The 57,671-nt window shown below is 51.7% G+C and carries 51 protein-coding genes (2 of these 51 running past the window's edge); 11 read left to right on the top strand and 40 right to left on the bottom strand.

Annotated features, from left to right (window positions below):
- The 23 genes from kdpC to ETHHA_RS08935 all read right to left on the bottom strand — a co-directional run.
- Positions 1 to 495: the 5' portion of a potassium-transporting ATPase subunit KdpC gene (gene kdpC / locus ETHHA_RS08825; RefSeq protein WP_013485632.1), read on the bottom strand. 111 nt of this gene lie to the left of the window's left edge; the window shows 495 of its 606 coding nt (coding positions 1–495); it begins with the start codon at positions 493 to 495; its stop codon lies beyond the left edge, outside the window.
- Positions 496 to 511: 16 nt separating this feature from the next.
- On the bottom strand, positions 512 to 2,557 hold the full coding sequence (kdpB, locus tag ETHHA_RS08830) for a potassium-transporting ATPase subunit KdpB (RefSeq protein WP_013485633.1): 2,046 nt from the start codon (positions 2,555 to 2,557) through the stop codon (positions 512 to 514).
- A gap of 15 nt (positions 2,558 to 2,572) precedes the next feature.
- Positions 2,573 to 3,829: a potassium-transporting ATPase subunit KdpA gene (gene kdpA, locus ETHHA_RS08835; protein WP_013485634.1), complete on the bottom strand. Its 1,257-nt coding sequence runs from the start codon at positions 3,827 to 3,829 to the stop codon at positions 2,573 to 2,575.
- Positions 3,826 to 4,095, bottom strand: a complete 270-nt coding sequence (locus ETHHA_RS08840) for a DUF4315 family protein (protein ID WP_013485635.1) — start codon at positions 4,093 to 4,095, stop codon at positions 3,826 to 3,828. The genes kdpA and ETHHA_RS08840 overlap by 4 nt, the downstream gene beginning before the upstream one ends.
- 13 nt (positions 4,096 to 4,108) lie before the next feature.
- Positions 4,109 to 6,076 (bottom strand): C40 family peptidase, encoded by a 1,968-nt coding sequence (locus tag ETHHA_RS08845; RefSeq protein WP_013485636.1) that lies wholly within the window; start codon positions 6,074 to 6,076, stop codon positions 4,109 to 4,111.
- Positions 6,057 to 8,444, bottom strand: coding sequence for a VirB4-like conjugal transfer ATPase, CD1110 family (locus tag ETHHA_RS08850; RefSeq protein WP_013485637.1), 2,388 nt, complete (start codon positions 8,442 to 8,444; stop codon positions 6,057 to 6,059). Before ETHHA_RS08850 ends, ETHHA_RS08845 begins: the two co-directional genes overlap by 20 nt.
- Entirely contained in the window at positions 8,383 to 8,787 is a 405-nt protein-coding gene (locus tag ETHHA_RS08855; RefSeq protein WP_013485638.1) for a PrgI family protein, read from the bottom strand. The genes ETHHA_RS08850 and ETHHA_RS08855 overlap by 62 nt, the downstream gene beginning before the upstream one ends.
- A 55-nt stretch (positions 8,788 to 8,842) precedes the next feature.
- Entirely contained in the window at positions 8,843 to 9,415 is a 573-nt protein-coding gene (locus ETHHA_RS15600; protein ID WP_479723650.1) for an MT-A70 family methyltransferase, read from the bottom strand.
- A gap of 13 nt (positions 9,416 to 9,428) precedes the next feature.
- On the bottom strand, positions 9,429 to 9,824 hold the full coding sequence (locus ETHHA_RS15605; RefSeq protein ID WP_013485640.1) for a DUF7007 domain-containing protein: 396 nt from the start codon (positions 9,822 to 9,824) through the stop codon (positions 9,429 to 9,431).
- Positions 9,825 to 9,866: 42 nt separating this feature from the next.
- Entirely contained in the window at positions 9,867 to 10,337 is a 471-nt protein-coding gene (locus ETHHA_RS08870; RefSeq protein WP_013485641.1) for a SpoVG family protein, read from the bottom strand.
- Between the two features lie 45 nt (positions 10,338 to 10,382).
- Positions 10,383 to 11,249 carry a VirB6/TrbL-like conjugal transfer protein, CD1112 family gene (locus ETHHA_RS08875; protein WP_013485642.1) on the bottom strand — a complete coding sequence of 289 codons (867 nt, stop codon included), beginning with the start codon at positions 11,247 to 11,249 and terminating at the stop codon, positions 10,383 to 10,385.
- 12 nt (positions 11,250 to 11,261) lie between these two features.
- On the bottom strand, positions 11,262 to 11,477 hold the full coding sequence (locus ETHHA_RS08880; RefSeq protein WP_013485643.1) for a Maff2 family mobile element protein: 216 nt from the start codon (positions 11,475 to 11,477) through the stop codon (positions 11,262 to 11,264).
- Between the two features lie 83 nt (positions 11,478 to 11,560).
- Positions 11,561 to 13,390 carry a VirD4-like conjugal transfer protein, CD1115 family gene (locus tag ETHHA_RS08885; protein ID WP_013485644.1) on the bottom strand — a complete coding sequence of 610 codons (1,830 nt, stop codon included), beginning with the start codon at positions 13,388 to 13,390 and terminating at the stop codon, positions 11,561 to 11,563.
- Positions 13,380 to 13,853: a PcfB family protein gene (locus ETHHA_RS08890; protein ID WP_013485645.1), complete on the bottom strand. Its 474-nt coding sequence runs from the start codon at positions 13,851 to 13,853 to the stop codon at positions 13,380 to 13,382. Before ETHHA_RS08890 ends, ETHHA_RS08885 begins: the two co-directional genes overlap by 11 nt.
- Positions 13,854 to 13,931: 78 nt before the next feature.
- Positions 13,932 to 14,729, bottom strand: coding sequence for a DUF6674 family protein (locus tag ETHHA_RS08895; protein ID WP_013485646.1), 798 nt, complete (start codon positions 14,727 to 14,729; stop codon positions 13,932 to 13,934).
- A 49-nt stretch (positions 14,730 to 14,778) separates the two neighbouring features.
- A complete protein-coding gene (locus tag ETHHA_RS08900; RefSeq protein WP_013485647.1) occupies positions 14,779 to 15,492 on the bottom strand; it encodes an antirestriction protein ArdA in 714 nt (237 codons plus the stop codon).
- Positions 15,479 to 15,841, bottom strand: coding sequence for a DUF7768 domain-containing protein (locus ETHHA_RS08905; RefSeq protein ID WP_013485648.1), 363 nt, complete (start codon positions 15,839 to 15,841; stop codon positions 15,479 to 15,481). Before ETHHA_RS08905 ends, ETHHA_RS08900 begins: the two co-directional genes overlap by 14 nt.
- A 297-nt stretch (positions 15,842 to 16,138) precedes the next feature.
- Entirely contained in the window at positions 16,139 to 17,512 is a 1,374-nt protein-coding gene (locus tag ETHHA_RS08910; RefSeq protein WP_013485649.1) for a ParB/RepB/Spo0J family partition protein, read from the bottom strand.
- A gap of 94 nt (positions 17,513 to 17,606) precedes the next feature.
- Positions 17,607 to 19,469, bottom strand: coding sequence for a DUF5057 domain-containing protein (locus ETHHA_RS08915; protein WP_013485650.1), 1,863 nt, complete (start codon positions 19,467 to 19,469; stop codon positions 17,607 to 17,609).
- Between the two features lie 68 nt (positions 19,470 to 19,537).
- Positions 19,538 to 20,128, bottom strand: coding sequence for a hypothetical protein (locus ETHHA_RS08920; protein ID WP_013485651.1), 591 nt, complete (start codon positions 20,126 to 20,128; stop codon positions 19,538 to 19,540).
- Positions 20,129 to 20,174: 46 nt separating this feature from the next.
- Positions 20,175 to 20,762 (bottom strand): hypothetical protein, encoded by a 588-nt coding sequence (locus tag ETHHA_RS08925; protein ID WP_013485652.1) that lies wholly within the window; start codon positions 20,760 to 20,762, stop codon positions 20,175 to 20,177.
- 385 nt (positions 20,763 to 21,147) lie between these two features.
- Positions 21,148 to 21,600, bottom strand: a complete 453-nt coding sequence (locus tag ETHHA_RS08930) for an Lrp/AsnC family transcriptional regulator (protein ID WP_013485653.1) — start codon at positions 21,598 to 21,600, stop codon at positions 21,148 to 21,150.
- A 570-nt stretch (positions 21,601 to 22,170) separates the two neighbouring features.
- Positions 22,171 to 23,103, bottom strand: coding sequence for a bacteriophage abortive infection AbiH family protein (locus ETHHA_RS08935; RefSeq protein ID WP_013485654.1), 933 nt, complete (start codon positions 23,101 to 23,103; stop codon positions 22,171 to 22,173).
- Between the two features lie 533 nt (positions 23,104 to 23,636).
- Here ETHHA_RS08935 and ETHHA_RS15185 point away from each other — a divergent pair.
- The gene (locus ETHHA_RS15185) at positions 23,637 to 24,413 is read left to right on the top strand and encodes a YdcF family protein (protein ID WP_013485655.1); all 777 of its coding nucleotides are present in this window, start codon (positions 23,637 to 23,639) and stop codon (positions 24,411 to 24,413) included.
- A gap of 191 nt (positions 24,414 to 24,604) precedes the next feature.
- A complete protein-coding gene (locus ETHHA_RS08950) occupies positions 24,605 to 25,054 on the top strand; it encodes a hypothetical protein (RefSeq protein WP_013485656.1) in 450 nt (149 codons plus the stop codon).
- A gap of 335 nt (positions 25,055 to 25,389) precedes the next feature.
- Here the strand turns inward: ETHHA_RS08950 and ETHHA_RS15190 are convergent, their stop codons facing one another.
- Positions 25,390 to 26,223, bottom strand: coding sequence for an AraC family transcriptional regulator (locus ETHHA_RS15190; RefSeq protein WP_013485657.1), 834 nt, complete (start codon positions 26,221 to 26,223; stop codon positions 25,390 to 25,392).
- Between the two features lie 343 nt (positions 26,224 to 26,566).
- On the opposite strand from ETHHA_RS15190, the gene ETHHA_RS08955 reads away from it, so the two are divergent.
- From ETHHA_RS08955 to ETHHA_RS15610, 8 genes are all read left to right on the top strand, one after another.
- Complete coding sequence (locus ETHHA_RS08955; protein WP_013485658.1) at positions 26,567 to 28,753, top strand: alpha-galactosidase; 2,187 nt, start codon at positions 26,567 to 26,569, stop codon at positions 28,751 to 28,753.
- 211 nt (positions 28,754 to 28,964) lie between these two features.
- Positions 28,965 to 30,269, top strand: coding sequence for an ABC transporter substrate-binding protein (locus ETHHA_RS08960; protein ID WP_013485659.1), 1,305 nt, complete (start codon positions 28,965 to 28,967; stop codon positions 30,267 to 30,269).
- A gap of 20 nt (positions 30,270 to 30,289) precedes the next feature.
- Positions 30,290 to 31,180: a carbohydrate ABC transporter permease gene (locus tag ETHHA_RS08965; RefSeq protein ID WP_013485660.1), complete on the top strand. Its 891-nt coding sequence runs from the start codon at positions 30,290 to 30,292 to the stop codon at positions 31,178 to 31,180.
- A complete protein-coding gene (locus ETHHA_RS08970; RefSeq protein WP_013485661.1) occupies positions 31,177 to 32,034 on the top strand; it encodes a carbohydrate ABC transporter permease in 858 nt (285 codons plus the stop codon). Before ETHHA_RS08965 ends, ETHHA_RS08970 begins: the two co-directional genes overlap by 4 nt.
- A 63-nt stretch (positions 32,035 to 32,097) precedes the next feature.
- Entirely contained in the window at positions 32,098 to 33,375 is a 1,278-nt protein-coding gene (locus tag ETHHA_RS08975; RefSeq protein WP_013485662.1) for a galactokinase, read from the top strand.
- Positions 33,376 to 33,433: 58 nt separating this feature from the next.
- The gene (galT, locus tag ETHHA_RS08980) at positions 33,434 to 34,432 is read left to right on the top strand and encodes a galactose-1-phosphate uridylyltransferase (RefSeq protein ID WP_341349185.1); all 999 of its coding nucleotides are present in this window, start codon (positions 33,434 to 33,436) and stop codon (positions 34,430 to 34,432) included.
- 76 nt (positions 34,433 to 34,508) lie between these two features.
- Positions 34,509 to 35,960: a sucrose phosphorylase gene (gtfA, locus tag ETHHA_RS08985; RefSeq protein WP_013485664.1), complete on the top strand. Its 1,452-nt coding sequence runs from the start codon at positions 34,509 to 34,511 to the stop codon at positions 35,958 to 35,960.
- A 257-nt stretch (positions 35,961 to 36,217) separates the two neighbouring features.
- Positions 36,218 to 36,394, top strand: coding sequence for a hypothetical protein (locus ETHHA_RS15610; protein ID WP_013485665.1), 177 nt, complete (start codon positions 36,218 to 36,220; stop codon positions 36,392 to 36,394).
- Positions 36,395 to 36,777: 383 nt separating this feature from the next.
- On the opposite strand, the gene ETHHA_RS08995 is transcribed toward ETHHA_RS15610, so the two are convergent.
- The 7 genes from ETHHA_RS08995 to ETHHA_RS09025 all read right to left on the bottom strand — a co-directional run bounded on the left by ETHHA_RS08995 (position 36,778) and on the right by ETHHA_RS09025 (position 42,097).
- Complete coding sequence (locus ETHHA_RS08995) at positions 36,778 to 37,113, bottom strand: type II toxin-antitoxin system RelE/ParE family toxin (protein WP_013485666.1); 336 nt, start codon at positions 37,111 to 37,113, stop codon at positions 36,778 to 36,780.
- Entirely contained in the window at positions 37,110 to 37,415 is a 306-nt protein-coding gene (locus tag ETHHA_RS09000; protein ID WP_013485667.1) for a type II toxin-antitoxin system RelB/DinJ family antitoxin, read from the bottom strand. Before ETHHA_RS09000 ends, ETHHA_RS08995 begins: the two co-directional genes overlap by 4 nt.
- 83 nt (positions 37,416 to 37,498) lie before the next feature.
- Positions 37,499 to 39,118 (bottom strand): recombinase family protein, encoded by a 1,620-nt coding sequence (locus tag ETHHA_RS09005; RefSeq protein WP_013485668.1) that lies wholly within the window; start codon positions 39,116 to 39,118, stop codon positions 37,499 to 37,501.
- 99 nt (positions 39,119 to 39,217) lie between these two features.
- The gene (locus tag ETHHA_RS09010) at positions 39,218 to 39,451 is read right to left on the bottom strand and encodes a hypothetical protein (protein WP_013485669.1); all 234 of its coding nucleotides are present in this window, start codon (positions 39,449 to 39,451) and stop codon (positions 39,218 to 39,220) included.
- Positions 39,452 to 39,463: 12 nt separating this feature from the next.
- Entirely contained in the window at positions 39,464 to 39,889 is a 426-nt protein-coding gene (locus ETHHA_RS09015; RefSeq protein ID WP_013485670.1) for a CopG family ribbon-helix-helix protein, read from the bottom strand.
- Positions 39,873 to 40,313, bottom strand: a complete 441-nt coding sequence (locus ETHHA_RS09020) for a hypothetical protein (protein WP_013485671.1) — start codon at positions 40,311 to 40,313, stop codon at positions 39,873 to 39,875. Before ETHHA_RS09020 ends, ETHHA_RS09015 begins: the two co-directional genes overlap by 17 nt.
- Before the next feature lie 728 nt (positions 40,314 to 41,041).
- Entirely contained in the window at positions 41,042 to 42,097 is a 1,056-nt protein-coding gene (locus tag ETHHA_RS09025) for an AAA family ATPase (RefSeq protein ID WP_013485672.1), read from the bottom strand.
- A 173-nt stretch (positions 42,098 to 42,270) separates the two neighbouring features.
- On the opposite strand from ETHHA_RS09025, the gene ETHHA_RS09030 reads away from it, so the two are divergent.
- Positions 42,271 to 43,446: a DUF6076 domain-containing protein gene (locus ETHHA_RS09030; RefSeq protein WP_013485673.1), complete on the top strand. Its 1,176-nt coding sequence runs from the start codon at positions 42,271 to 42,273 to the stop codon at positions 43,444 to 43,446.
- A 117-nt stretch (positions 43,447 to 43,563) separates the two neighbouring features.
- Here ETHHA_RS09030 and ETHHA_RS09035 read toward each other — a convergent pair whose 3' ends face one another.
- From ETHHA_RS09035 to ETHHA_RS14625, 9 genes are all read right to left on the bottom strand, one after another.
- Positions 43,564 to 43,836 carry a DUF6809 family protein gene (locus tag ETHHA_RS09035; protein ID WP_013485674.1) on the bottom strand — a complete coding sequence of 91 codons (273 nt, stop codon included), beginning with the start codon at positions 43,834 to 43,836 and terminating at the stop codon, positions 43,564 to 43,566.
- Between the two features lie 183 nt (positions 43,837 to 44,019).
- Positions 44,020 to 45,702, bottom strand: a complete 1,683-nt coding sequence (locus ETHHA_RS09040; protein ID WP_013485675.1) for a hypothetical protein — start codon at positions 45,700 to 45,702, stop codon at positions 44,020 to 44,022.
- A 197-nt stretch (positions 45,703 to 45,899) separates the two neighbouring features.
- A complete protein-coding gene (locus ETHHA_RS09045) occupies positions 45,900 to 46,235 on the bottom strand; it encodes a hypothetical protein (protein ID WP_013485676.1) in 336 nt (111 codons plus the stop codon).
- Positions 46,236 to 46,293: 58 nt separating this feature from the next.
- On the bottom strand, positions 46,294 to 46,569 hold the full coding sequence (locus ETHHA_RS09050; protein ID WP_137143880.1) for a hypothetical protein: 276 nt from the start codon (positions 46,567 to 46,569) through the stop codon (positions 46,294 to 46,296).
- 61 nt (positions 46,570 to 46,630) lie between these two features.
- Entirely contained in the window at positions 46,631 to 49,642 is a 3,012-nt protein-coding gene (locus tag ETHHA_RS09055; RefSeq protein ID WP_013485677.1) for a type I restriction endonuclease subunit R, read from the bottom strand.
- 4 nt (positions 49,643 to 49,646) lie between these two features.
- Positions 49,647 to 51,701: an N-6 DNA methylase gene (locus ETHHA_RS09060; RefSeq protein ID WP_242822063.1), complete on the bottom strand. Its 2,055-nt coding sequence runs from the start codon at positions 51,699 to 51,701 to the stop codon at positions 49,647 to 49,649.
- Between the two features lie 195 nt (positions 51,702 to 51,896).
- Positions 51,897 to 54,251: a DUF262 domain-containing protein gene (locus ETHHA_RS09065; protein ID WP_013485679.1), complete on the bottom strand. Its 2,355-nt coding sequence runs from the start codon at positions 54,249 to 54,251 to the stop codon at positions 51,897 to 51,899.
- 5 nt (positions 54,252 to 54,256) lie between these two features.
- A complete protein-coding gene (locus ETHHA_RS09070; protein ID WP_013485680.1) occupies positions 54,257 to 56,989 on the bottom strand; it encodes a DEAD/DEAH box helicase in 2,733 nt (910 codons plus the stop codon).
- Positions 56,986 to 57,671, bottom strand: the 3' portion of a protein-coding gene (locus ETHHA_RS14625; protein WP_013485681.1) for a HamA C-terminal domain-containing protein. 244 nt of this gene lie beyond the right edge of the window; the window shows 686 of its 930 coding nt (coding positions 245–930); its start codon lies beyond the right edge, outside the window; it ends in the stop codon at positions 56,986 to 56,988. Before ETHHA_RS14625 ends, ETHHA_RS09070 begins: the two co-directional genes overlap by 4 nt.

Here is a 57,671-nt window from a genome sequence, read left to right on the forward strand (position 1 = left end):
CTGAATGGTCGCTTTTGGGATACCCGTCGCTTTTACGATGCCGTCCACCTGTATGGCTGCCGCCGCCGGGCTGATGTCCGGATCCAGACCGGAGAACGAGCTGGTAAACAGATCAGCCGGAAGATCTTGTTTGGTCAGCCCGGGGTTCGCCTTCAGAAAAGCGTCCACATCCGCTTGGACGCGCTTGGTCAGATCCGGGTTGGAAACCGCCAGATTCGCAGAACCGGAACCGGGCACGAGATCAGACTCTTTGGTACCTGCAGGGAACGTATTATAGTTGACGGCGGAAACGCGCCCATGAAAAAAACGGGCATCCTTGAAATCCTGCCCGATCAACTCCGAACCAACCACGTTACCGTCCACCTTGACCATGCTGCCGTTTGCCTGATGGGAAAAAGCCAGCTGGCCGATCCCCAGCACGAGCATGGGATAGGCAAAGCCGCAAAAAACGATCAATGCTATGCCGACACCCAGCGCCTGTAAAAACCGTTTCATCGTTATCACTCCTTTTTCAGCCCAGGCCGAGCGTGTGCAGCAGCGGGCCAACCACCAAATCGATCACTTTGATACCGATAAACGGGGCGACAATGCCGCCAAGACCGTAGATCGTCATGTTTTTGAGAAGCATGCGGTCGGCGCTCATGGGCTTGAATTTGACGCCCCGCATGGCGATGGGGATCAGCAACGGGATGATGATGGCGTTGAAAATCAGCGCGGAGATAATCGCGCTGCTGGGTGAGGTCAAACCCATTACATTAAGCAGTTTCATGCTTGGAATCGATAGTGTGAAGATGGCGGGCAGGATGGCGAAATATTTCGCCACATCGTTGGCAATGCTGAACGTCGTCAGCGCGCCGCGCGTGATGAGCAGTTGCTTACCGATCTCCACCACCTCAATGATCTTCGTCGGGTCGGAATCGAGATCGACCATGTTGGCCGCTTCCTTGGCCGCTTGCGTGCCGCTGTTCATGGCAAGGCCAACGTCCGCCTGCGCGAGCGCCGGAGCGTCGTTCGTGCCGTCGCCGGTCATGGCGACCAGCTTGCCTTCCGCCTGCTCTTTTTTAATGACGCTGATCTTGTCTTCCGGCTTGCACTCGGCAGCGAAATCATCCACGCCCGCCTCTTTGGCAATGGTGGCTGCCGTCAGCGGATTGTCGCCCGTACACATGATGGTTTTGATGCCGATGCGGCGCAGCCGCGCAAAGCGATCCACAAGGCCGGGTTTCACCGTATCCTTGAGATAGATGACACCCATCACCCGCGCATCCACACAGACGACCAGAGGTGTGCCGCCCAGTTTTGAGATACGTTCCACCTTTGGCTGCAGGTCATCCGGAACGTCGCCTCCTGCCTGCTCCACAAAAGCAGCGATGGTGTCGGCCGCACCCTTGCGCACACGCGTGCCGTTTTTCAGGTTCAGCCCGCTCATACGCGTGGAACTGGAGAACTCCACAACCTCCGCGTCGGCGTATTCCCGACGGTCTAATTCGACGCCTTGCTTTTTGGCGAGCTCCAACACCGAACGGCCTTCCGGCGTATCATCAAACAGCGACGCAATCACGGAAAAACGGACGATGTTTTCCTGCGTCGTGTCGCCAACGGGGACAAATTCAGCGGCCATGCGGTTGCCAAATGTGATGGTACCCGTCTTGTCCAGAATCATCGTGTTCACATCGCCGCAGGCTTCCACCGCCTTGCCGGACATGGCAATAACATTGAACTTGGTCACACGGTCCATGCCCGCAATGCCAATGGCGGACAGCAGCCCGCCGATAGTTGTCGGGATCAGGCAGACCAGCAGCGCGACCAGTGTGGAAACGGGAATGGAAACGTGTGTGAACTTCGCCATTGGGAAAAGCATGACCACAACGATCAGAAAAATCATCGTCAGACTGACCAGAATGAGTGTGAGCGCGATCTCATTCGGCGTTTTCTGGCGCTTCGCGCCCTCTACCAGGCTGATCATCTTGTCGAGAAAGGATTCGCCCGGCGTGGCTGTGATGCGGATTTTCAACTGGTCGCTGACCACTTTTGTGCCGCCGGTAACGGAGCTGAAATCCCCGCCCGCCTCTTTCATAACCGGGGCGGATTCGCCGGTAATGGCAGATTCATCCACCATGGCCAGCCCCTCGATGATCTCGCCGTCGTTCGGAATGATGTCCCCGGTCTCCACCAGCACGACATCGCCTTTTTTCAGGTCGCTCGCGCTTATGGTCGTCACTTTTGAGCCGGAAAGCAGTTTGGCAAGCGTATCCTTGCGCGTCTTTTTCATGCTTTCCGCCTGCGCCTTGCCACGCCCTTCGGCTACGGCCTCGGCAAAATTGGCAAACAGCAGCGTGATAAACAGGATGGCGGTCACGATGGCGTTGTACCGCCAGTCTCCCTTCTCCATCGCATTCGGGAAAAAGGTCAGGAACAGGGTGACCAGCATGCCGATCTCCACCACGAACATCACGGGGTTCTTCATCATGCTTTTCGGATTGAGTTTGACAAACGAATCGCGCACGGCGGTGCGCAGGATCGCGGAATTGTCGATGTTTCTCGTATGCTTGCTCATGGAATCCACCCCTTCTTACAGCGTCAGCTGCTCTGCAATCGGCCCGAGCACAAGTGCCGGAAAAAACGACAGCGCGCCGATGACGATGATGATAAACAGCAGCGTCAGGCCAAACATTGCCCGGTCGGTGCGGAAAGTACCCACCGATTCCGGCACGATTCTTTTTTGGCTGAGAGAGCCCGCCGCGCAGAGCATGGCCGCCAGCGGCACATAACGCCCGAGCAGCATGATGACACCCATTAGAATGTTCCAGAACAGCGTGTTGGCATTCAGCCCCGCAAACGCAGAGCCGTTGTTGGCTGAAGCGGAAAGGAATGCATACAGCATCTCGGAAAACCCGTGGTATCCGGGGTTGGCAACCGAGCTGAAACCCGCTTTGATTACCGAGGCCACGCCAAGCGGCACCAGCACGAACAGAGGATGTGCAAGGATTCCGACGGCGACCATCTTCATCTCTTTGCCCTCAATTTTTTTACCGAGGTATTCCGGCGTGCGCCCCACCATCAGGCCACAGATGAAAACCGTAAGGATGGCATACATGATGACGTAGATGAACCCGGTGCCTTTCCCGCCGAACACAGTCTGGAGAATCATGTTCCACATGGCCATCATGCCGCCCATTGGCGTCATGGAATCCATAGAGCCGTTTACGGTGCCGACCTGATATGCCGTTGTGGCGCCGGAAAACAGGGACGTTCCCGCGATGCCAAAGCGTGTTTCCTTTCCTTCCATATTGCCGGCCTGGCCGGTAAGCCCGGCCGCTGCCACGGCATGGTTGCCGGCCAGCTCGGCGGCATAGGTAATGCCCACGCTCGCAACAAGCAGCACTGCGAGCGTAACGAACAGCACGCGCGCCTGCCGTTTGTTCTTGGTCATCTTCCCAAACGCAACAACAAAGGATGTGGAGATCAGGCCCAGTTCCAGAATGGTGATGAGGTTGGAAAACGGGGTTGGATTTTCAAACGGATGGGCGGAGTTGGCGTTGAAAAAGCCCCCGCCGTTGGACGCCAGATTTTTGATAGCTTCCAGCGAAGCCACGGGACCAAGCGGGATCACCTGCTTCGTTCCTTCGATTGTGGTGATAATTGAATTGGCGCCAAGCGTCTGCGGAGAGCCGCAGGCGACATAGACAATGGCAACTACGATCGAGATCGGCAGCAACAGCCGCGTGGTGAAGCGGATGATGTCCACATAGAAATTGCCGAGCCCCCCGGTGCCTGCCACGCCGCGCAGAAAAGCCGCAGCAGCAGCCAGCTTATGAAATTTTCTCATTCTTTTTCATCCCCCTTATCGGTATTGGTTGACTTCGGGCCAACTTGGCCCGAAGTGAAAAGCGCCCCGTTTTGCTCACGGAGCGCCTTTAAGACAGTCGGGAGGTCGTTCAGCGAAATGTCCGTGCCGCGCACGGCCTCCACGATTTCGATGTTTTCAAGCTCGGTTTTCTGCTTTTCAAGCTCCCGAAGCCGGGTCTGAAACTCATTGATTTTTTCTTTGGTCTTGTCGATGTCCTTGTTGACGCGCTCAATTTTCGCGTTCATAAAATTCCTCCATTCATGGTGATGGCAATCTGCCAAAGCTGAGAAAATGAGATTGCCAGTAGCTTGTCGTGATGTCCGAGTAGCCGATGGGGTCGCCCGCCGCAATCATCTCCCCGTCCCCGACGTAGATGCCGACGTGGGAAACGCCGGTGGTGTCGTAGGTTCTTTCAAAGAAAACCAGATCGCCGGGCTTCGCTTCGGAAGCGGGAATGGGAGTACAGATGTCGTAAAGGCCCTGCGCTCCGAGGCGTCCGACATTCCAGCCGCTGTGATTGATTACCCAACTGACATAGCCGGAACAGTCGAACGAGGTTTCCGGGCTGGAACCGCCCCACACATAGGGATAGCCAAGATATTTCTTTGCCTCCGTCATCATGGCGGCAAAGGTTTTGTCCGACATGTATGCCTCGGGGATGGTATAATCGGTGTACTGTTCGAGGACGGAAGCGTTCGGGTACTGCGATTGCGGGAACAGGTCGGGCCGGTTTCCGTGGGTTTTCATGTAAAAGGCATACCGGGAAAGCTGTTCCTCCGTCAGAACCGAAGCGGGCAGATGGGATAAGTCCTCGTTGTGCAGGGTCACGGTACAAATTGTGTAGGTATACGGAACCTGCGTGGTTACGGTGGACGTGCTGCCGTCCGGGTTCGTCACCGTGCTCATTTCCGTGCGGTAGCGGGTTTCCGTCTGAACCGACTGCGTAAGCTGATACTGTTTTCCAAACAGGGTGGAAAGGGTACTTTGCACCTCGTCAATCGTCCACGCCCCTTCGTGCAGGGCGCTTAAAATGGAGATCAGTACATAAGGGTCGTGCCCGATCTTATCAAGATTGAAATGGTACTCGTCGTAGCCGGGATGGAGCGTTGCGTAGTTGTCGGCCTCGCTTTGCAGCTTCGTTTCCAGGCCGGAATACGCCGCTTCCGCCGCCAGCATGTCCGAATTCTGAGACGGATAGGTTCCCGCACCCACGGCCCCGATCAGGCCGTTGCCGATGGTGGTCATGGACGCCATGCAGGATTGCAGGGCCAAAATCAGAAGAAAAGCAATCAGCGCAATCAAAAGCCCCGCCGGGTGTCGCTTGGCAAAGGCAGCGGCGGCGCGGGCGATTTTCGCCGTTGCGGTTGTGGCTTTCCCCGCCGCCCGCGCGCCCTGCTTCGCGGCCTCCCGCGCCTGTTTCTGATACTGCCGCTTGATACGCTGCTTCTGAAAAAACCGGGAAACCGCGTTTTCCTTTAGCTCCGGGTGCTCCCGCGCCATCCTGCGGTACTCAAAATCCGCTTTCGCCCGGATGTCCCGCCGTTCCCATTTGGTAACGCGCCGGGCCGGGCGGGTCTGGATACGATGCTTTACAAAACGGGAAGCGCCCCGGACGGTCTTTTCCCCGGCAAGTTCCGTTTTGTGCGCGGCCTCCACGCCCACGTTCTCCTGCTCCACCTCATGGATTTTCTGATGGGCGTAGTACCACACGCCAGCCGCCGCCTTTTTTGCGACGTTTTTCGCCGGATTGGGTTTCGGCGGTTTCTGCGCCGCCGCCTTTTCACGGGCGGCGTCCAGCTTCGCGCCGGTCTTTTCAGTCCGGAACTTGGATTTTTCAAACCGCCTGTCATTCCGCGCCGCCTTTTTATCCGATGAAGGCCCGCCGCCATCGGCGGAATGGCCTCCGTCACCGCCGGGCGGCGGTTCTTCCTCACGGCGCAGACGGTCGGAGAATCGGGCCTGTTCGCTGTGCGGGCGGTATTTGCTCCGACCCGAAGGGGCGGGAGCCTCCCGCGCAGGCGGTGGAGTGTCCGGCGCGTCGGAAATCGGCGGGCTTTCAGAAGGGGAAAAATGCCCGTTGAACTTCGGGCCAACTTGGCCCGAAGTGACCGAACCATCCCGCGCAGACGGCGGCGCGTCCTGCACACCGGGGCCATCCTCGATATGAAAGCGGTGGGCCGTGTCATTCTCCGGCCCGCCGTTTTCCTCATTCCTGTTTTGCTTCATTGGCTAAGTCCTCCGGGCGAGTCGTGAGCAGACGGTAAATTTCGGTGTCCTTCGGGAAGCGGTCTACAAAGGGGATGGTGGTATTCCCGTAAAACAAAAGCCCATCGCCGGGATTGCTGTGGGTGATGTAGGAAAGCTGATGCGGCGAAATGTTGAGCTGCTTGGCTAAAATCTGCCGGTCGCCCTGCGCCTGGGAAAGCAGAATCATGAAGTCGGTGTTTTCAAGAATATTCTCGATTTCCCGGCTCGCCATGAGGTCTTTGACATTCTGCGTTAAGGCACTCGGCACACAGCCTTTTTTCCGCAGCATCTTCCAAACCGTCACAAAATAGCTGGCGGTCAGCGCGTCCCGGAGCAGAATATGGAACTCGTCGAAGTAGCACCACGTCGCCATGCCGTGTTGGAAATTAGCGTTGACCGCCGAAGTGACAAGTTCGTTCGTGATGTGCATGGCGATTTTCCGCAGGTTTTCCCCCAAGCCTTTCAGCACGACGCAGACGATCCGGCTGTTCAGGGTAATGTTGGTCGTGTGGTTGAACAGGTTGAGGGAGCCGGTGCAGTAAAGCTCCAGCGCCGTCGCAATGCGTTTTGCTTCCGGCTCCGGCTGCTGACAGAGTAATTCGTACAGGTCTTGCAGGACGGGCATTTTCTGCGTGTCGATGCCGAGGGCGATATTCCGGTAGACGAGGCTGACGCAGCGGTCGATCACCGTTTTTTCGATGGGCTGCAAGCCGTCCCTGCCGCCCACGATCAGTTCGCAGAGGGACAATAAAAAATCCGCTTTCATCGAAAGCGGGCTTTCCTCGTCGGCCATGCTCATTTGAATGTCCATCGGGTTGATGTGGTGGGAGCTGTCCGGGGCGATGTCGATCACCTGCCCGCCGAGCCGCCGCACCAGCGGCGCGTATTCCCCCATCGGGTCAACGACGATAATTCTGTCTCTTGTGGCAAGGAACACGTTGATCAGCTCCCGCTTGGCGGCAAAGGATTTTCCGCTGCCGGTCGAACCGAGATACAGGCCGTTGGCCGATTTGAGCTTTTTCCGGTCGGCCATAATGACGTTGTGTGAAAGGGCGTTCTGCCCGTAGTAGATGGCCGGGCCTCCCATTCGAAGCTCCCGCGTCATGAAGGGGACAAAAATGGCCGTTGAGGAAGTTGTCATGCCACGCTGGATCTCAATGGAGTTCCCGCCGAGAATGAGGCTCGACATGTACCCGGCCTCTTGTTGAAAATCCAGCCGTTTGAGCGCGCAGTTGTATTTCTGCACGATGCCCGCCACGGTGAAAATGTCGTTCTCCAACTGCTGGCGGGCGGGGGCCGTGTTCAGAATCAGGAAGGTCAGAAGAAACATGCGCTCGTTGCGGCTTTGCAGATCGGAGAGCAGCGCCATCGCGTCCTTGCTGAAGGTGACGAGATCGGGCGGCAGGATGTCCATGTCATAACCGGCGCGCACGGCTTTTTTCTGTTCCTCCACTTTCATTTTATCGATGTCGCTGATTTTGCCCTTGAGCGCTTTGATGGCCTTTGTCTGGTCAACCGTCTGGATATGCAGGGTAATAGTCATTTCAGCATCCATTTCAAGTAGCTCCGCAAGGAGCTTGTCGGAAAGCTCGGAGGCCAAAATCTGCATATACGAAACCGCGCCCCAGGTCGTGCCGCCGACACGGAAAGCACGGCTTTGCCGGAAGTCGAAGGACGTTGGAGCAATGAAATCTTTCGTCCCCATGCCGGTTTTCGGAATGTCGGCCCATGAGAAAGCGAACGGTTCCCGGCTGTTCGGATGGAGCTGCCCGTGCAGCACTTCCAGCCGTTCCCGCCCGGCGAGGGGCCGGGACTGAACGCCGAGCTTTTTGAAATCGCTCATGATGTCGGCCTCCACCCGTTCCAGCCGGGGCCGGGCCGCACCGATTCCGTCCGCTTCAATGCCGAAGGTGATATATTTGGAACGGACGATGCCGTTGTTGCTCTTGGCAATCTGCCCCGTGAGCATTTCCACATACTCGCCCCGGATGGCGTCGTATTTGTCGTGCTGCGGCGGGATATTGACGCTGTATCGGTTTTCGGGCCGAGAACGGTGGTTGATGAAGGAAAGCTGAAACGGCAGGGCGCTGTCAAAATAATTGAGAAACGAACAGTAGCCGTCGAAGATCGCGGCCTGATCGTCCGCCGAAGCGACCGAATAGTTGATGTCCTCGTACTCGACGGTTTTGGTATAGAAGCCCTCCCGCACCTTGCAGATACCGTCCCGGAGCATTTCGATATATGGGATGGTCTGCTGTGCCGTCTGCGGCCCGCGCCCTTTTTTCTTACCTCTTTTTGCGGGGATGGGAACGGGGAGCCGCTTTTTTGCCTGTTTTTGCTGATTCAAGCTGAGTTTCCTCCTTTCCGGCGCCAATGAACGGCGCATAGAAATTTTCTGTTCGGTATGGCCTCGTCCGGGGCCAGAGGAAGGAAGTGCGGACGATATTCCGCAGCACCTTTTCAAAGGGAAGCCCGTCGCGTTCGTACATGGCGAACAAAAAACACGGGAGCATCAGGCCGATCATCAGGAACATGGCCCCCGTGTTGCCGATGGCCTTACGGGTCAGAAGATAGGTCGGGATGCCCACGACCGCCGCGATACCGAAGCAGATAAGCTGGCGTTTTGTCAGGTTAAATGCCATTTTGGTTTTGATTCTGGATAGGTCGGTAGGTACGTTTACATAAGCCAAGAGGGAATGCCCTCCTTTCGGGTAAAATGGAACTTCGGGCCAATTTGGCCCGAAGTCAAAGTGTAACGGTATTTGCCACTTCATTTCCCCACACGTCCCAACCGGGTGGGGATTGCCGGGCGAAAAGCTCCACGCGGGGCAGATCACCCATCAGCCGGACAATGCGGTTTCGCGCTTCGTCCGGCTTTTTGCTGTGAGTTTCCACCGGGGAAATGATGAACTGATGGATGCCCTTGTCCCGCCGTTTCGGATGTCCGCGCGTCGCTAAAAGGCATACCTCCGCATTGCTCCGCGTCCAGAAGCCCATGCCGTAGAACCACGTTTTTGCTTTCCGGTTCTGTTTAAGCCAGACGAACGCCACGGTTTTGAAACCGAAGCCCCACGCGGAAATTACGCGCAGGGCTTCGGGCAGTTGCGGAAAGGTCGCCCAAAGAAAAAGCGCACTGTCCTTCGCGGCAAGTTCCGCCACGGGAAGCGCGCATATTTCATCACAACTCATGGTGGAATAATGATTTTCGGCTACGCCTTGACCGCCCTTGTTGGCGTACCGCCACGGGGGATCGGCGTAAATTATGCTAAACTGTTCTTTTAGAATAGTGATGAAGCCCCCTTTCTCACTTCGGGTCAAGTTGGCCCGAAGTTCAGCGTTCAGCGCTGTGTACCGGGACTGTCTGCCGGGCCGGGGCCTTTTCAAGCCCAGTCTGCCGCGCTCGCCAGTAGTCCGGGTTGTACTCCCGGATGGAATGGTTGATGTTTTCTTCAAACGCCGCCTTGTCTCGGATACGGTCGGGGACGCTCCACAGCTTTTTGTCCAAAAGCTCACGGAGCACGACGCTTTCCTGACAATCTTCCTCAAAGCAGAGATAATCGCCCTGCTTAAAACCGCACTTCCGCGCGGCGGGAGAAAGCATAGCCGAAACTTCTTTGGAAACCAGCGTCCCGCCGTGGCTGGCGGTGCTGACGAGGAACACGCCGGGGCAGAGCGCATCGCAGGTCTGCACCTTTCCCCATGGGGAATTTTCGGGGTTATTGAACATCTGAACCTCCTTTCCGGCACTTCGGGCCAACTTGGCCCGAAGTCACCGCTCCGCGTTTTTGATTTTGCCGCCCTTTTCGGGAGCAGGCCGGACGGCGTTGTCCTTTGCCGCCTGTTTTTCGCCGTTGGCAAGCTGTTTCTGGATGGACTGCTTTTCGGCATTGGGGATGGCTGCGGCGCGGGCCTGCAATTTCTCGACCGCCTCCCGGTAGGCCGTTGTCACGGCCCCGGTCAGCTCCGCGCGGAATTCTTTGGTGATGGGCCGCGCCGTATCCCGGTATCCGGTCTTGCTATTCCTGTCCGGCTTGCTCGGCATTCCCACGAACAAGCCCTTGTCGCCCTGCAAAATCTTGAAATCGTCGATCACAAAACTGTCGTTGATTTTCAGACTGGCGAACCCCACAAGATTGCCCTTCGGTTCGATGGGCCGGACGGAAACGTCCAGCTTCATCGGCAGAACGGGCGCGCCCTCCTGTTCCGTGGCCTGCCCGGTTGTCCTTTTTTCGTCACTCATAATTAAAAATTTCTCCTTTCCACTTCGGGCCAAGTTGGCCCGAAGTCAACGCGCCCCGAAAATACTTTTCGATAGGCTCCCCGTCTTAAAGAGGGTGAAGCACAGAAGAACCGTGTACCCTACGGCCGACCAGATCGCGCCGATGGGGTCGCCGCTTGTGGCGATGCTCTGTATCAAAACCGCGTAGATGCCGACACAGACCAGCATCAGGAATCCCTGAAACGCCACGGCCAGCAGAGAGCGAAAATAGTTGTGGCCCATGCTGCCAAGCTCCCGGTTTACCGTTGTGGCAAATGGAATAGGGGCCAAACTCGTCATCATGTAAATTTCAATCATCCGCCCGTAAACGATCACGAAAACCACGATATTCAGGGCAACCATCGTGAATTTTACAAAGATGGATTGCATCCACAAGCCCAACAAAGGGCCTATGTCCATGCCCTGCAAGGTGGTTTTCAAGTTGTCCAGCATACCGGACGTGACGGTCGTACTGCTTCCAATCAGCCCTGCCGATTTGTTGACCACGCTTTGCGCCACGTCGAACACGGCCATGACGATATTGAATGTGTTTGATAGAATCAGCACGGCGACGAAGGTTTTGAACACCCACTTGAAAAACATCCATGTGTCGATGTCGTGAAGGTTATTGCGGTCGATCAGCATTTGGATCAGTTCATAGCACATGACAAACGTCAGTACCAATCCGGCAATCGGCAGAACAACCGTTTCGGAAAGCTGCTTTATCATGGAGAACACCCCGGCGTTCCATGACGCCGGGGAAGTTCCCACCTGTGTTGCAATCTCTCCGACTTGGGTGTTCACGTTGTCGAAAAGCCCGCTGAGATTTCCCATGATGCCGTCGATCAGCACGCCTTTGAGCCATTTGGTTATCCAGTCGGTGAGAAAATCCATATCACACTACCTTTACTTGAACAGGCCGGACAGCATCGGAACAAGCGTTGTGCCAAGAAGAATGACGCCGCCGCCCGCCATGAGCTGTTTGATCCCTTGCGATTTCGCGCCCGGATTATCCGACCCATACCCTTCCAGAAGGTTAATCACACCCCACACGGCAAGGCCCGCGCCCAGCGCAACAACAAGGGTCTGCAACGTGCTGACCGCACTTGTGAAAAAAGACATAGCATTACCTCCGTTTTCGTTTTGGAACACAAAAAAGCCGCCATTTTCGGCGGCGGGGAACTTCGGGCCAAGTTGGCCCGAAGTTATGCAAACGCATCCGGGTCGTCAACATCGTCGTAATTGAGGATGTCCTCGTCCTCTCCTGCGGCGGCGTCCTCTCCGGGCGCGTCTACCTCGTAGACGGTATATATTTCATCCGGCTTCACTTTCATACGCCGGTCAATCAGGGAAGAAATGTCGAAGCTGTTGCGTTTGTCGGCCTCGGCGGTATACTTGTAGTTCGGGTGCTTTTTCAGGTCGTACTTGGGGGACAGGAACGGACGGAGGCCCCGAAGCTGCAAAATGCACTTGCTCCCGTCCATTGTGGTCAGCTCGTCTATCGTCATAAGCTCTTTACCGAGCCGTTGCAGATTTTGGCCGTGACTTTCCTGCATCCCCCGCGTGACGCTCTCGGTATACATGGAAATCGTCTCTTTTCCCAAAGCCTCCGAAAGCTCCTTGACGGTGGTATGCTCCCGGCCCCCTAAGAAAATAACCGAATCCATGTTGCCTAAAATTGTCTCGGCATTGTCTTTGTAAAGGGCTTTCAACTGAGCCTCGGCCTGTAAAAACAGGCACAGCGAAATTTCACGGGATCGAATAACGGCCACCAGTTTTTCAAGTTGCGGCACCTGTCCCGTGTTCGCCGCCTCGTCCCACAACACCCGCACATGATGGGGCAAGCGCCCGCCGTACTTGTTGTCGGCCCGTTCACAGAGCAGGTTGAACATCTGTGAAAAAGCCAATGCCACGATGAAATTGTACGTCGTGTCAGTGTCGCTGATGATGAAGAACGTTGCCGTTTTCCGGTCGCCCATGCGGTCAAGCTCCAACTCGTCGTAGCTCATGATCTCCCGAAGCTGCGGGATGTCAAAGGGGGCCAACCTCGCGCCGCAGGAAATGAGAATACTTTTCGCTGTCTTGCCGCTGGCGAGCTTATACTTCTTATACTGCCGCACGGCAAAGTGATTGGGGTTCCGTTTTTCCAGCCCCATGAACATGTAATCCACGGCATTCTTGAAGTTATCATCATCTTCTTTTACTTCCATGCTGTTGATCATGTCCACGAGGGTATTCATGTTGCGTTCTTCCTCCGGCCCCTCAAAGACGATATACGCCACAAGTGCGCAGTACAAAAGGGTTTCTGCTTTCGTCCAGAACTCGTCACCCTCCTTCCCGTCGCCCTTTGTGTTGGTAATCAGGGCATTCACGAATTTCAAAATATCCGATTCCGTCTTGATATACGACAACGGATTGTAGTGCATCGAACGGGCAAAGTCGATGGAATTGAACACCTTGATTTTATAGCCCTGCCGTTTCAAAAAAGCGCCGACCTGTCCGAGTATGCCGCCCTTCGGGTCAACCACAACATAACTGCTATGTGCCTGCAAAAGCTGCGGGGTCAGCCAAAACCGGGTTTTGCCGGAACCGCTTGAACCGATAATACAGCAATTCAGGTTCCGAGCGTTGGCCGGATTCTTGGGCCGCGTGTTCATCGTGAGAAATTCAGTGCCGGTGAGAATGACGTTGTTTTTGAAAACCGGGTCGATGAAGGGCTTGATGTCCTTCGGCGTTCCCCATCGGGCGCTGCCGTATTCCACATCCTTTCTGAACTTTTTGGCGTTTTTTATTTTGTACCAGACCACAAGCCGGAGGATAACGGCCCCCACGAGGCCGATCAGCCAATCGGACGCGACAAGGCCCGGCGCTATCGTCTGAAACGCCGGGCCAATTGTTTTTATCATGCCGATCAGCTTTTCCCCGAAACCGTCCCCCGCCGCGAGGCGGTACGCCGTACAGAGCTTCAGACAGCACCAGAAGATGAACAGATAAGGGACGTTCGGCAGAACAAATCTGCGGATTTTATCGCTCATTCCGCGTCGCCTCCCGTTTTCGCTCGTGGACGCGCGGCCTCGACCGCGCCACATCCGCGAATTTTCTAAGCCGCGCGAGGATGGAGGGCTGTTTGCTCTTACCTCGGCCCATCACCAGCTTGGTATACTCCGAGAACGCCACCGTGATTGCGTCGGCCTGCCCGGCCTTGAAAAACAGCAGATATTTGTTCGGCCCGGTCTTATGGAAAGCGTAATCGACGTTATACTTCCGGGCCACGCGGTCAAAGAGCTTGGTATCGCCGGAAAGGTCGAGGCTGTTGGTGGAAACGCGGTGATTCATGAGCTTTTTCACGCTCTGCCTGCCCTGCGGAGTCTGCACCTTGCGGTGCTCCTTTTGGATCTTCCGCAAAACCGCCGCCAACGCCTTTGCGAGCGTCCGGCCCGTGAGCTTCGCGGCGTTGATCGAAACGGCAACCGTCCGGCGCTCTATATCTTCCTGCATCAAAAAACCTCCTTCCCGCCATAACATGGCGAACGATAACCGGCAGGGGGACTTCGGGCCAAGTTGGCCCGAAGTCCTCTAACGCCCGTCATGCGCCACGGGCCGGGGCCGCTCCGCCGCGGGAGCTTCCTTTTTGCCCTGCGCGATTTGCTCATTGAGAGCGCTCATGGTTTTTCGGATCGAGGGCTTGCGTTCCGCCGCTTTTTCCAGTGTGGCAAGGCCGGAAAGGGCGGCTTCCACATTCCTTTTCATGGAAACGAAGCAGGAGCGTTCCGTTTTGAACGGAGCTTCCAGCGCCCTTGTCAGCCTGCCCGCCGATTTTGCGTCCCGAACGGATTCCATTCCCGTAAGCGCACGGGCCATGTTTTTTACATGCCGCCCGGCTTCATGGTACTCGGTGCTCACGGCCTCGATTTTGGAGATTGCCGCCTCGTCGAACCGGATATTTTCGGTCAGGTTGTTACGCATGGCTTCCAGCAGCGGACGGATTTTGAAAAAGCGGGCGACGTTGTGGAGCGCGGAAATCCCTTTTTCCTTGAAAGCGTCCACAGCGTTTTTACAGCCCTCAATCACGTTTTGCTTTACCGCGTCCAGCCGCCCCCGCAAAACCGCCACATTCTTTTCCAGCGTTTTGACCGCGTTTTGCAGGGCGGTCTTGACGGGATGGGCCAACTCCCGCGCCTCGTTCAGTTCCCGGCGCATGGCGGCAAGCTCCTTCACCGCCGCGTCAAGCTGGCGCTCCATCGCGCCGACCTGATTCAGAACAGCGAAAAAATTCTTCCGGTCGGGCGCGTTGTTGGCCTCCAAAATCGCCAAAAGCTCCTTGACATGCTCGTTTTCCAAAAGCGGTATCGCTATGGTTTCACTTTTCTCCATTAAATAAGATCCCTCCTTTCTGCACTTCGGGCAAAGTTGGCCCGAAGTGTTAGCGTTCCTCACAGGCAGGGGCGGGTCGGTCTTTCGCAGGGGCAGGCGCGGCGTCGATCATCCGCTGATACTGTTTGAGCGTGTCGCGGATGGATTTTTCCGGCGCGGGGTACGCGAAAATTCTGCATTCCTCCGGCAGATCGTCCCTGCCGTTGTAAAGCTCCACAAAGCGGTCGCCGGTGTCCACAATATAGCCGTTTTCGGTGAAGGTGCCGCCGTCCTCCAAGGAAACGTCCCGCCCGTATGCCTCGTAGTCGATGTAGTTTTCCAGATACTCCGGCACTTCCAACGCGCCCATTTCGTCGATCATGTAGCGGCCCAAATCGTCCTCGTCGCAAATGCCAGGGTAATACTCGTAGCAGTCGAGGTTTTGCGCAAGGTTGATTAACTCTTTCAGGCTGCTTGTATGGTCGCCGCAGGAAAGGGCGGCTTCAAATTTTTCCCGGTCGCCCTTGTCCAGATCATCCAGAAGGGCGGCGAGATAGTTCAGCTCGTCCAGATCGGCGTATTCGGGGAGGCAGTCGTACAGGCCGGAAACCTTCGTTTCGTAGTCCGTGATGAAAATTTCTTCATACTGAACGCCGTCCACATGGATACGCTGGAAAAGCGCCTGCACTTCCTCAGTCGTGGCGGGGAGCTTCAAAAACTCCCCGTCCAGAACTCCTTCGTTGTAGCGCCCGAGGTTTGTAACAAAGGCGTCAATCGCGCTCATTAACGGCCTCCGTGCGGCCCTGTCCCTTGACTGTCAGAATGCCGTCCAGCGTGGTCGCCGTGATATTCAGCCGTCCGGCTGTGGCAATGTCGTTTTTCATATCCTCGTTTACGCCGTCGCCGCAGACAACCAGCACATGGGAACGGCGCAGAAGGTCGCGCCCGATGTCGATGCCGCTTTTGTGTTCCTCCGGGATGGCGTCGTTGAGAATGAGGGGCAGGTAAAGCAGAGGGCAGACCGGAGAAAATCCAGCCTCGTATACCTTCCTGCAATACCGCGCCGCCTGTTTCGCGTCCGCGTCCTGATCGCCGCTCCACGCGGCTGTGATGTATGCCAATGGTCTTTTCATATTAATAGAAAGCACCTCCGTTTCTGTCGCGCTGAATATGTCAGCCTTTTCCCCCGCCCTTTCCACTCATGGAAAGGGGGCGGCTCAAGGGAATAATCCCCGTCGCATGGCCGCAGGAAAGCACAGCCGGAGCCCGCCGTCAAGAGCAAGGCCGCTTCGCGGTGGCGCGCCACTCTTGACGGCGAACACCGGTTGTGCTACAAAAATGGCGGCGACGGGGAATAAATTCTTTGAGCATCGGGGTACGGGGCAGCGCCCCGCGCGTCATTGCAAACTTCGGGCCAAGTTGGCCCGAAGTTATTTCTCCTGTTCGGCCTGCTTTTCCGGCTTCGCAAGCTCCGGCTGCTTTTCCTTCCACTCGTCGAGCAGTTTGATGATGGTATCCTTCATTTCGCGCGGGGTCTTTTCCTTCCCGAAATACTGGCTAAGCTCCTGACTTGAAATAATCACTTTGTCTACCTCCTTTTTTTCTTCGAGCATGATTCCGTCGATCACGTCGCCGTTGAGCATCCCTTTCTGGTCAAGCTCCCGCATCCGCTGTGCCTGCGACAGCGACGGGGCCGACTGCTGGCCCTCGATGGCAACGGCGATATACCGCTGATTTTTCGGCCTGATGAATGACATTTCCACGGCGGGGGTGAACGAAATTTTCTTATCGTCCACCATTTTTATCAGGTCGGGAACAAGGTCGTTCAGCTTGATATACCGCTGAACCTGTTTGACCGTCATTTTGTTGCGTTCGGCCACAACCGCGTTGGAACGCTGCCCGTTTTCCGACTTCGGGCCAAGTTGGCCCGAAGTGGAGAGGTCGCCCCGCGCGCCCTGCCGCTTGATAGCCTCCAACTGCATTTTCAGGGCCTTGGCCCGTTCGCTCGGCAGGATGTTTTCACGCTGATTGATGTTGTCCTCCACCATCTGCGTGATTGCTTCATCATCGGAGAGGTTGCGGACGATACAGGGCATATCCGCGTACCCGGCCAATTCGCTGGCTTTTTGGCGGCGGTGGCCGGATATGATTTCATACCCGCCGTCCTCACGGGGCCGGACAATGGCGGGCTGCGTTACGCCCTTGTCCCTGACGCTTTCCACCATCGCCCGCATTTCATCATCATCCCGGACTTGGAATGGGTGATTTTTGAAAGCGTGAAGTTCTGACAGGTTGAGGAAAACGATCTGTTCCGTTTCGCCCTTGCGGGGAGGCTCTTTCGGCTCCTGTGGCGGTTCCGGCTCCGGGGCGGGGATTTCCTCCTTCACCGGGGCCTTTTTCGCGGCGGCGGGTTTCTGCTTTTCCGCGCGGGGCTTGCGCTCCTTTTTGGGAGATTCAGCCGGTTTTTCCGGTGCGACGGTCTGTTCGGCCTTATCCTCCTTTGGGTGTCTGCCTCTGCGTCCGGGTTTCTTTTCCGACATAAGCTCATTGATTTTGTCGGACGGAACAACCACGTCGCCAGGGACGGGGATGTGTTCGCCGCCGATGTCTGACGGTGCGGGCGGCTCAATCGGTTCTTTGGCCTCATTGGACAGCGCCGATTTCTCGGCGTCCGGTTTAGGGGCCGTGGCCTCGCCGCCGACTTCCGGCGGTGGGACGGCGAGAGCGGCTTTTTCCTCTGCCGGGATTTCACCGACCGGGGCGGTTGTCGCTTCCTCCGGCATATTGGCTTCGTCTTTTGCCATATGGTTTTTCCTCCTTGCTGATTTTTTGCAGTAAAAAAGGGCCGAGAAAAATCTCCGCCCGTTCTGCCTGTTTCGGTTCTTTCAAAATGATTTGCTAATCCGCAATCGTGAAATCCAGCGTCAGTTCATGGGAAACGGTTCGCGCGTTCGCCCAGGCTAAACCGAATTTAGCGGTAAGCGCCAGATTTCCCGATGCTCCGTTCGCGCCGAGCGTCCCCAATGGGACTTCCGAAGCGAGATCACCCGTGTAAACGGGCGTTCCCCGGTCAACCACCGTCCAGCCTGAACCGGCTGTTTTGCCGATTCCCACGCCGAGCGCAATTTTGCTTCCGGTCTGCGCCGCCGTCAGGCTGTTCCAATCCGGAAAGGACGTGGGGGCGGCGTCACCGATGCCGGAGGTCGCTTTCAGCCCCGCGACGGAAACCTTAATGGGAAAAATGGAATGGTTGGTGATCGGAATGTCCGGGGCGGTGAACGGCGTGTTGCTGTTCGGGTCAATCGCGTAACTGACACTGACCGGATGTGTGACAGACACCAACTCGTCCACGGAATAATGAGTAACGGATGAAACATTTCCGGCATTGTCCACGGCGGCGATATGGATGTAAAAGCCGCTGCCGGACGGACGGGAGAAGGTATAGCTGTTTGCTGTCGTGGTAATGCTCCCGTCCGGGACGGTATCCGGCTTATCGTCCACGACGATGGAATAACCTTTCATCCCGGTTTTCAAAGAAGCGGAAACAACCGGAGAATCGTATTTCACGCCGTCATTCTGGCCGGTGGCTTCCACATAATACTGATAGCCGGTGGCGTTGTCCTGCGAGGAATACTGGACGGTATATTGCGTCCGGTCGGAATTGTGCGTAACACTGGAAATCGTCGGCTTGTCCGGCGCGTCCAAATCCTGCCCCTTGTGGTCATTCCAGCTTGTGTCGGTCGTGATTTGAGCAAGGTAGAACAGGGTGTTTGCCGTGACGCGCTGCTCGTCCGGCGTGGCCTCGCCGTTGGAATGGCCGGTCTGAATCATGGCGCAGTTTGACCAGCTTGTCAGATAAAACGTATTCGTGCCATGCCCGCCGGAACCGGTGGCCTCCGCGCTGTTGGGGTAAGTGTACGGCGGCTGATACGTCATCCACACGTCCCCGAAAGCAAGCTGATTGGAATGGGACATCGGGACATTCAAGACTGTGCCAACGTCACCAATTTTCCACGGGTAGTTGGTGAGCAGGCCCTTCTTGGAAACCTTGATTTGCGCGCTGCCGAGCACCGTGTAATGCGGAATCGTCTGAATATTACAGTAATGGGCCAGCTTGAAGAAATTCGGCATGGAGATTGTATCATTGTCTACCATCGTGTCATGCCCGAAAAGGACGCCTCGCCCGGTTTTGATAAAGGCGTCGGTTTTACTCTCTGCCGCAGAGGATAAATCCTGACTGGCAAAGGCGTCCCACGCCCCGAAATACAGCACGTCGTATTTGTAGGTGCCGTCCACGTTTTTCAGGTAAGCGTCCGGGTTGGCGTTAAAATCGGAGATTGAAACGGTATCCACGGAAATAAGGCCCTTGCCGTACCCCTTGGAATCATACTCGTTCGGTGTCTCCATCCACATTTTCAGAGAAGCCGACTTCGGCAGGGTGTAACTCTTTCCCTGCCATGTCGTAAAGGAAACGGTCGGCTCAACAACGGGATAGATGTTCAGAACCTTCGCGTGGTCTTTGGCGGGGATGCTCTGGAAATTCGATTCATGCACGGATTTGGAATAGAGCATATAGCTGTACGGCTGGCTTTTGTCGCTGTTTGTCCAGTTCAGCGCCACATAGTTCCCTGACGGATTCGGCGTTGCGGTCAGCGTCAGAACCGACGCGGCGGAGGCCGCAAACGCGGGTGAAGCACTGGACAACAGGATACCGGCGGCAAGCAGAGGGACGAGAAAAAGCCGCCTGAATGATTGCCTCAAATAGAAACCCTCCCTTCGGCGTGGAAGGTTGGCCGGGAAAATCCCGGCCAATTCCCGCGCTTCTGTTTTTATGCGAGCTGGAATTGAAATACAAGCTGATGGTTGGCCGTGTACGCCCCGTCGAACGCAAGGCCGTAGTCTGCCGTCAGAGACAGCGCGCCGGAAGTGTTCGGATTCAGCGTCCCGACCTGCAACGGCGAATCGCTCACCGCCCAATGAGTGGAAGCGCTGTATCCGCTGTTCCAGCCGGAATTGCCTTTTGCCGCAATGCCGAGCGCAATGTACTTTTTGGAATCCACGAGGTTGAGCGAACGCCACGCTTTCGCGGACGGGTCAACGTCGGTAAAGGTCAGAGAGCCGCCTGAAGCGGCTTTCAGGGATTCCACCGTGGCGATCACCGCAACTTTGGTGTTGTTGGTCACGGTGATGTCGGGCGCGGTGAAGGTTTCGGCATCCGGGCTGATGGCGTAGGCCACGTTGATCGGATGGGTGACGGAGATGGTCAGCGGCGCGATGGAGCCGTTGATCGTCACGTTCCCCGTAATGCTGCCCGTGCCGGTGTCGGTTTTGTCGGCGGCGAACGCCGGGACTGCCGCCATCACGCCGAGCACGGCAAAGGTGACGATACCCGCGAGGATCTTTCTGAACCTGTTTTTCATTGAATAACCTCCTGCATGTTTTTATTTCAACCGCAAAAGCGGCTGATTACGAAACGGAAAGATGAATTTTGTAGTCGGCCATCCCAAGGTAGGACTTTGTATCCTTGCTGTAATACCGGATCGTCGCCGTCACGCTGTAATTTCCGGGTGAAATCTGCTTGGAGAGTGTAAGGCCGTCAATATGTTGGCCCGGATAGATCGGTGCTGATTTTGCTATGGTTTCGTCATCCAGCACGATTTCGCACTGCATAATGACGGTGTTGGAGGACGGATTTTCAACTTCCCATGTACCGGTGCTGCCTTTCGCTCCGCTGGAAAAAGACGCCTGCGCGCTTACTTTATCGGTGACGGTAACTTCCTGCTTTTGAAGCCGGGACAGGATTTCCTGCCGTGACGGGGTGCTGCTGCTTCCCGACTCCGCGCTGCCGGTATCGTCCAGAGACGGAACGGACGAGGATGGGGCGGAACTGGACGGCGGCGGATTCGGACTTGGGTGCTGATTTCCGCAGCTTCGCAGCAACAGCAACAGGAGAAGCAGCAAAAGCAGAAGAATCGCAAGAATGTACGGCCATTTGCGCTTCCGCTTTTCATCCTCCTTCCTGCGCCTGTTTCCATTGGCTTTTTCAGTTGTCATGCGTTTGCCTCCTTCATTCAGACACAAAAAAAGGGCCTGATTTTTCAATCAGACCCGTCGGGGATATGTTGTCCCTCCCTTCGACTTCGGGCCAACTTGGCCCGAAGTGACCGCTACCATACAAAAACACCGCCCATAGTCTCACTAAGGCGGTGTTTTGTGTAATGTGATAGCTCTAATGTTTTATTTTTTGCAGTTTTCCTAATACGTTTGGCTCATATGAAAATAAGGCGCATCCGCCATTGACCCGGCCGCAACGGCAAAAAACAGAAAGCCGGCAACGATCCGCAAGGATCATTACCGGCTTTTATTTCGGGACAATCGGGCGCCTGGAATCGCGTCCGATTTCCCTGCATTGTTCCACCGACAATGGGGTGCAATGCCGTCAGGATTCTTCTTCGTTTGCCATGAGATTGACTCCCCTGCAATTCACAGAGGTCGAAAACACGATTTGCGTGGATGTGTTCCCAAATTTTTGAAGCTGGTTGATAAAAACATCCAGCTCCACCGTGCTTTTGAACGCCACCTTGATTAGCATCGAGTACTGCCCCGTCACACAATGGCACTCCATGACATTGGGGCACTGGGAAATGAACGGGTAAAAAACCGTTTTCTTCTTGGGGGACATCTCCAGATTGATAAAAGCGGTGACATGGTATCCGATCTTGACATGGTCGACTGTGGCCATATAGCCTGTAATGATCCCGCGTTTTTCCAGAGAATCAATCCTCGCAGACACGGCAGGCGACGACATATACACCATTTGGGCGATCTGCTTGATTGGAAGCCGTGCGTTCTGCTCCAAAATCGTAAGAATTTTACAGTCTATTTTGTCCATTTGAATCACATGCAACCTTCCGTCTATGTTTTCACACACTCTATCATAGCGGATGTGTTTTGATTCCACAAGGCGGTTAAACAAAAAAGCAGGACCGTTTACACCATTTATGATAGGGTTGCACACCTTTTCACATAAAAAAGCAGAATGCACTTTCTGAAAAACAAGTAGCTGCTTCAACATCGTCCGGTGATTAGAACCGATTTCCAATGATTTGGAATATAGCAATCTATATAGACGGTCACCGAAAGACTTTAGACTTATCCGACGCGAATTTTTTACAAAAAATGCCCCCTGATTTTTGGGGAGGCACTGTTGCCCGCTCAGCTTATTAACAGCGGAAAAGCGCCAGACATCCTTTACCAATACTCGTTATATACTCTATGCCGGCATAGTTCAAGTCTTTAACAAAATGTCACCATAAAATTATTGCCTTTTGGCATAGTAGCTATTTTCACTTTTCATTACGGAATTATTCTTTTACATATGGTTTGCCTGTGCTACCATATAAATGAACCAGGCGCATACGAACGCTTGCAAAACGTTTTCATGGATTTGAGCTATCTTATGCTAAATATGGTAAATTTCAAACTCACCTTTGAATCCATTGCTAATTACTATATTTTTATATTCTTCAATTTTATCCTTACTATCAAAATCATTGAAAAACCATGTTATCTGATTTGTGTCTATTCTTTTAAAGATGTTTTGGAGATATATTCTGTCGACAGATGAAAAGGAAAATCCATACGAATAGATGCTTGTTATCTGAGAATGAATTTTCTTAAAAAATCCTTCGTTGTCCCGAATCGCGTTTTGAGTGTCTTTTCTCAGCACTTTGCGCATCAATCCATACTCATATTCCGTTCCCGGATGTAGTATCGCTTCAGCCATTTCCGGATAAAAAGGCGCTTTGTCTTTTCCGTGCCCAAACAATAGTTTTCCACCTTGAACCCCATGAATATGGCATACGTCTTTAATTCCATATTTTAGTTCTAGTGTCTTTGTATAATTAAATGATAAAAACAAGTCGCTCTTATTATACAAATCACAGAACTCTTGTTTTAAGGTAATGCTTCTAACATCAATAGAATCTATCCATTTACTAAAATACAATGGGATCTGTTGAACAATATCATATAGCCTTTTAGAAAGATATTCATAATAGTCTTCCAATTCGATGTCATATTCTTCCACAATTTCATCTTCATCAATATCCGGCAGCAACATATCATAATCAATTTCTGATAACGAATCTTCTAAGTTTCCCCACGTGATCCCATTTACTTCAGCTAATATATATTCAATAAAATCCATAATAGTAGAAGTGGTTAATTGCATTTTATCGTCAAGATCGCCCAAGTACGATTGGATGTCATCATATTCACATTGATCGAAATCTTCCACATAATTACATCTTAGGTACTCGTGAAAATCCTCATATGTTGTCGCTAAGCCATGAGATAAATCAAAGCCGTTTCCAATAATAAACAGTTTTTCCATATCAGCCTGCCCCCTTCAATATTTATAAGTAAACCCGCTATGTAGATTTACAATATTTACGATCAAGTGGTGATTGACATCGTTTGTTATTGCGCAGGTATTCTACAACACTTCACCTCCATATACTTAGACTCCATGCCGTAATTTACTATCTATTAAATTTCCAATTATCGCTGGACAGGGTGGATCGTAAGAATGCAGGGCTCGGAACTGACAAGGTCAATGTCAAAAAGGAATACTCTCCCGACAGCTCAGCATATGAAGGGTTCTTCGAACATCTTAAAAACGATATGTTTTATAATGGATTCTGGAGTGATATTTCCACTAAGCAGTTCATCGATATTCTCAATGGATACATGAAATGGTATAATGAGAGATGAATAAAGATGTCTCCCGGAGCTACGAGCCCGATGACTACAGAAAAAGCATTGGTCCAGTCGCATGAGTAAGTCCAGAACAACATCCGCACCCCAAAGGTTTTTAAACCGGCAGTCAGGACAATCAAAGATGAACTTGTTAAGAGGTGCCACCCCATGAAATTGCTTCAAATTTTATCAGCCATCTCCCGAATTATCGTTGGGTTACTCCTCCTTCTCACCGCCTCACCTAACCTATACACAAAGCTAAAGATCCTAGAATCCTTTGTTCCCCTTTTTGTCCCCCTTGGGCTTCTGCTTTTGCTATCCGTGCTGGTCTTTCCTTTCCTAACCCCGAAGCTTAAAATCTCCCGGGTGTTTCGTCGCTTTCTGTGGTCGGTTTCGCTTCTCTGCATGGCAATCGTCTGCTGGATGGCCGTCTCTTTCACAGCGATCATACTGGTTGGCCGCGGCAGCACGCCTCCCGCAGGCGCTACGGTAGTTGTACTCGGTGAGGGTTCGTACAAAGGAGTCCCAGACTTTAATCAGTTAATCGGCATCACCGCTGCCGGTAACTATCTGCGCACACATCCTTCCGCCATGTGCATTGCCAGCGGCGGTGTGACAACCGACATCAGTCCCGCTGACGCAACCGCCATCCGCGACGTCCTCATTTCGCAATACCAAATTTCCTCCGACCGCATTTTTGTCGAAAATCAGTCGCGCACCACTCATGAAAATATGCTGTATTCCAAGAAAATCATTCAGGCGCATGGGCTCTCGCGCAATATCGCGGTGGCGGCGCCGGCGTTTCACCTGCTGCGCGCCGAGATGATCGCGCGGCGCATGGGGCTTGTGCCGTATGGCTTGCCCGGCAAGGTGTATCCGCAACAGCAGTGGCCAAATTATGTTCGCGAGCTGTTTGCTTTCCCCAAAAGCTTTCTGTTGGATTGACATGGTTCTTCCACTCTCGCCATCTGATTTCTCTTTGCATTAAGTGCTCCTGTGTCAATTATTTGCGATTTTTACCCGGAACATTTCCGATCAACTGCCCCGCATTACACGAAGTCCCCTTTCCTCTTAGCGCCGCCGCATTATAATACAGCAAAGCTTCTACATTGGCGCGTGCGAGGACAAACCGACTCATGGAGAAAAACAACGTCAAGCGGGGCACACGATATACGCGCGGTGTTTTGCACATAGTCGCGCATAACAGCGTCCACCCGCGTTGCAATGGAGAAATCGGCAATCCGGTACTGGAAAAATTGAATTCCAAGCCCGTCAATATGGCTCTCTGTGCCGTCACACACAAGGTTGTAAATATCATTTTCACCGTTTTGCATGACCAAAAGCCATTTGACCTGCGAAACCCGGAAATGCACGCCCGAAAGCTGCGAGAGCATCACCTTCTTACCGTAGTACAATACTCCCCAGAATCAGGTAAGCTCTCTCCTATGGCGAAGGGCTTACCTGATTTTGTATTTTTTCTCTTCAAAAAAATTGCCCAACCTATTGCATTTTCTTGGCTGGTCTCCAACTGGTCGCGAATTTCTGACAAGACCGGTTATCAGAGATTTATGGAAACCTATTTGTAAATCATATTACTGGCTGAAATCAATGATTTTTCCGCATTTCAAAAAACAAACAGCTAATTGTATTTTCAACCGAATCCATCTGTAAATTAGTTTGATGCATTTCAATGCACCAAGAACAATGTTTTTAAGAGGTCTGTCACAGCCTGCCTGGGGCGCAGCGATCGGCAACATTTTTCGGACAGAATTATGGCGATTCATAAATAGAAAGGTAACTCTGCTCCATTTTCCGATTCCAACTGATTGCAAGCTTTTGCGGGTTAAAAAACTCGTAAAAGCTCAATAAGTCACAATAATCAGCCGACTTGTATGGACAAATTTTCTATTGCCCTTGCAATTCAATTATTTCTCCTTTTATATTCAGAGGGTGTGATACCGAAATGCTCTTTAAAAAGTTTGGAAAAATGAGAGCTATATTCAAAGCCGACAGAGCTCGCTATTTCATTAAAAGACATATCGGTGGTATGAATCAAAATACCTGCACAATCCAATCGATAATTATTCAAGTATTCTTTGGGCGATAGGTGCACCGTTTCTTGAAAAATACGATAGAGCTGTGAACGGTCTACACCAACAAAGTTGGAAATGTCGGTAATCTTAATATTTCGCATGTAATTAGATTGAATATACTTGGAAGCGTTATGAAAGCGATTGTTTTTACCTTCATGAGATTCGGATTCTGCAAGTACGCGTTGCCCTTTTAATTTTCCCAAAATCAACAGCAGATACCCCGTCCGAACCAAATCGTTCCCAGAAGCAATTTGGCAGGATTCTTTCAAATAAATGAGACAATTATTTATGTAATCGTCCATTTCACAATGAAACAACAGGCAATTTTCGTTTAGCCCTACATCATTTAAAATTTTTTTAGCCGATTTTCCGTTAAAACCCACCCATCGGTAAATCCATGGGTCAGTATCTGCTGCTTTGTAAAATGTGCTGGCGCCAGGTAATATTAGAAAACCATCTCCTTCTTTCAGCAGATATGTTTTATGGTTGACACGATATTCACCGCACCCATTTACCACATAGTGAAGCAGGTAATGCGTCCTGATAGCATAACCAAAGCAATGCCCAGGAGGACAGTTTTGCTCCCCCGCATGCAAGACCTGTATACCCAGCGGTGATGGTTCGCCGGGTGCCAAATAGTAATCTTTAATCGAAGTTCCCAAATATGTCCCTCATTTCTGAGTTAATTCATTGACATTGTAACAAGAATTTTTGAGTTTTGCAACAAAAATATAAAAATCTCATCAATCAATTATTTTTCTTTTGAATCTCAAGCAGTATAATTAGTCTAACGAACGGGCGATAAAATTATTAATAATGCACATAAAATTGGGGGTAGATACTGTGAAATACGCATAACCAGCATGTCTGAAATTCATGTTGATATGTTTCAAGTCCCATTTTATACATCGATTTTATAAATCCCGCATCATTATATTCGTTTCAACTACATCCAACCTTAATCCCTTACATTTAGAAAAACCAACTCAAAGGAGGAACCAACAGATGCCGATTACATTCGATCAAAAAAATGGAATTTTTCATCTACGCAACACCCAAGTCAGCTATGTGCTGCAAGTGACCAAAGAAGGGTATCTCCTGCACCGATATTGGGGCAAAGCTGTTTGTACATATCGTGAGAGCGCGTCCCTTGTATTCTTGGACAGGGGATTTTCCCCAAACCCTACGTCGGATGACCGCACGTTTTCACTGGACACTTTACCGATGGAATATCCATCGTATGGCAGCGGTGATTTCCGCACACCGGCCTTTGAAGCGGCTTTCGCAGATGGGTCTGCCGTAACCGATCTGCGGTATGCGTCGCACCGCGTTGTCGCGGGCAAACCGGGACTGCCGGGATTGCCGGCCACCTATGTCGAGACTGCCGCCGAAGCACAGACACTGGAGATCACGGTGAAAGATGTGCTTTCCGGCTTGGAAGCGGTGCTTTCCTACACCGTTTTTGAGCAAGGAGGCGCAATCACGCGTAGCGTGCGATTCCAAAACAGCGGCAAAGCCCCCGTGCGGCTACTGCGCGTACTGAGCGCAAGCATTGATTTTTCAGACGATGTGTTTGAACTGCTCACGCTGGATGGCGCGCATGCCAACGAGCGAAACGTCACTCGCCGCCGCCTGACACCCGGCACCCAATTGGTGGACAGCTGTCGTGGGGCCAGCAGCCACCAGCATAATCCCTTTATCGCGCTGCTGCGGCCGAATACCGACGAGAACACCGGTGAAGCATACGGATTCAACCTCGTATACAGCGGCAACTTTCTTGCACAGGCGCAGGTAGATCAGTTCCACACGGCGCGCGTTTCCATCGGGATCAATCCGTTCGATTTCGAGTGGCTGCTCCGGCCTGGAGAATCGTTCCAATCGCCGGAAGCAGTGCTGGTCTATTCAGAGGCCGGACTGGACGGACTGTCGCAGGTCTACCACAAGCTGTACCGCGAGAGGCTGTGCGGGGGGAAATTTCGCGATGCCCTGCGACCTGTTCTGCTCAACAGTTGGGAAGCCGCTTACTTTAATTTTGATGCCGACAGCATCTTGAAGCTGGCGCAGGAAGCAAAAGATGTGGGCATTGAACTGGTGGTGCTGGACGACGGTTGGTTCGGAAAACGTGACGATGACAATTCCTCCCTCGGCGACTGGGTGATCTACCACAAAAAGCTGCCGGAAGGCCTGGATGGGTTGGGCAAACGCATCCATGAGCTGGGTTTGCAGTTCGGCCTTTGGTTTGAACCGGAAATGGTCAGCGAAAACAGCGACCTCTACCGTGCGCATCCGGACTGGTGCCTGCATGTGAACGGGCGGCCGCACACCCGAGGACGCAATCAGCTGGTACTCGACCTTTCACGCGAAGATGTCTGCACATATATCGTGGATGCGGTATGCGATATTCTTTCCAGTGCCCCCATTGACTATGTCAAATGGGACATGAACCGCCATATGACGGAAGTAGGCTCGGCCAAGCTTCCACCCGAGCGCCAGCGTGAAACGGCGCACCGCTATATACTGGGACTTTACCGTGTGATGGATGCGATCACCTCCCGTTTTCCGGATGTGCTGTTTGAAAGCTGCTCCGGCGGCGGCGGCCGTTTTGACCCCGCCATCTTGTACTACATGCCGCAGACCTGGACGAGTGACAACACGGATGCCGTTTGCCGCTTGAAGATTCAGTACGGCACCAGCATTATTTACCCGCCAAGCACTATTTGCTCCCATGTCTCTGTTTCGCCAAACGAGCAGGTCGGACGCATCACCCCGTTGCAAACGCGAGGATACGTCGCCATGTCCGGTAATTTCGGATACGAACTGGATCTGGGCAAACTTTCTAAAACAGAGAAAGCGGAGGTTAGCTGCCAGATAGCTCTTTACAAAGAGATACGGCCGCTCATTCAGTTTGGAAAGCAGCATCGTTTGCTCAGCCCGTTTGAAGGCAATGAAACCGCGTGGTTGTATGTCTCGCAGGATGGCAGTGAAGCACTGGCATTTTATTTCAAGGTGCTTGCCCAACCGGCTGTTCCGATTCGCATCCTGCGTCTGAAAGGCCTTGACCCGTCTGAGCAGTACCGCGATTTGGGAAGTAACAAGGTATTCGGCGGCGACGAACTGATGTATATCGGCTTAACCGTTCCAATAGAAAACGGCGATTTCATAAGCACGATCTGGCATTTTAAGCAAATATAGTATCACGTTTGCTTTCAACCATTTCAACCCAGTCTGCAATAGTTCACCGTTCCTCAACGTCTCAATGCGTTGTCTTCCTCATGCGGCAGCCTGCAGAGTTGCCTTGTTCGTTATCCTTGCCTTGCGCGCTGTGGTTCCGGTTCCTTTCTCGCATTCTGAACCGGGATTGCTGTAGTATCAAAGGACATATGGAAAGGGAGGCTATGAAACAATGAAAAACGACCTTAATCGTATGTTGTCCATGGTTTTGTGTGCCGGTTTGATTCTTGGCACCGTCATCTTTTCTGTCGGATGTCAAAGCACGAGTGGAAAAGTGACCGTAGAGCTGTTCCAGTATAAACCCGAAGCTGTCAAGACATTTCAGGCCATCGCAAAGAAATTCAATGCGGAAAACCCGGACATCAATTTAATCGTTACTTCTCCCAATGATGCCATCACCATACTGAAAACGCGGCTGATCAAAAACGACCTGCCTGACATCATCGGCATTGGAGGCGACATCAATTATTCCAATTTTCTGGATGCCGATATGTTGCTGAATATCAGCGATTACAAGGGTCTGGATACCATCAAGGATGCTTATAAGGAAATGGATAAGCAACTGGAACTGGTGCCAAAAGAAGGGGTGTATGCGGTGCCATACGCCGCTAATGCGTCCGGCATCCTGTATAACAAACAGATATTCCAGCAACATGGCTGGACAATTCCCACCACCTGGGATGAACTAATCGCCCTCTGTGAAAAAATCAAAGCCGCAGGAATCACTCCGTTTTATTTTGGCATGAAAGACACCTGGACCACGCTGGCCCCATGGAATGCCATTGCGGTAGATCTGGTATCTCCCGATATCTGTCAGCATGTCAATATGGGGAGAGCAACTTTTCAACAGGCTTACAGCGAAGTGGCCGACAAAGAAAAGGCGCTCCTGCAATATGGACAGAAAGACCCGTTTGCGTATGGCTACAACGATGCCTGCACCGCGTTTGCCAAGGGCCAATCCGCCATGTTCGCAATCGGCAGCTATGCCGTGCCGCAGATCACGTCCGTAAACCCAAACCTCCAGCTTGATTCGTTTGTGATGCCGGCCAGCAACAACGCAGCGCAAAACAAACTGAATTCCGGAAACGATTTGCAGTTCAGTGTGATGAAAAGCACCAAGCATAAAGCGGCCTGCTACCGGGTGCTCGATTTCCTGTTGAAAGACAAGACGGTGCAAAGCTATGTCGACGAACAAAATGCGGTTCCATGCAAAGAAGGAGATTTTAAAATGTCCTCTGTGCTCGACAGCATGCAGCCCTATATCAAGCAGGGGAAAATGGCGGATTATCAGGACCATCATTATCCTTCCGAAATGAGTGTGGATGCTTTGATTCAGACATTTCTGCTTGGCCAAAGCAAAGAGGCATTTTTATCGGGATTCGACAAAGACTGGAAACGTTACAACCAGGATACGATTGCCAAACTGCAGGCATACGAAGCAGAGCATGGTGCCGCAGCATCCAGTTCGGCGTCCTGATGAGAGAGGGGTTGAGAGAAATGAATCGTCCATTGCAATCCAGCCGCATCGACCGTAAGAACCGGACATTTCTGGCCATACTCATTCCGATCATGGCCCTGTTCTTCCTGTTTAACACGCTGCCGCTTTTACAGGGGTTTTCTTATAGCTTTACCAATTTCAGGGGATTCGGCAGCTATAATTTCGTGGGTCTGCGCAATTTCGTCAATTTGTTTCAGGACGGCCGCATCGGCCATTCGTATCAGTTTACATTTCTGTTTGCGGTAGTGACCACTATCCTCGTCAATGTGCTCAGCCTTATTCTGGCGCTGGGGCTAAACGCGAAGATCCGCATCAAATCCACCCTCCGGGGCATCTACTTCATTCCCGCCGTGCTCGGAGGTCTGGTGGTCGGCTACATTTTTAACTTCTTTTTTACGTATATCCTGCCGACACTGGGCAAAACATTGGGCAGCACGGCGCTGGGTTCCAGCCTCTTATCCAATCCCAAATTAGCCTGGATTGCGATCGTGGTTGTGGTCGCATGGCAGGCAATCGCCATGAATACAATCATCTATATTTCCGGTTTGCAGACGGTTCCGCAGGATGTATATGAAGCAGGCGCGCTGGACGGCGCGACCGGTTGGAAACAGTTTCAAAACCTCACGCTTCCTTTAATCATGCCGTTTGTGACCATCAACATGGTTTTGTGCATGAAAAATTTCCTAATGGTGTTTGACCAAATCATGTCCCTCACGCAAGGCGGGCCGGCGCAGAGCACCGAGCCGATTTCCTATCTGATATACAACAATGGCTTGGGCGGCGGACAGTTCGGTTATCAAAGTGCAAACGCCGTGCTTTTCTTTGTGGTGATCGTGGCCATTTCCGTGTTTCAACTAAAATTTCTGGGAGACAGGGAGGAACAGCTATGAATATCAACCATTCTGTAAAAATCAGAAATCATCGCACCAACTGGCCGGTCACGATTCTGCTCACCATCGGCTGTGTCACCATCTTTTTTCCGCTTTACATGACGGTCATCATCGCTTTCAAAAAACCTTCCGAGATGACCAACGATATTCTCGGCGCCCTGCTTCCGCCCGTTAAATGGAGTCTATCCAATTTTTCGGAAGCCATGAAAGTGACGAACTTCTGGCAATCGCTTGGCTGCAGCGTATTGATTACGTTGTGCACGGTCGCTCTTTCCATTGTGATCCATTCTCTTGCCGGTTACGTAATCGGCCGGAATATGGCCCGCAAAAAGTTTTATAAATTTGCTTATTTCTACATGATCAGCGGCATGTTTGTGCCGTTTGCGATCCTGATGATGCCTGAGATCAAGCAGACCGCCATGCTGCATTTGGCAAACTGGGGCGGCGTCATCGTTCTCTATGTCGTGTTTTATATGCCAATGAACCTGTTGCTTTATGTTGGTTATCTGAAAAACATTCCGATGGCACTGGAAGAAGCGGCTTATGTGGACGGCGCGAGCGTCTGGACAACATATTGGCGGGTTATTTTCCCGAATATGATCCCAATGCATGCGACCGTTGCGGTTTTAACCGCATTGGGCGCATGGAACGACGTGATGACGCCACTGGTGCTGATGGGCGGAAGCGGCGCCAATACCCTGCCGCTGGCACAGCTCAATTTCCAAAATCAATTCAGTACAAACTACAATCTGGCATTTGCTTCGTATCTGCTGGCCCTTATCCCCATCTTGATTTTTTATTTATTCTGTCAGAAGTGGATTATTAACGGTGTGGTTAACGGTGCCGTCAAGTGACACTGTGCCCACACGAAACAACCGTTTACAACATGCTTATACATGCACGAAAGAGCGAACCACATGGAACTTTTGCAAATTAAAAAAGAGATTCAGGAGAGCAGGCTGGATCAAACATTGGGCCTCCTTTATGGAGAAGCCACCGTTCACGCACAGCGCAAACGGTATCTGGACGCGCTGAATGCGTTTGCGCAGCTTTATGGCGGCGGGGACGTGCAGATTTTGAGTGTTCCGGGTCGCAGCGAGATAGGCGGCAACCACACCGACCATAACCATGGGCGCGTGCTGGCATGCGCCGTGGATCTGGACGTGATCGCAGTGGCCAGAAAGTCCGGAAATACACAGATACGGTTGCAATCCGAAGGGTTTGGAATGGATAAATTGAGCATTCAAACGCTCCGGCCGGTGGAGAATGAACACTTTACATCCAAAGCGCTCATCCGGGGGACAGCCGCACGTTTGCAAACACTGGGTTACACCGTTGGTGGATTCGACGCATATATAACTTCCAATGTCTTAAAGGGAAGCGGCCTTTCTTCCTCGGCGGCTTTTGAAGTGATGTGCGCCAACATTTTCAGCCACCTGTTCAACGGCGGCAAGATCGACACCGTCACTATGGCCAAAACGGGCCAGTATGCCAAGCGGGAATTTTTCGGCAAGCCCTGTGGACTAATGGATCAGATGGCGAGTGCGGTCGGTGGCTTTATTTCTATCGATTTCGCCGACCCGGAAAACCCATTGGTACAAAAGATCGATTTGGATATGGCGCAAACCGGCTATACGCTCTGCATCATCGACACGGCGGGCAACCACGCCGACCTCAATGCGGATTATGCGTCCATCCAGTCGGAAATGAAAGCCGTTGCCACTCTGCTGGGACATACCGTACTGCGGAAGTGCAACGAGGAACAGTTCTTCACGCGCCTGCCGGAAATCCGTGCAAAACTGGGAGACCGCGCGGTTCTGCGTGCGCTCCATTTCTTTGGAGACAACGCGCGCGTATCCGGGGAAGTGGAAGCACTGCGCAGTGGGAACTTTCAAGCGTTCCTTAATCTGGTGATACAATCCGGCCGTTCCTCATTTCAATATCTCCAAAATGTCTATTCGATCCAAGATCCCAGACAACAGGGATTATCGCTCGCACTCGCGCTTTCTGAAAAAATTCTGGAGAAAAACGGCGCATGGCGTGTGCATGGCGGCGGATTTGCCGGAACGATCCAGGCATTTGTGCCCAATAAACCGGCAGACGTTTATACGGCCGAAATGAACCGTGTTTTTGGAGAGCATGCGTGCTACCGGTTACGAGTGCGTCCGGTCGGCGCCGTACGTGTCTCGGAATAAAACAGGAAATATTCCAACGCGGCCATTCCATTTGTCTGCGACGGAACGGCTGCGTTACATGCAATCTGTCAATTCGGAGGAATTTATTATGGCTGAACTTCGCTGGCATCCGTTTATTCAAGACTGGATCATGATTGCGTCATCCCGGCAGAACCGTCCGCAAATGCCAAAGGACTGGTGTCCATTTTGCCCGGGTTCCGGAAAGGTTCCCGGCCGGTATGACGTTTTGAAATATGACAATGACTTCCCCGCGCTTTCGCAGACCCCGCCGGAACCGGATGACGTGGCGACCGACTTTTTTAAGGTGCGACCGGCATATGGCAAATGCGAGGTCATCCTGTATTCTCCCGAGCACACGATCACTCTGCCGGAATTGCCGGTGCCGCACATCCGCAAACTGGTTGACCTTTGGGCGGAACGATATGACGCGCTGCGGCAAGATAAAAAAATCAAATATGTCTTTATTTTTGAAAACTGCGGCGATGTCGTGGGTGTAACCATGCCGCATCCACACGGACAGATTTACGGGTACTCAATCGTTCCGAAAAAACTACGTCTGGAACTGGAAGCGAGCGAAGCGTATTACAACGAAAACAGCCGCTGCCTGTTCTGCGACAACTTGAAAGCGGAACAAGATTTTCAAAAACGCATTATCTTTGAAAACGACCATTTTGTTTGCTTATTGCCGTTTTACACGGAATACCCATATGGTGTCTATTTATACAGCAAACGCCATACCGGCGCGATCGTGGATTTTACCGATGAAGAACGTAACGCGCTGGCTGCCGCGCTAAAAGAGACGGCCGGCACGCTGGACAGCCTGTTTGGTTACAAATTTCCATACATGATGTGCATGCACAATGCCCCGGTCAATTACGGGGATACCTCGGATTATTACCATTTTCATATCGAGTTTTTCCCGCCGATGCGTTCAGAAACAAAGCAGAAGTTCAATGCATCCAGCGAGACGGGCGCATGGGCACATTGTAACCCCACTTGCCCGGAAGAAAAAGCGGAAGAGCTCCGGCAGGCGCACGAACGTTTTCTTGCACAATAAAATTGAAGCGGCTTGTTGTTTTAAGTCGTGACCACACTTTAAAGGTGTGGCTTGCACAAGTTCTAAAGGAGCGTATATGCCTGTAAAAAATCAAGTCATGCTGATCACCTATCCAGATAGCTTAGGGCGAAATCTCAAAGATCTGCGCGCTATACTCAAACGATATTTCGATGGCGTTGTTGGGGGTGTGCATATTCTTCCGTTTTTCCCATCCAGCGGTGATCGTGGTTTTTCTCCCGTAACATATAAGAAAGTCTCCCCAGAATTCGGCACATTTGAAGACATTGGCGCGCTGGCACAGGAATATTATTTGATGTTTGATTATATGCTCAATCACATTTCTGCGCAAAGCGCCTATTATCAGGATTTTTTAAAAAACAAGGATGCATCTCTCTGGAAAGATTTGTTTATCCGATATAAAATTTTTTGGAAAAATAGCTTTCCCACGCAGGAACAGGTGGATGTCATTTACAAGCGCAAACCCCGTGCCCCATATGTTGATGCACACTTCACGGATGGCACCGAAGAAAAAGTTTGGTGTACGTTCAGCGAGGAACAAATTGATTTAAATGTGAGAAGCACTGTTACCAAACGCTTTAACCGCAATAACCTGGAATTTCTCGTCAAACAGGGGGCTTCTATCATTCGGTTGGACGCATTGGCCTATGTGACTAAAAGGCCGGGTACCAGTTGCTTTTTTATTGAACCCGATATCTGGAATATTCTGAATGAATACAGTGAAATTCTCAAGCCGTTTCATGTAGATATCCTGCCTGAAATTCATGAGCATTACAGCATCCAGTTGAAGCTGGCCGAGCATGGTAACTGGGTCTATGACTTTTCCTTGCCCATGCTTGTATTACACGCATTGTATTCCGGCCTCGCAGAACGGTTGGTACACTGGCTTGAAATATGCCCCCGCAAGCAGTTTACGACTTTGGATACACATGATGGCATCGGCGTGGTGGATGTCAAAAGCTTGTTAACCGATAAAGAAATTGATTTCACAATCAAGGCGCTGTATGAACATGGTGCGAATATAAAACAAAAATACAGTTCCGCCGAATATAACAATCTGGATATTTACCAGATCAACTGCACTTATTATTCTGCGCTGGGAAACGACGACGCTGCTTACTTATTGGCACGTGTTATTCAGTTGTTTGCTCCGGGTATCCCACAGGTGTATTATGTGGGGATGCTGGCGGGCAAAAACGATGTTGACTTGTTAGGGCGCACCAAAGAAGGCCGTAATATCAATCGGCACTATTATACAGAGGAAGAAATCGCAACTGAAACACAGCGCCCGCTGCTAAAAAAACTGTTTCGTCTTATGCGTTTCCGGAACAGTTACGGTGCGTTTGAGGGAACTGTCTCCATCTCTCGGCAAGTAGAGCCAAACTGTTTTGCGATCCACTGGGAAAATAGCGAACTTTGGACCGAACTGTATGTTGATTTGGCGGAAAAAAAGTTTTCCGTGCAGTATTTCGACGAACGGAGAGGAACAGACGTAGAATTTTTGGTCTGAGCGCTGCATAATAAGCCTATCAGAGAGGTCTGTCAAAACGAATCGCAAGGCACAAGCGACACATTGCTTCTGCAAACCGGCGCGGTTTACCAGTTGCCATGACTCGCGGCGGAAAGGATACCACAAACAAAACGTGCGGCAGCTCGTAACTGTCGGAACCGCCTGCCGATCACGGATGCCAAAGCGCCACAAGCGCCATAACCCGCTGGCAAGTCTTGAATGCTCCCCATACCGGGAGAAAACCAAGGGGAGTCCCCGTGTTTCCCCGATTCAAGGTGCTCAAAGTCATCTGCGGTGAGAGCCCATTAAACATGGACAGCATCAACGGCCTGGTGGAACAGGTCGTTGATGCTGTCAAACAGGCCAAGGCCGACCTTTCACACTGGCTGAAAGAATTTATTGAACGTCTAAACGAAAGGCGTGGAGATTCATAAATTCTATAGTCGTGTGGTGAATTGGTCAGAGCTTTGGAGCAAGTGCAGCATCACGGAAAAAATGATTGTCTTGCAGCTCATCCAAAAAGTTTCCATCCACAGGGTCTATTCGTTGGACATCGATTTCAATATCTCCGTTCACCAAATACTGGACTACAACAAGCTGTCCAAAAGTGCATACTATACGATCATTTCTCCATGAAAATACAAAATTTTGAGGTAGCAGCTTCGCGGGCGATTACACAGAAGAAGTAGGTTTTTGTTGTGACGTCGCTACTTATTTTTAAGCATAAAAAATCCAGCACCCACATGGGTACTGGATTTTTGTGGTGGAGATGAGGAGGATCGAACTCCTGACCGTGGGGTGGTTATAAAACCACAGGCTATACGTTCAAATCCGTTTGTTTCAGCTGTTCCTCAAGATTTCGCCCGCCGTACATGACCCGAATTACCGCAACGGTGTTACGCGGTTCCATCGGCAGATAAAAGGCAAGATAGCGGTCCACCGGCAATACCCGCAAGCCTTTGCCGCGCCATGGCTCTTTTTCGTAGAGCGGGCAGCGCAGCGGCATTTCATCGAGTGTTGCGACCGCGTCCAGAATGCGTCTGGTCTGCTTTCTGGCGATCTCCGGCTCCAGCAGGGTGAATGCGATATAGTCGTGGATGCCCCGCAGATCCCGCGCCGCCTGCTCGGTGTAGACAATTTGCCACTGGCTCATAGACCGTATTCCCGGCGCAGGTCTTCCGCGAGACGCTCCGCCGGGACCACATTTCCGGCCGCCAGATTACGGAAGCCTTTTTCGATTTCCGCGTTAAATTGCTCGTCGCTAAGGCTGCCTATCGCAAGCGGCTGATTGGACGGCAGCTTCATGTCGAAGGGAATTCCCCTCTGCAACACGACCTGGCGCAGGAAAAGGCCGATTGCGTTGGACATCGGGATGCCCAGCTGGTTCAGCACTTTTTCCGCCTGCTCTTTGACCTCGGGCTCGACGCGCGCAAAGATATTGGATGTTCTCGCCATAGAAAATTCACCTCGCTTTCTATTAGTATACCCGATTGTATTGCGGTTTGCAATCAGTTGTCAGGCGACCCACGCATTTTGTTTTACAGCTCAATTTCCGTCATCCCGATGAAGTTATAGCAGATGTCCACCCGCTGCGTTCGGCACCCCTGCTCGTCTACCTGCCTTGGATACACCTCGATGCGCTGGATCAGCGTGTGCAGGATGCGGCTGTCCAGAAAATGCAGGTCGGTGTAGTCCTTGATGACCTGTGTGAACCGCTCCGCGTTCTCCGCCGCTTCCCGCACCGCCTGGGCGGCCTGTTCGTGTGCCGTGAGGGTTTCCTTCAAACCGGCCTGCTCATTTTCATATTCGGCGGTGAGGGCGGCGAACCGTTCGTCCGTAATGGCTCCGGAAGCGTTTTGCTCCAACAGCTTCTTGATGATACCATCGAGCGCCGCGATACGTTTTCGCATTTTGGCATCCTCTTTCTCCTGTTGTTTGAGCGACTGGCTCTCCTGCTCCGCCATGGCAGCCTTCAGTTTTTTCAGGAAGGTGTCGCGGTAAAGGCAGGCATATCGCGCCTGTTTGCGGATGTCGTTGAGCACCACCGCGCTGATCTGGTCGAGGCTGATGTAATGGGACGTGCAGGCCTCCTTCCCGTGGCGCATATACAGCCAGCATTTGTACCGGCCGCCATCCGGCTTGGTCTTGCGGTGCACGGTTGAGAATGAGAGCGCGGAACCGCAGTCCGAGCAGTAAAGCAGGCCCGCGAACATCTGAGGTTCACCGTCTTTGCGCGCCCGCCGCTTGATGGCGAGCTGGCGGTGCACCAGTTCCCATTGCTCGGCTGTCACCAGCGCCTCGTGGGTGTTCTCCACCACGATCCAGTCCTCGCGCGGTTTTTTGACCGTTTTGCCCTTCATAGTTTTATTGCCGACGCGGCACTGCGCCATGCAGCCCAGATAGACAGGGTTCTCCAGAATCTTCTGGATGGATGTGACATGCCATTGGGTGTCTCGCTTCCAATAGGGGCTTTTGAAATAATCCGGATGCTTCTCGTTGAAATAGGACATCGGGTTTGGGATGCCTTCGGCGTGCAGGGCACGCGCGATGCGGTTGTAGCCCTGCCCATCCGCCGCCATTGCGAAGATGCGCCGCACAACGGCGGCCGCCTCCTCGTCCACCAGCAGATGATGCTTGTCCGCCGGGTCTTTGCAATACCCGTAGGGCGCTTTGGAGCCGATGAACATTCCCTGCTTGGCGCGCGTGATTTTCGCCGCTTTGGTTTTCTGCGAGATTCCACGGGCATAAAAGTCGTTCATCATGTTGAGCACGGGCACGCTCAGGTCAAGAGGGCCCTTGCTGGTGTCCACGTTGTCGCCGGGCGCAATGAACCGAATATCCCGCTGGACGAAATACTGGTCAAGGTACATGCCGGCCTCATAATAGTTGCGGCCGAACCGCGACAGGTCTTTGCAGATCACGGTATTGATGCGCCCTGCCTCGATCTCGGCCAGCATGCGCTGAAATTCAGGCCGGTCGAAATTGGTGCCGGAGCAGCCGTCGTCCACAAAGTAATCCACGATGTGAAAATGATGCTGGCGGCAATAGTCGGTGAGCATGGCCTTCTGGGTCTGGATGCTTTCGCTTTCCGCGAGATTGCCATCATCTACGGAAAGCCGGCAGTAGATGCCGGCGTTGACTGTCTGCGTCTGTTGCATGAATGCTCCTTTCCCGGACTTGTCTGCCCCTCTCGGGGCTGTCGGTTCGCGGCGGCAGCCTGTCTCAGCGGACAGTATACCGCAAAGCTTTTTTGAAAGCTATGGCTTTTCGGAAGAAAGCGTATCGGTATCTTCGCCATCAGGTAAACGATCGCCATCGCTGTCATCAAATTCACCGTCTTCGAGTTCGGCGACCATCAGCTCCTGCAAGCGGGTGATAATGCTTTCCCATCCGCAGAATTGGCTGGTGACCAGAAAATCCACACCGCCATGGTGCTGCCAGGACGCCGCGCCGTGGATGGGAATGAACCTTCTTTTGCGTGCGTGTTCCATGCCATACTCCTCTCATTCATCATTTTCGAGATAATGAATATCCATCCGGTTGCAAATCGCGTCCTTCAGCGGCACGTACCCACGACTTTCCCCGACCAGCCGCACCGCTTTTCCACGCAGCCTCTGTGTATCCGGGTAAGGCACCTCCAGAAGAGAAGCGAGAAGCAGATTGATCTGCGCCAACTCCACCGCGATTTTGTAGGACAGCTTGGAAAGGTGTTCTTCCAGCCCCTTGATTTCGCTGCGCTCAATTTTGCCGTATAACGCCGCCAGCTCGCCGGAAAACTGCCGCAGCAGATCGCGGCTGACATACTCCCTGATAGCCGCGTCAATAAAGGCGGAGCGGTTCTCAAAGCCGAATGCTCTGTATTTGTCCTCCGCCAGTTGGAGCGTTTCGGCTGGCAGCGACACCGTGATTTTTTCAGTTTTCCGTGTCATCGTCTTCCTCCGTAAAATCCGGGTTTTGAAAATGATAGATTTTGTCATACCGGATGCTGCCGACGGTGTGTTTCACATCTTGCACGCACTTCTTTCGGAGCGCCTGCAGTGTTTCATCCGAAAGCCCGTGAATCAGGCTCGCCGAAACATTCGCCGACATGGACATCTCCACGCACATGCGAAACAGTTGGCGGCACATGCGGGCCTCTAACTTGGTCAACTGGTCTTCCAAAAACGCGAGCGTTGTTTTTTGCATGTATGCGGTGCTGCTGTCCGCCTGCAGGAAGCCGAGGTAAAATTCCACGGCTTTGCAGACAAATTCGCTGCGGCTCGCAAGCCCGTGCAGCGGGTAAGCCGCGTCGGCCTGCCGCACCATGCCGGGCGGCATCCAGATCCAGACCCTTTCCTTTTTCTCCTGTTCCATTTTCAAGCCCCCTGAATCGTTAAAATTCCGTGTGGGACATCCCCGCAAATGCCCAACTTACGCCAGCGTCTCGCCGCCCGGACGGATGAAACGGGGCCGTATCCACTTTTATGACTCCTCCGGTGCATCAGGCGCAAAGCCCGCAACCCCGCATCCCGCCCCGCGTTGCGGGACGGTGTGAGCCGCGCGAGTGCCGCTTACGGCACCGCGTTTTAACCTGCATATGGATTCCACCTGTAAAACGCCCGCCCACTTGTAAAAGGAAAAGCACGGATCGTCGGAGCACACCCCACTCTGGCAAACGCCGACGGGAACCCTGAACGGATGAGTTCGCACCGTCCGATTTTCTTTCTGCTGTTTTAGAATCCTGCTGCCCCGCTGCCCAAATTTCCGCACAAAGCCCCGGCACGGGCCGCGAACCCGACGGATGGGGCACGGATGCCTCCCGCCGCTGAAAACGGCACACGAAGCCACACGGTGGGGACAGGGCGATCGATAGGCCGTCCTATCGTTCCTGCATTTTGGTTGTGTCGGATGGCCTTTTTTGTAGCCGCTCGTCGGTGTGCCATGATGTCACAGTTTCAGAGTTGACGGCCAGCTTGCGAGACATGATGGCACACTTTGTAAAAGAAAAGGGCAAACACTTTACGCCGTATGCGGAAACGGCAGCCCGAATGTGCCAATCGAATAACATTGCAATACGGAGCATCGCGCTGGGCGGCAAAAATCTATGCCTGCGACGGCTGCGACAACTGCGACGGCAAATTTGGCACGGAGGCCATATCGGATTTGCCGTCATTCCCGTCATTGTCGACGCGGGCCAGCGTGAGCTCCCGACGGTCATGCGTGCGCTTTGCGGAAAATACAATGCCATTACGCGATAATTCCACTTGATTGCGGATGATCTTTTTCATCAGGACATTGGGGAGAAGTTTCTCACCGCCGCTTCGTTCCATTTCCTCGGCAAGCGCCGTCGCCGTTCCCGTAAAACTCCCGCGTGCCCGGATAAAATCTGCAAGAAATGAAATCGTCGGATCGCTGGGTTCCGGCGCTGCGTCACGGTTGTCCGAGAGCAGATTCCAAACATATGTATTCCGGTCAAATTCCAACCGGAGCTCGCGGTATTCGATATCCCGCCCCGTGCAGTAAAGGATCGCCGTGTCGGCGGAGCGGCTGTCACGCTTCAGCACATAAGTTGCGTCCGCGCCGCCGCTGATGCCCGTGGTGCCAGAGATCATGTTGACCGGGTCCTCATCGCTCATTTTGCGCAGGTGATGAATCAGGATGACGGCGATGTTGTACCGGTCCGCCAGCTTCTTGAGCAGCACAATATCGCGGTAGTCTCCGGCATAAGGGTTTGCGTCGGGCGCCTGCTTTCGGATGCGCTGCAGGGTATCGATGACGATAAGTGACGTATCGGGATGCAGGGACAGGAATTTTTCAATCTGCCGTTCCAGGCCTTCGCCAAGGCTTGCCGCTACCGTAGCAAAATGCAGATTCTTCGGTGCGTCGTCGGCAATGCGGCACAGCCGCGTCTGGATGCGCGTGAAGCTGTCCTCCAGACACAGATAAAGCACCGTCGCGCGGGCGGTCGGAAATCCCCAAACCGCCTCGCCGTTCGCAACCTGCAAACACAGCCACAGCGCGAGCCACGATTTGCCGATTTTCGGCGCGCCCGCAAGAATCGAAAGCCCCTGCGGGAGTAACCGTTCGGCAACAAACCGAATGGGCGGCAGCGGCTCGCTCATCAGCTGCTCACCGTCCATGGTCACAAGCTTGTCCATGAGTTCATCCTTTCACTTTGCGTTAGAGAATTCAAGTATTAACTCTCTTACTCTATCCGCATTGTAACAGCCTGTTTGACAATCGTCAATAGATGTAATATAATATTAAGTACATTCTCTATTTTAAACGTGAGCATTCTCTACTTTTCAATTTTCTTATGGAGGTGAGGCCGGTGTATGCGTTCAAGGCGTATTTCTGGAATGACACCGTTTGCATCAACGGGAAAAAGCGATACCGCAGCAATGAGATTTTGAACCAGTGCCTAAACATGGATTTCAGCAAACTGGAGAAAATCCGCGACGAACTGGCGACCTTGCGGCAGAAGCTTATTCTGCAGGACGATGCCGCCTTGGATTACATCCGGCAGTATGACCGGCACGCGCAACGGGCGCAGCGCCTGGTGCATCTGGTGGACGAGTTGCTCCGCTCGATTTCGCTGTATGCCGAAAATATGGATGCCGAGCTTCTTAACGGGGACAAGCTTTTTGACTATCTGAATGCCGCATATCCGTATTGGGGAGACGACGATGAGGAAGACGATTCTGATTCTTCCGATGAAAGCGACTACGGGTTTGAAACCGGCGACGGGAAGGATTCTTTTTTCTACCACACGCGCTTTTTTCCAAGATATCTGGACATGCAGGTAGATGACCCCAATATCCTGCTCGAGATAGAAGACGCAAACCGAAAAATCGGCGCCTTTTTTGACCGGTATCTCACCTTCATTGACGATTTGCTGCGCGTAAAACATGTTTACTGCGAGTTTCTTGACCACTTCCTGCATGTGAAGAACAATTTTTTGAATGCACATGAGACGGCCGAGGCTTATCAATCTTTTATAGAAAAAAGCGCCGACCGGATAAAAGGCTACCAGAAGCTCGACACTTCCGGCCCGGTGAGCATGAGCCACGCGGTGCTCATGGACGAAAAAGGCCGAGCCGTCTTATGCGAAGAATATTCTTTCCGCACCTTGGGGGCGTTTTTATATCTGGATTTTTTCAGAGGGCTCAAAATTGGGTACCTGCCGAAGCGGTGTCTCCACTGCGGTCGGTATTTCCTGCTGCAGGGCGGTAAATATTCTGATTACTGTGAGCGTCCTTTGGAAGAGGACAATACCAAGACCTGCCGCGATGTAGGCGCGCGCAAAAAATATGATGACAAATGCAAAACAGACCCGGTTTGGCTCACCTACAACCGGGCCTATAAAACACACTATGCGAGGCATATGAAACGAAAAATGAGCGCCGCAGAATTTGAACAGTGGTCGCGGTATGCCGTTGAGCTGCGCGCAAAAGCCCTGAGCAGCGAGCTTACGTTTGAGGAATATCAGCAGAAGATCAAAGAATGAGGGGGCTGGCCTGGGAAGCCAGCCCACGAATCCAGTCTTTCTGCGTCCGTGTTCATTCGCCAAAGAACGCAATCTAGAAAAATTGTGGTACGTTTCTCCAGTGACGTAAGCTCTCACTCACCTTTCGAGAGCAGGGGTTTGTTGCTTGTCATGCCCGTTCAGTTCGTTTGCGAGACGCCACGCCAATTGAAAACCGGTTATAAAACTGTCCAATGAAATGTCGTTAATCAGTTGATCCTTGTCGTCAATAATACGTAGCACCAGCCTGCGGTCAGCCTTGCTAAGGTGCGTAATCAGTGTTCGGTGATTGGCTTCGATGCGCCGAGCCTGCGGCGTACCCTTTGGAATCTTGTAAAAACAACGATATATTGTGAATAATATGTCACCCATAAGCGAGCTCCCCCTTTGTGACACAACATACCACAAGAGAGGGGCAAAAGCTATATAATATTTTGACAAGTGAGGAACGTCAAACTGGTATTGAGAAACAAGCGGAACGTCGCAAAAGCATGGCCGCAATCTGGGCATATTCTAGGGCAAGCGTCTTGCCTCACCTCGATCAAATCAAAAAGTTTACCACCAGTAATTTTTGTGGCCCAATTTCTTCTCCTCAGCATTTTTTTCATGATTACGCTCTCCAAAAAATTCGTCATCTCTGGCAACCGTAGGGTCATACCAATCGGCCTTGGTTTTCGCCCATCCGACCCATTCGGCTGTCTTCTCATCGGGCGTCCCCGATGCTTCGACAACGGCAATATAGTTCCGAATCTTGCAAGCGGTATCATAATCCTCTGCAAGGTTCGTCAGAGCGAGCGTTCGGTCAACCTCAATATTATAGCGATCTCGGTACTCTTCTTTACGGCGTTTCTCTTCCTGACGCTTGCGTTCCTCTTCTTCACGGGCCTCACGGGCTTTTTTTATTTCTTGGGCTGCTTCGTACAGTTCGATCATGATATCGCCGAGACGGTCTTCCAAAACATACGATTTACAGTCGCGGAAGCTTTTTCGGCCGTTGACCGCCAGACTGATCCGTCCATTAAAAATATAGTCGTATTTTCGTATTTGTGGCTTGGATGCCCAAGAGGAATGTCTGCGTTCATCCTCATATTTCAAAAGCTGCAGGTTTTCATCTTTTGTAAGAACATGACTGGTTTGGTCTTGGGATTCAGAAAAAAACAGCTGCACCGTTTCACCGTTTACTACAAAGTCCAAATCGTTGGTCAGCGAGCAGCCGAGCGGCTCCATCGCCTTGATTAATGCATCAATGATCCGGCACGCGCGGGGCAGCGTTTCGTCCGAAATGGATTTCGACAAAGATGGTGCCGGGTCAGCATTCTGCCTGTTCAAGCCCCTGTTGTCGGCGTATTTACCATGCCTCCTCCATTCTGCGACGGCCTTGCGGTGCGCGATGATATTGGAGTGCATTCGCGCTTTATCATCTGGAAGCAGAATCTGAGAAGTGATTGCGAGAATAACAGAGCGGTCTTCATCGCTCAAAAATGCAAGAGTTTCCTTTGCCGTTTCCAACTGATGGGTCACGCCTGTCTGGATACCGGTTCTTTTGGAAACCGTGTCGCTTTGGGGAAGCGGAATCACGCTAACCGGCTTTCCGGCGCGCATTTTTGCCCAATAGCCCGCGGGTGGCGTCGGAATTTCCAGCGCCTTGCAAACCTTATGTATGGTGACATCGGAAACTTTATACCGTTTCGCGACCTCTGTCACAGGAAATTTCCATACTTCTTTATAAATCGTCTCTCGATCATATACATTGTAAGTCTGTCCATACTGCGTGTATGTTTCAGGTTCGCTAACCGCTGGAGCTACCAAAATCACAGGATCTTCCGATACTGCATTTGCCGCGTCCTCCACGACAGGGAGAGCAACCGCTGCTTTTGCCGGCGTATCATCAGCGGGAGCAGCTAAAACAGGCGTATTCTCAGCCGGCTGCATTTCTTTCACGACTTCCCGTGACGGCGGTTCGACTGTCTTTTTCTTTTTCCTGGTGCGCGGAACAGTCTCATAAATGGAAATCATCGCATCGGCCGGTTCTGGCAATTCTGGTTTGAAAGCAGGTTTCCCATAAGCAAGCTGAGTCCAATACCCAGATGTTGGAACCGGTATATCTGCTTCTTTTATCTGTTTCATTAGGTGGGTGTAAGAAATATCATGTTTTTTTGCCAAACCTGCAACGGAAATCTCCCAGATTTCATCATACAACTCTCGTCGTGTCAGATTAATCACCGGTTTTATTGGCATATCGCTCTCCTCCTTTCCTATCACAGATATCGGCTTCAACATAGACTGTGTTATGATTTTTAGTTTCGGTGGCGCGGCATCAGGTTCAACGAACACATGCGGGAATTCACTTGTTTGATCTTCTATCGGGTTCGAACCAAGGGCGTTTTGGACCGGATTTTGTTCGGTAGCTTTCCCAAGAACCGCGTCAAATTGCTTTATCCCTCCAATTCCTCTTTTTCGCTTAATAAAAAAAGCAGGTCACGTTTCATTTCTTCGAACTGTGAAATGATCGTGTTCAGATTTCTCTCGATGTCTTTCACCTGAACCTCGTTGATTTTCCCGTGGTTATAAGCGATTAGGCGCTCAGCAATGATATTGTAGCTCCAGCTGTCAGAGTATCGGTCGTCATTATGAATAGTAAAGCCTATGGGCAGCAAATCATTTCTCATGCCGATGCTTACAGCCATCGGGGCAATACCGAGGTAGTCTCCTGCAATCTTGCAAGTTATTTTCTTCATGTTTCTGATTTCTTCGTCCGTATATTTGGCCATACGTTTCACCTCCTTCGTAATATTGATGCCGGCGCAGTCGATAACTTATATGGCAGTGTTACCCCTGCACCAGTCTCCATAAGCTGCCACAACCATCCCAAAACTGATTGCTCGATATGGCAGAATGAATATCGGAAATTCCTTTATTCTTTACCATACAGCAGTTTGGAATCACGTCGGCATACGGTAAGACGTCTGAAATTCGGTCGGAGAGCAGTTTGTATTTTTGAATAGCCTTGAACATTGAGTCGAGCAGATCGCAGGCTTTTATGGCCTTCCAAGCACAGCCGCATTGAAGTTCTGGCGGGCTAAATTTGCCGTTCTCAATCTTCATAATAAAGGCTTTAAGTATGCATGGAACAGTCTTAAACAGCATTTTTTCACGAGTCGACCACCTATATTTTCGACAACCGATCGTGAACAAGCGGCAATAATATTTTGTCGATCTCGCGTCTGAATTCCTCGTCCTCCAGATACTTCTCGCAGAATTCTTGGTTCTTTGCCATGCGTCCTAGAACCACATCCATAATGGTATTGTCGTAAATGATTTTAAAGAGATCGAGCGGGTTCTTAGAGCGCAAGACCATCTCTTGGTTATTGGACATGTCCTGAACGAATTGCTCCAAAACCTTATCCATTTCAGTGAAGTTCGTGCCAAGGCGTTCGTTTAGGCTTTGGATGATAGCGGATAAAGCCTCTTTTTCGTCTTCAATCGGCAATCCCGTGCTGGAGGTCTTACTCTTTAGAATGCCGTCCTCGTTCGCCAAAGCAATAGAGCCTTCAGCCACTTTCTGCACTCGATAATATTGGAGCATAACATCGCTGCCAATATCGGGTGTGCGCTCCGTATCACTTTTGGGCAGTTTGCGGAGCAAGCACTTGGCATAAGCATGGAACTTGTGTAGATTCTCATCGCCGAGGTTGATAATGTGCGTGAGAAACGCATACAGGCGGATGAACTTTGCAAGTGCGCCTTTGAAGTCCATTTTATCCTGATCCTCGGTCAGGGCATTGTAGCGGTCGACAGCGGGGTCGATAAAACCATTCAGCTTCGCAAGGTCAATGTTTCCCTGGTTCTTCGTTTCCTTAAAGAAAACCTTGGCGAAAGCCTCAATCTCGCTGTCACGGTAGAGCATAAAGCGATCAAGGAAATTTTTGATGTCGTAGATGGTGTTCGGGTCTGTCGTTTCAGCCACGCCCGTCGCCTGATAATAATCCTGAAACGCCTTTTCGATGTCTTCGCGTGAGTTGACGAAGTCCAAGATGAAGGTCTCAGTCTTACCCTTACACGCGCGATTAACGCGGGAAATCGTCTGAACAGCCTTAATGCCCGTCAGTTTCTTATCCACATACATCGTGTGCAGAAGCGGCTGGTCGAAGCCCGTCTGATACTTTTCGGCGACAATCAAAAGCTGATATTCGGCGGTGTCGAATTTTTCCACAGTCTCGCTATCCGGAAACTTGTTTAGGTTAGATTCCGTATACTCTTTGATTTCGCCGCTCACCTTGTCTTTGACCGTGCCAGAGAACGCCACCAAGATGCCCAAGTCATAGTGCATCTTTTTGATGTATCTCTGGAACTCGAAGAAATAGCGCACGGCGTGGAGGCGCGAACCCGTCACAAGCATAGCTTTCGCCTGCCCGCCGATGCGGTGCTGCACTTGACTGCGGAAATGCTCAATGATGACCTCCGCCTTCTGTGCGAGGTTGTGTGGGTGGAGGCTCATATATTTGCCGAGAGCCTTGTTCGCCAGATTCTTGCCATACACGGGGTCGTCGGCTATTTTCTTTCCAATTTGGAAGTAGGTTTCGTAGGTCGTATAGTTTTCAAGGACATTGAAAATGAAATGCTCCTCGATGGCCTGTCTCATGCTATAGAGGTGGAACGGCTCCGGCTTGCCAGCGGCTGTCGTTTGCCCAAATATTTCCAGTGTCTTTTGTTTGGGCGTGGCGGTAAAAGCAAAGAACGAGAGGTTTGGCTGCTGACCATGTGCCGCCATTTCATCAGCGATAGCTTCGTCAAGGTCTTTTTCCTCGGCTTCGGCCTTTGCTTCTTCTACTGCAAACTCATGCAGTTTTTTTTCGACGACATCGTCACCCTGCAAAGAGATGTCCGCCAGAATCTCTTTCATACGCTTGCTTGCGTCGCCTGTTTGAGATGAGTGGGCCTCGTCCACGATAATAGCAAACCGCTTGCCCGTAGTGGATACCTTCTGCACATCGACAAACGGGAACTTCTGCAGGGTGCAGACGATGATTTTGTCGCCGTTGTTCAGCGCGGTGGTTAGCTGCTTTGAGTTCTTATCCACGAGGACGACCACGCCCGGCTTATGCTCCATGTTGTAAATATCGCGCTGGAGTTGTTTGTCGAGAACACGGCGATCAGTAATGACGATGATGCTGTGGAATATCACCTCGTCATGTATATCATGCAGGTTCGCCAAGTGGTGAGCAAGCCAAGCGATGGAGTTCGATTTGCCCGAACCTGCCGAATGCTGAATCAGATAGTTCTTGCCCGACCCGTTGGCGTAAGCATCCGCCACCAATTTACGGACTGCGTCCAACTGGTGGTAACGCGGAAATATCAATTTTTCCTTGCCCTTGTCATCTTTCGAGACCTGCACGAAGCGGTGCAGAATGTCCAGAATGCTATCCCTTTGCAGTATCTCTTTCCATAAGTACGCCGTGCGATAATCACCGCCCTCGGCGACAGGATTGCCCGCTCCGTGGTCTTCGGTTCCCTTATTGAAAGGTATGAAGGTGGTATCAAGTTTGCGAAGCCAAGTGGTCATCCAGACTTCTTCGGTGTCCACGGCAAAATGCACAATAGCCCGCTTTTTGAAAGCAAGCAGAAGTTCACGCGGGTCACGATCGTTTTCATACTGCGTGATGGCATTTCGATACGTCTGCCCTGTGAGCGGATTTTTGAGCTCTATGGTGATTATCGGCAGCCCGTTCAGAAAGATAACGGTGTCGATAGAGTTCTCGTTTTGCAGGCTGTACTTGACCTGCCGCGTTATCTGCAGGACGTTCTTGGCGTAGAGAGCCGTTAAGCTCTGATTCATGCCGCTGCCCGGCTTAAAGTAAGCAAGCCGCACGGAGATGCCAAGGTCCACCACACCGTGGCGAAGCACGTCAATCATGCCGCGAGAGTTCAGTTCCGAATTAAGACGTTTGAAGAATTCCGCTTCGGCAGAGACTTCCGAGCCGTGACGCCTGCAAAGCCCCTGCCATTCGTCAGGCTGAGTGTCTTTGATAAACGCCAGAATCGCCCCTTTATCCAATGCAAGTTTGCGGTCAAAATCGACGGGATTGCCCTTCTTGTAGCGGTCGGCTTCGACTGCACCCTCAGTGAGCCACCATTCTATCTCTTGTTCGAAGTTGCGCTCTTTTGTCTGAATTGCCATAGCCTTATCCCTCCCGACTGATTTTATCTTCTATGTAGGCAATAATTTTTTCTTGCGTAGGTATTGGGGGCACAAGTATTGGCAGCATCTTGAAATCGCTGTACTTCAAGGATTGCCGCACCCCACCGCCAAGGGTATAAAACACCTTTTTTAGGTCATATGCGTGGAGCAGATAGGCAAAGTATCTGGGTAATATCCGTCCGTCATGAACTACTAAGCTAAGATAGGCGGATGTAATAATGCCAGTTTCCTTCACATATCCTGTGCGAAGACTTCGTTTGTCATTTTGTAGGTCGGTCAAACGTAGAACAACATATCCCGGCTCAACTATCTGGTAACCCTCGAAGCTTGCAGGAAGCAAGCCAGTGTTGGTTTCGATGTCTTTCTGGATTATTCGACCATAACTTAGGCTAAGAAGATTTTCAGACAGCATTTCCGTGTTCTTAGTATTATTTTCGTGCGCTATTGCTCGCAGAGGGAAAACTTCCCAGTCACATGGGATTTCACCAACCCAATCAATGCCACTGCTTTTGCACGACAAAGCTGTATCTAAGCCATGGGTAGTGATGTTAATTATTAGCTGGCGTTTGTAAGTCTCAAGCATTTCCGCCTGCTGCAAAAAGTCAGAAATCAAGGCATCGATATTGGAATCCTTCTCCTGGTCGAAAAGCCCGTTAATAGCGATTTGAATCTTTTGGCCTAACGACTGTATTTTTCGCAAAGTTCCATCGGCGTTTCCAAGTTCCTCAAAACTGCTGAAAAACCGTGCAAACGGAATCTCGTAGCCTTTCTTGGTCTTGCTCTCGTCCACCCAAGCGTCCGGCGCATAGGGAAGCACCTCCCGCTGGACGTAGGCGGCGATGTCATCCTTGAATGGAATCTGCTCGGTGTCGCGCAGGTCAGTGTCGGGTTCGGGGTTGCCTTTGGCGTCCGTGCAGATGTCGGCGGTTTCGTCCTTTTCAGACAGCCCGGCAAGAACAGCTTTCAGGAGCGGTGCCTTCACGTCAAGCCCCGCTTTTTTAAACGCTTTATGGAGCAGTTTGCTGAACTCGGCACGATTCTTATAAAGCACAGCTCCGTCAAGTGTAGCAACAGCGGCAAGGGCGGCTTCTTGTTGCTTCTTACCTTCGGCGACCTCGGCGTCGTGTTCGGCCGGTTTGCGCTTGCGGCTCGTGGCGAGGTTGGCGAACGCCGTCTGCTCACGGATGCGCTTGATGCGCTCTGCAGACGCTTGGAAGTTCAGCCGTAACGGACGCTCGACCGTTACTTTCCAATAAGCGAAGTCGTCTTCGTCAAATATCTTGCAGAACTCGCCCTCCACAAACTTGCCGTAGATGCGGGTCAGTTCGTCCTTCTGCTCTTCGCTGATTAGCTTGCGTTTCTCGCCGAGGGGCTTTCGCATACGCTCGAAGAAGGACGTACCGTCAATCAACTGGATTTTGCCCTTGCGGACGCCTTTCTTGCGGTTGGTCACAATCCAGACATAGGTTAGGATGCCTGTATTGTAGAAAAGCTGGTCAGGTAGAGCGATGATAGTCTCCAGCCAGCCGTTCTCAATAATCCATCTGCGGATTTCGCTTTCACCGCTGCCTGCGTCGCCTGTGAAGAGCGGCGAACCGTTAAAAACGATAGCAAGTCGGCAACCGGTCAAGCCCTCCGCTTTTTCGTCGTACTCCATCATCTTGCTTATCATGTGTTGAAGAAAGAGGAGCGAGCCGTCCGACACACGGGGCAGCCCCGCACCAAAACGCCCGGCGAAGCCGCGCTCGTTCTCGTCGCGGATGAACTTCTCATACTTCTTCCACTCCACGCCGAAGGGCGGATTGCAGAGCATATAGTGGAAGGTTTCATGCGGCAAAGCGTCTTCGGTAAAGCTGTTGCCAAGGTGGATGTTCTTATAGCCCTTGCCCTTTATCATCGTATCCGATTTACAGATGGCATAGGTCTTTTCGTTCAGTTCCTGCCCGTACACCTCAATGAGAGCCTGATTGTTCAGTTCGGTGGCGTACTCAATGCCCGCCGAAAGCATACCGCCCGTGCCTGCCGCCGGGTCTATCAAGACCTCATCTTTGATACAATGCCCGTACGTGCTGTTAGCCCGGAAACCATGCTGTTTCTGGGCTTTTCTGCTTTTCAGGGCATAGAGCGGGAGCGTGACTGTGGCCCTTGTATGTATATGTTGCTGTGGCTGCTGTAGTCAAAAGCGACACCCTCAATCTGCAATCGTTAAAAGGTATGGCTACCGTTGAAAGGTTTAATCGGCGCTGTCGGTGTATCCGAAATGGTCTCTGACCTTCTGATGCGTCGTCTTATCATTAAGCATGTAGGCTACAAGCGGGACTGTCGTCATTCCCTTCTCCCAGTAGCCACCATTAATATCCGTCACATATTTCTTCCATGCAACTCCGATAAATACTTCCTTGTTGGGATCGAGTTTCTCCTTGGATTCCTCGGATTCCCACGGCGCGTCTGCAACAGGAGTTGAAGTGCCGTCGACCATCACCTTGAAGTTCTTCATCGGCACAGCGGTTGATGTGCATTCGCCAATACCTACAAAGCCATATCCAGCGATATGGCAATAAACCGTGTCTCCGACCTGAACGTTATAAATAGATTTCCCGCTGCCGCCAAGGTTCGCGGACAGGAATCCGTATTTCAGCGCGTCTGGCCAGCTTCTTTCTGCATAGCCGACTGTAAATTCACGGCCCTTCTCGTTCTTGAAGAAGTCCTTCTCATCGTCATCGGCCCATCCACCAACGATTTCCTTAATGGCATCCGGATTCCAGATGTCACTTGCCATTCTCAGATAGATCTCAGCCCGGTCTGCGATGCTTTGCTTACTGAAGTCAGGAATCGCATGAAAGCCGTACTCGTTAACGACCGTGAGGAATTTCGGATTGTTCGTGTAAGCTGTGTCGTTCAACGCCTGAGCAAGGATGTTGTCTCCCATGTACTTCTGGACCTTCTCGGAGTATTTCATTGCCTGATAGCTTCTGTTCTTGTCTCGGGTGAGCAGGATCAGGTTTCCGATCTGATTCCTGGTGGATTCGAAATCCTCGTAGTCGGTGAAGCTGTCCTCGTAGTCCTCGTACTTGTCCGGAAGGATATGCTCAATATCGTAAGTGTTTCCCTGACGCTTGCGGTCAACGTACTCCTCGAAATGCGACGGATTGCCCATCAGCACATTCACATAGGAAGTGAAGCGCGCGAGGATGTGAAGCATGTAACGTCCGGAGAACCGGTTCAGACTGAACCTGGTGATTCCCTCGACGGTCACGTCCATACGGCGGAGTGTACGGACATAGACCATGCCGATCGTCTTACAGTCCTCATTGCGGATATCCTGCATCGCATGAAACAGCAAATACTTATTCGTGTTCCAGTTAACCTTCTTGAAATTCAGGATTCGGATGGTGGCAAAGTCGTCCACGAACTTTGCGGTCATCTGTATTTTCTTCTGTACGATGTCGTCCGTGTCGTCATTTTTAATGGCAGCGATGGCAAGCATGGTCTGGTAGGTCAGGTCGCGGTTTGCATTGTAGAAGACCTCTTCATATCCGGGCGTCAGCTTGCTGCCATAGCCTTTCATCCGAAGATAGATATCAGTGACACGTGTCATTTCAGTGAGAACAAATTCCTTGTAGTCCTTCGGCTTTACAAGGCCCATCGCCGTCCGGGCGTTGTTGCGTACCCAGGTATGGAACTTGTCTCCAAGAAGTTCGTAATCCTCATCTTTAGCGCCGCGCTTGGTATCTCGCATGGAATTTGCATATTTTGCGCGAAGCCAGATAGAGATGAATTCAACGTCCTGCGTATTCACCATGCCGCTCGTATCGTAAGAAGAGGCGTTCTTGATACGGTTGATGTTGTCCTGCCACTTCCGATTTACCTCAATGCGGTCAGCTTCTGCAACCTGCTGGATGATGTAAGCCTTCATCATCTCGGCGCTGTTCAGACTCAGGCCTCGGTCATTCATTGTCAGGAAAATCGTGTGTGCTTCGTCGTCAGATGGTGTGTCGATCTCCAGCAGGAGGACCTTCTCTATCAGCCAGTTAATAAAGTAAGGAAGCGCTTCTCCCTTCAGCTCGTCAGGGAAGATGTCCTCTATGTCCTGATACCGGTCAAGCATATTCTGTGAGCTCTCATTCACTGGCACATAATTCTCATCTTTTTGCAATAGAGCCTGCATGCAAGTCCCGCGGTCAGCCACATCGATATTGAAGCTCTTCTTACTGAAGGCCTTTGAATAGATCATGTCATCCAGCGGGACAAGGAGATCCTCATCCTTGACAGTTTCTTTTTGCAGGTTGTTCAGATAGATGATGAGAAGTGTTAGCGAGGTCAGACGCTGCTGGCCATCGATGATTTTCTTTACGGAACCGCCAGTACAGATAATGCATCCCATATAATAAAAGCCATAGTTCATGACTTCTTCCGGCGTATCATGATTATCCGGATCATAAAATTCCTCAAATGTGCTCTGGAAGTCGGCGAGCATCTGCTCAATCTGCTTCTGCCCCCACCGATATTCCCGCTGGAAATAATCGACGGTGTATTTGCGACCACTCAGAATTGTTTTGAGCGTGTCTGTTTTGTCAATTTTCTGCATAGTCTTTATCCCTCATCATTATTATCGGCTTCAAAAATCTCCGGTGAGTTCTGCCGTATGTATATGACTTCATTACGAACATCCGTATTACCACACCGAGCAAGAGCAGGGCTAAGTTTCAGCTGGCCTGTGCTACCGTCCCTTATGACATACTCGTGGTGCTCTTTTATGTAGCGAGCGGATTCTCTGGAAAAGCCGCTGCGCTGCAGCAGGATCGTCAGCGGATTCGTCGTACCGAATTCCACGTATTCATACCAATTGTTCCGGTTGAGTGCCTCGTCTCCTCTGATTTTCCTGTACTCGTTGGAGAATCGAAGGAAATAGTTCGAAATGCTGTAAAGGATGATGTTCTCAATAACCTCAAGCGTGTCTCCGAATACGGCATTGTGATGGTCGTCGGAAAGGTAATTGTACGTTATCGGAGACCCATGCTTGTTGATCCAGAATGGGTATGGGTGGTTCTGATGGTATTCAAGAGCCCTGTCCATGATGAACTTCAACCCGCCGCCGTCCATCCACTGGCAGAGGATCACGGCGTACCATCTGCGCAGTGATGGTTTTCCGAGCGTACCGGCCTCGTACTCCTCCCAGTTGAACACTTCTGCAAGTTCGTCGAGAAAAGCAAGCACATCGTCATATACGAACTTCCCATCAACAAGATCTGGATAACGCAGCGGGTTTCGCTCCCTTCGGATAGCTGCAATAAGGCTTGTTGTCTGATCTACCGACGTATTGATGTCGTCATCAGGCTTGACTTCGGCGTCTTTGAAGGTATCCCGGATGAACTCCTCATCGGCTGGCGTCAAGAAGTCTTTGAATTCACGACGCACCAGCGTATCCCGCTCGTGAACAATGTCTCCCTGAAGAATAGTCGCGAATCTGCGCATCATCTCATAGGATTCCTCGCTCTGCATAGCTTTGCCATCAGCGTTCACACGGCGTGGTATTTCCGACTTCCCGCTTTTGAGAATATCGGCGACATACTGTTTCTCGACCTTCTTGAGCACATTCGGATCAGTAGCAATAGAAAGCGACTGCTCTGGAATTTCCTGCCCAAGCATACGTACATAGTCATCTGTCGTTATCTTGCTGTTGCGTTCCGCTACAAAGTAGACATTCCCAAAGAGGTTGAAGCTGATCCTGCCCACTCGGCCTATGAGATTACGGAAATCAATGGTATTCATCTCGCTGAGGAATATCTTGTTCTCCATGATGAACAGATTGTCCGCCGGGAGATTGACGCCCTCCAACAGCGTACTGGTACAGAACATTACCGTGATGTTCCCGGATTTAAAAAGCTCCTCGATCCGTGCCCTTATTGATGCCGGAAGATAACCGATGTGGTAAGCAATGCCATAACGTACCATTTCTGCGAGGTAGTACCATTGATGGACTTCTTCCTGAATGTCCTTTGACAAGGCCTCAAGAAGCGGATCATTTCTCGGGCCATTCGGTTTTATCCGCTCATAGAAGGAGTGGGCGGCCCTTATGGCCTTGTCTCGTCCGTTGTAGTAAACGATGCTCTGCTTACGCTTTTCCTTGGAAAGTTTCCTGTTCTGTGTTTCGATAGCCAGCAGGAAGTCATTCACTTCAATACCGCTGCCGCGCACATTGGCGAGAAGTATTCGGCACTGATCTTCAAGTGCGTGGTCGTTATAAACCTCGATTCGTCCTTTCTTCAGATCAACAAGAAATTTGATCTGAACAACCGGCGAGTATGTGATTGCAAGAGCGTCTTCATCGCCTTCCTCCGCATTGAGCATCAATCTCAGATAGACCTGCGGATTCGGTATGTTCGGCGATGCGAAGATGAAGTGCGGTTTCTTCTGGCGATGCACGAGCTTGTCGACTACTTTGTAGTAGAAAGGCGCTCGACTGTTCTTGCCTGAAAGTTTGTGGGCCTCGTCGATGAACAGATAATCCAGGTCAAAGCGAGGCTTCGCTATCAGAAGGTAAAGAAGTCTCTCCGGCGTCATGACAAGGATGAAGTTCCGGTTATCGTCCTCTAGAGCTATGTCGCTTGCTGCTGTCACCACGCTGTAGTTATGGAGCTTCAGGTAGTTGACCTTCTCTGTATTCTTTTCTCCGCCAAGATCGTCTATGACTTTTGCCCGGACTTCGTTTATCAGCGCCTTGGTAGGGACGATGAGCGCATAGTTCTTCTGGGCCCCGTGCATGATCTCGTCCTTGATGAACATCCTCATAATGAAGGATTTTCCCATCGAAGTGGGCGCGGAGTAGCTAAAGCAGTCGTCCGTCAGATGGTCATAGGCGTTCTTCTGTTCTCCGAAGAACCGCTGGCTAGGTTCCGCGGGGATAGTGAGGTAATCGCCTCTGAACTGTGCGAAAATTTCTTCCAGTGCATGCGGCTCAGAATAGTCCTTGTTTACAAGCTCGAGTCCCTTGTGGTTACCGACGCTTGAGAAAACGTCTCCGGCGTAAAGGTTGACGAGCGAATCCTGCGGATACATCTCATGCATCAGTATGGCTATTTCCTGAGCCCATATCTTGTGCGCGTCTGCCTTCTCTGGATCATTCGACTTGGAGAGAATGTCGGCAAACCGTAAAATGTCGGTTTTCTCCTTGGCGTTGAACAACTCCGTCGAGCTTCGTTGATTCAAGTTGAAGAGACTCAAGCCATAGCCTTTCAGAAGCCGAGCATACAGTGTTCCAAGGTATGGATTGCTGTCGATGCCGGCGAAGATGACCGACCCAAGTGTTCTCTTTTCAACGGTCATAGGTCGACATCTCCTTCCAGAACATGCTGCATGATCAAGTCACTTTCCTCCCTGGCCTGATTAAGAGGCAACGTGAAGAAATAGAACGAGTGATTCTGCAGTTTTGCATCGCGTATCTTTTGAGCTATGTATTCTTCGTGCGCGTTGATGTCGCGAATCATTTTCTTATGCATGCGGTCCCGGAACTGGTCATCGTCATAGCCGTCCGGGATCAGGCCAAGAGAATATCCGAGGAACACTCCGAAGGATGTACCGTAGGCAGCGTTTTTGTGCTCCTCCGGGATAACGTAGCTGGTCAGGACTTTCAGGTCGTCTTCTTCATAGAAGCGATCAAGTGCTGTTTTCTCTACGAGAAGCAGCTCTTCATCCTCGTGATTTGCAATACGAGATATCTTCTCAAAAGCGATGTCAATGGCGTCCTTGATGTCTCCAGTGACGCTCGACGCACCGAATACCATCTGATTGGAGAGGATCGTTTTGCCGTCCCTGCACAGGAAATGAATGCCGTCGGCCTCGCTCGCATACTGCGCAGCATCTGCGCTGAGTTCGATTTTGCTGAGGAGCTTATGAGCATTAAGCTTTTCTTCCATGACAGCATAGACCATGATCTCGCCGAGCGTTTCTCCTGCATCAATGTCTCGAGCCTTGGCGCTTTTTCTCATGGCTCTCAGGGCTTGCTGTG

Source organism: Ethanoligenens harbinense YUAN-3, assembly GCF_000178115.2.
Lineage (GTDB): Bacteria > Bacillota > Clostridia > Oscillospirales > Ethanoligenentaceae > Ethanoligenens > Ethanoligenens harbinense.

Coding starts and splice junctions, on each gene's coding strand:
- kdpB (WP_013485633.1), bottom strand. CDS start 2,557: ATGAGCAAGCATACGAGAAACATCGACAATTCCGCGATCCTGCGCACC.
- kdpA (WP_013485634.1), bottom strand. CDS start 3,829: ATGAGAAAATTTCATAAGCTGGCTGCTGCTGCGGCTTTTCTGCGCGGC.
- ETHHA_RS08840 (WP_013485635.1), bottom strand. CDS start 4,095: ATGAACGCGAAAATTGAGCGCGTCAACAAGGACATCGACAAGACCAAA.
- ETHHA_RS08845 (WP_013485636.1), bottom strand. CDS start 6,076: ATGAAGCAAAACAGGAATGAGGAAAACGGCGGGCCGGAGAATGACACG.
- ETHHA_RS15605 (WP_013485640.1), bottom strand. CDS start 9,824: ATGTTCAATAACCCCGAAAATTCCCCATGGGGAAAGGTGCAGACCTGC.
- ETHHA_RS08870 (WP_013485641.1), bottom strand. CDS start 10,337: ATGAGTGACGAAAAAAGGACAACCGGGCAGGCCACGGAACAGGAGGGC.
- ETHHA_RS08875 (WP_013485642.1), bottom strand. CDS start 11,249: ATGGATTTTCTCACCGACTGGATAACCAAATGGCTCAAAGGCGTGCTG.
- ETHHA_RS08880 (WP_013485643.1), bottom strand. CDS start 11,477: ATGTCTTTTTTCACAAGTGCGGTCAGCACGTTGCAGACCCTTGTTGTT.
- ETHHA_RS08885 (WP_013485644.1), bottom strand. CDS start 13,390: ATGAGCGATAAAATCCGCAGATTTGTTCTGCCGAACGTCCCTTATCTG.
- ETHHA_RS08890 (WP_013485645.1), bottom strand. CDS start 13,853: ATGCAGGAAGATATAGAGCGCCGGACGGTTGCCGTTTCGATCAACGCC.
- ETHHA_RS08895 (WP_013485646.1), bottom strand. CDS start 14,729: ATGGAGAAAAGTGAAACCATAGCGATACCGCTTTTGGAAAACGAGCAT.
- ETHHA_RS08900 (WP_013485647.1), bottom strand. CDS start 15,492: ATGAGCGCGATTGACGCCTTTGTTACAAACCTCGGGCGCTACAACGAA.
- ETHHA_RS08905 (WP_013485648.1), bottom strand. CDS start 15,841: ATGAAAAGACCATTGGCATACATCACAGCCGCGTGGAGCGGCGATCAG.
- ETHHA_RS08910 (WP_013485649.1), bottom strand. CDS start 17,512: ATGGCAAAAGACGAAGCCAATATGCCGGAGGAAGCGACAACCGCCCCG.
- ETHHA_RS08920 (WP_013485651.1), bottom strand. CDS start 20,128: ATGAAAAACAGGTTCAGAAAGATCCTCGCGGGTATCGTCACCTTTGCC.
- ETHHA_RS08925 (WP_013485652.1), bottom strand. CDS start 20,762: ATGACAACTGAAAAAGCCAATGGAAACAGGCGCAGGAAGGAGGATGAA.
- ETHHA_RS08930 (WP_013485653.1), bottom strand. CDS start 21,600: ATGGACAAAATAGACTGTAAAATTCTTACGATTTTGGAGCAGAACGCA.
- ETHHA_RS08935 (WP_013485654.1), bottom strand. CDS start 23,103: ATGGAAAAACTGTTTATTATTGGAAACGGCTTTGATTTATCTCATGGC.
- ETHHA_RS15185 (WP_013485655.1), top strand. CDS start 23,637: ATGAAATTGCTTCAAATTTTATCAGCCATCTCCCGAATTATCGTTGGG.
- ETHHA_RS08950 (WP_013485656.1), top strand. CDS start 24,605: ATGGAGAAAAACAACGTCAAGCGGGGCACACGATATACGCGCGGTGTT.
- ETHHA_RS08955 (WP_013485658.1), top strand. CDS start 26,567: ATGCCGATTACATTCGATCAAAAAAATGGAATTTTTCATCTACGCAAC.
- ETHHA_RS08960 (WP_013485659.1), top strand. CDS start 28,965: ATGAAAAACGACCTTAATCGTATGTTGTCCATGGTTTTGTGTGCCGGT.
- ETHHA_RS08965 (WP_013485660.1), top strand. CDS start 30,290: ATGAATCGTCCATTGCAATCCAGCCGCATCGACCGTAAGAACCGGACA.
- ETHHA_RS08970 (WP_013485661.1), top strand. CDS start 31,177: ATGAATATCAACCATTCTGTAAAAATCAGAAATCATCGCACCAACTGG.
- ETHHA_RS08975 (WP_013485662.1), top strand. CDS start 32,098: ATGGAACTTTTGCAAATTAAAAAAGAGATTCAGGAGAGCAGGCTGGAT.
- galT (WP_341349185.1), top strand. CDS start 33,434: ATGCAATCTGTCAATTCGGAGGAATTTATTATGGCTGAACTTCGCTGG.
- gtfA (WP_013485664.1), top strand. CDS start 34,509: ATGCCTGTAAAAAATCAAGTCATGCTGATCACCTATCCAGATAGCTTA.
- ETHHA_RS08995 (WP_013485666.1), bottom strand. CDS start 37,113: ATGAGCCAGTGGCAAATTGTCTACACCGAGCAGGCGGCGCGGGATCTG.
- ETHHA_RS09000 (WP_013485667.1), bottom strand. CDS start 37,415: ATGGCGAGAACATCCAATATCTTTGCGCGCGTCGAGCCCGAGGTCAAA.
- ETHHA_RS09005 (WP_013485668.1), bottom strand. CDS start 39,118: ATGCAACAGACGCAGACAGTCAACGCCGGCATCTACTGCCGGCTTTCC.
- ETHHA_RS09010 (WP_013485669.1), bottom strand. CDS start 39,451: ATGGAACACGCACGCAAAAGAAGGTTCATTCCCATCCACGGCGCGGCG.
- ETHHA_RS09015 (WP_013485670.1), bottom strand. CDS start 39,889: ATGACACGGAAAACTGAAAAAATCACGGTGTCGCTGCCAGCCGAAACG.
- ETHHA_RS09020 (WP_013485671.1), bottom strand. CDS start 40,313: ATGGAACAGGAGAAAAAGGAAAGGGTCTGGATCTGGATGCCGCCCGGC.
- ETHHA_RS09025 (WP_013485672.1), bottom strand. CDS start 42,097: ATGGACAAGCTTGTGACCATGGACGGTGAGCAGCTGATGAGCGAGCCG.
- ETHHA_RS09035 (WP_013485674.1), bottom strand. CDS start 43,836: ATGGGTGACATATTATTCACAATATATCGTTGTTTTTACAAGATTCCA.
- ETHHA_RS09040 (WP_013485675.1), bottom strand. CDS start 45,702: ATGCCAATAAAACCGGTGATTAATCTGACACGACGAGAGTTGTATGAT.
- ETHHA_RS09045 (WP_013485676.1), bottom strand. CDS start 46,235: ATGGCCAAATATACGGACGAAGAAATCAGAAACATGAAGAAAATAACT.
- ETHHA_RS09050 (WP_137143880.1), bottom strand. CDS start 46,569: ATGAAGATTGAGAACGGCAAATTTAGCCCGCCAGAACTTCAATGCGGC.
- ETHHA_RS09055 (WP_013485677.1), bottom strand. CDS start 49,642: ATGGCAATTCAGACAAAAGAGCGCAACTTCGAACAAGAGATAGAATGG.
- ETHHA_RS09065 (WP_013485679.1), bottom strand. CDS start 54,251: ATGCAGAAAATTGACAAAACAGACACGCTCAAAACAATTCTGAGTGGT.
- ETHHA_RS09070 (WP_013485680.1), bottom strand. CDS start 56,989: ATGACCGTTGAAAAGAGAACACTTGGGTCGGTCATCTTCGCCGGCATC.